43 protein-coding genes, 21 tRNA genes, 1 rRNA gene, 1 riboswitch and 1 other annotated feature are annotated in these 46,742 nt (G+C 43.4%); of the genes, 47 read left to right on the plus strand and 18 right to left on the minus strand.

Annotated features, from left to right (window positions below; genetic code table 11):
* The 22 genes from rrf to ACFRAK_RS19235 form a co-directional block, all read left to right on the plus strand.
* Positions 1-95 (plus strand): 5S ribosomal RNA (gene rrf, locus ACFRAK_RS19130); the annotation flags it as partial.
* An 11-nt stretch (positions 96-106) separates the two neighbouring features.
* Positions 107-182, plus strand: a tRNA-Val gene (locus tag ACFRAK_RS19135).
* A gap of 10 nt (positions 183-192) precedes the next feature.
* A tRNA-Thr gene (locus tag ACFRAK_RS19140) sits at positions 193-268 on the plus strand.
* Between the two features lie 20 nt (positions 269-288).
* Positions 289-364, plus strand: a tRNA-Lys gene (locus tag ACFRAK_RS19145).
* An 8-nt stretch (positions 365-372) separates the two neighbouring features.
* Positions 373-454, plus strand: a tRNA-Leu gene (locus tag ACFRAK_RS19150).
* A gap of 8 nt (positions 455-462) precedes the next feature.
* A tRNA-Gly gene (locus tag ACFRAK_RS19155) sits at positions 463-537 on the plus strand.
* Between the two features lie 12 nt (positions 538-549).
* Positions 550-638 (plus strand) — tRNA-Leu (locus ACFRAK_RS19160).
* A 9-nt stretch (positions 639-647) separates the two neighbouring features.
* Positions 648-724, plus strand: a tRNA-Arg gene (locus ACFRAK_RS19165).
* An 11-nt stretch (positions 725-735) separates the two neighbouring features.
* Positions 736-812, plus strand: a tRNA-Pro gene (locus ACFRAK_RS19170).
* A 17-nt stretch (positions 813-829) separates the two neighbouring features.
* Positions 830-905: transfer RNA gene (locus ACFRAK_RS19175), tRNA-Ala, on the plus strand.
* Between the two features lie 28 nt (positions 906-933).
* A tRNA-Met gene (locus tag ACFRAK_RS19180) sits at positions 934-1,010 on the plus strand.
* A 10-nt stretch (positions 1,011-1,020) separates the two neighbouring features.
* A tRNA-Ile gene (locus tag ACFRAK_RS19185) sits at positions 1,021-1,097 on the plus strand.
* 21 nt (positions 1,098-1,118) lie between these two features.
* A tRNA-Ser gene (locus ACFRAK_RS19190) sits at positions 1,119-1,211 on the plus strand.
* A gap of 102 nt (positions 1,212-1,313) precedes the next feature.
* Positions 1,314-1,387, plus strand: a tRNA-Met gene (locus ACFRAK_RS19195).
* 6 nt (positions 1,388-1,393) lie between these two features.
* Positions 1,394-1,469 (plus strand) — tRNA-Asp (locus tag ACFRAK_RS19200).
* A gap of 23 nt (positions 1,470-1,492) precedes the next feature.
* Positions 1,493-1,568, plus strand: a tRNA-Phe gene (locus tag ACFRAK_RS19205).
* Between the two features lie 17 nt (positions 1,569-1,585).
* A tRNA-His gene (locus ACFRAK_RS19210) sits at positions 1,586-1,661 on the plus strand.
* A 4-nt stretch (positions 1,662-1,665) separates the two neighbouring features.
* Positions 1,666-1,739: transfer RNA gene (locus tag ACFRAK_RS19215), tRNA-Gly, on the plus strand.
* A 5-nt stretch (positions 1,740-1,744) separates the two neighbouring features.
* Positions 1,745-1,821, plus strand: a tRNA-Ile gene (locus ACFRAK_RS19220).
* A gap of 10 nt (positions 1,822-1,831) precedes the next feature.
* Positions 1,832-1,906 (plus strand) — tRNA-Asn (locus ACFRAK_RS19225).
* Between the two features lies 1 nt (position 1,907).
* Positions 1,908-1,998 (plus strand) — tRNA-Ser (locus ACFRAK_RS19230).
* A 3-nt stretch (positions 1,999-2,001) separates the two neighbouring features.
* Positions 2,002-2,073 (plus strand) — tRNA-Glu (locus ACFRAK_RS19235).
* Positions 2,074-2,114: 41 nt separating this feature from the next.
* Here the strand turns inward: ACFRAK_RS19235 and ACFRAK_RS19240 are convergent.
* Entirely contained in the window at positions 2,115-2,864 is a 750-nt protein-coding gene (locus ACFRAK_RS19240) for a TraR/DksA C4-type zinc finger protein (protein WP_387603153.1), read from the minus strand.
* A gap of 145 nt (positions 2,865-3,009) precedes the next feature.
* Positions 3,010-3,930 carry a 1,4-dihydroxy-2-naphthoate polyprenyltransferase gene (locus ACFRAK_RS19245; protein ID WP_144529331.1) on the minus strand — a complete coding sequence of 307 codons (921 nt, stop codon included), beginning with the start codon at positions 3,928-3,930 and terminating at the stop codon, positions 3,010-3,012.
* A gap of 298 nt (positions 3,931-4,228) precedes the next feature.
* Here ACFRAK_RS19245 and ACFRAK_RS19250 point away from each other — a divergent pair, with 298 nt between their 5' ends.
* The 7 genes from ACFRAK_RS19250 to ACFRAK_RS19280 all read left to right on the plus strand — a co-directional run bounded on the left by ACFRAK_RS19250 (position 4,229) and on the right by ACFRAK_RS19280 (position 12,170).
* Positions 4,229-5,638, plus strand: a complete 1,410-nt coding sequence (locus tag ACFRAK_RS19250; RefSeq protein WP_387603150.1) for an isochorismate synthase — start codon at positions 4,229-4,231, stop codon at positions 5,636-5,638.
* On the plus strand, positions 5,631-7,382 hold the full coding sequence (menD, locus tag ACFRAK_RS19255; protein ID WP_394572256.1) for a 2-succinyl-5-enolpyruvyl-6-hydroxy-3-cyclohexene-1-carboxylic-acid synthase: 1,752 nt from the start codon (positions 5,631-5,633) through the stop codon (positions 7,380-7,382). Before ACFRAK_RS19250 ends, menD begins: the two co-directional genes overlap by 8 nt.
* Positions 7,379-8,200 (plus strand): 2-succinyl-6-hydroxy-2,4-cyclohexadiene-1-carboxylate synthase, encoded by an 822-nt coding sequence (gene menH / locus ACFRAK_RS19260; protein WP_387603145.1) that lies wholly within the window; start codon positions 7,379-7,381, stop codon positions 8,198-8,200. Before menD ends, menH begins: the two co-directional genes overlap by 4 nt.
* A 1-nt stretch (position 8,201) precedes the next feature.
* Positions 8,202-9,020 (plus strand): 1,4-dihydroxy-2-naphthoyl-CoA synthase, encoded by an 819-nt coding sequence (gene menB, locus ACFRAK_RS19265; RefSeq protein WP_076369982.1) that lies wholly within the window; start codon positions 8,202-8,204, stop codon positions 9,018-9,020.
* An 86-nt stretch (positions 9,021-9,106) separates the two neighbouring features.
* Complete coding sequence (locus ACFRAK_RS19270; protein ID WP_387603142.1) at positions 9,107-10,585, plus strand: o-succinylbenzoate--CoA ligase; 1,479 nt, start codon at positions 9,107-9,109, stop codon at positions 10,583-10,585.
* Positions 10,582-11,685 carry an o-succinylbenzoate synthase gene (menC, locus tag ACFRAK_RS19275; protein WP_394572279.1) on the plus strand — a complete coding sequence of 368 codons (1,104 nt, stop codon included), beginning with the start codon at positions 10,582-10,584 and terminating at the stop codon, positions 11,683-11,685. Before ACFRAK_RS19270 ends, menC begins: the two co-directional genes overlap by 4 nt.
* 338 nt (positions 11,686-12,023) lie before the next feature.
* Positions 12,024-12,170 carry a hypothetical protein gene (locus tag ACFRAK_RS19280; protein ID WP_153246142.1) on the plus strand — a complete coding sequence of 49 codons (147 nt, stop codon included), beginning with the start codon at positions 12,024-12,026 and terminating at the stop codon, positions 12,168-12,170.
* Between the two features lie 47 nt (positions 12,171-12,217).
* On the opposite strand, the gene ACFRAK_RS19285 is transcribed toward ACFRAK_RS19280, so the two are convergent.
* Positions 12,218-12,913, minus strand: a complete 696-nt coding sequence (locus ACFRAK_RS19285) for a response regulator (RefSeq protein WP_260285254.1) — start codon at positions 12,911-12,913, stop codon at positions 12,218-12,220.
* Entirely contained in the window at positions 12,906-14,516 is a 1,611-nt protein-coding gene (locus ACFRAK_RS19290; protein ID WP_387603135.1) for an ATP-binding protein, read from the minus strand. Before ACFRAK_RS19290 ends, ACFRAK_RS19285 begins: the two co-directional genes overlap by 8 nt.
* Positions 14,517-14,656: 140 nt before the next feature.
* Here ACFRAK_RS19290 and ACFRAK_RS19295 point away from each other — a divergent pair, with 140 nt between their 5' ends.
* The gene (locus ACFRAK_RS19295; protein WP_387704978.1) at positions 14,657-15,721 is read left to right on the plus strand and encodes a DctP family TRAP transporter solute-binding subunit; all 1,065 of its coding nucleotides are present in this window, start codon (positions 14,657-14,659) and stop codon (positions 15,719-15,721) included.
* Positions 15,722-15,780: 59 nt separating this feature from the next.
* On the opposite strand, the gene ACFRAK_RS19300 is transcribed toward ACFRAK_RS19295, so the two are convergent.
* Both ACFRAK_RS19300 and yidD read right to left on the minus strand, forming a co-directional pair.
* Positions 15,781-16,731: a metal ABC transporter solute-binding protein, Zn/Mn family gene (locus ACFRAK_RS19300; RefSeq protein ID WP_394572258.1), complete on the minus strand. Its 951-nt coding sequence runs from the start codon at positions 16,729-16,731 to the stop codon at positions 15,781-15,783.
* A gap of 121 nt (positions 16,732-16,852) precedes the next feature.
* Positions 16,853-17,074: a membrane protein insertion efficiency factor YidD gene (gene yidD / locus ACFRAK_RS19305; protein ID WP_387603190.1), complete on the minus strand. Its 222-nt coding sequence runs from the start codon at positions 17,072-17,074 to the stop codon at positions 16,853-16,855.
* A gap of 209 nt (positions 17,075-17,283) precedes the next feature.
* Here yidD and ACFRAK_RS19310 point away from each other — a divergent pair, with 209 nt between their 5' ends.
* Positions 17,284-17,757, plus strand: coding sequence for an S-ribosylhomocysteine lyase (locus tag ACFRAK_RS19310; protein WP_137019600.1), 474 nt, complete (start codon positions 17,284-17,286; stop codon positions 17,755-17,757).
* 37 nt (positions 17,758-17,794) lie between these two features.
* Here the strand turns inward: ACFRAK_RS19310 and ytzI are convergent, their stop codons facing one another.
* On the minus strand, positions 17,795-17,950 hold the full coding sequence (gene ytzI / locus ACFRAK_RS19315) for a YtzI protein (protein ID WP_192206822.1): 156 nt from the start codon (positions 17,948-17,950) through the stop codon (positions 17,795-17,797).
* A gap of 124 nt (positions 17,951-18,074) precedes the next feature.
* Between ytzI and ACFRAK_RS19320 the strand changes: the two genes are divergently transcribed.
* A complete protein-coding gene (locus ACFRAK_RS19320; RefSeq protein ID WP_192206821.1) occupies positions 18,075-18,515 on the plus strand; it encodes a Dps family protein in 441 nt (146 codons plus the stop codon).
* A 94-nt stretch (positions 18,516-18,609) separates the two neighbouring features.
* On the opposite strand, the gene ACFRAK_RS19325 is transcribed toward ACFRAK_RS19320, so the two are convergent.
* Positions 18,610-18,876 carry a DUF6154 family protein gene (locus ACFRAK_RS19325; protein ID WP_370662567.1) on the minus strand — a complete coding sequence of 89 codons (267 nt, stop codon included), beginning with the start codon at positions 18,874-18,876 and terminating at the stop codon, positions 18,610-18,612.
* 225 nt (positions 18,877-19,101) lie between these two features.
* On the opposite strand from ACFRAK_RS19325, the gene ACFRAK_RS19330 reads away from it, so the two are divergent.
* Together ACFRAK_RS19330 and ytkD are read left to right on the plus strand one after the other, a co-directional pair.
* Positions 19,102-19,452, plus strand: coding sequence for a hydrolase (locus ACFRAK_RS19330; protein ID WP_387603125.1), 351 nt, complete (start codon positions 19,102-19,104; stop codon positions 19,450-19,452).
* 98 nt (positions 19,453-19,550) lie between these two features.
* Entirely contained in the window at positions 19,551-20,021 is a 471-nt protein-coding gene (gene ytkD, locus ACFRAK_RS19335) for an RNA deprotection pyrophosphohydrolase (RefSeq protein ID WP_394572259.1), read from the plus strand.
* Positions 20,022-20,254: 233 nt separating this feature from the next.
* On the opposite strand, the gene ACFRAK_RS19340 is transcribed toward ytkD, so the two are convergent.
* The 3 genes from ACFRAK_RS19340 to ACFRAK_RS19350 are packed head-to-tail and all read right to left on the minus strand — an operon-like array spanning position 20,255 to position 22,835.
* On the minus strand, positions 20,255-21,046 hold the full coding sequence (locus tag ACFRAK_RS19340; protein WP_387603120.1) for an ABC transporter permease: 792 nt from the start codon (positions 21,044-21,046) through the stop codon (positions 20,255-20,257).
* Complete coding sequence (locus tag ACFRAK_RS19345) at positions 21,036-21,806, minus strand: ABC transporter ATP-binding protein (protein ID WP_387603117.1); 771 nt, start codon at positions 21,804-21,806, stop codon at positions 21,036-21,038. Before ACFRAK_RS19345 ends, ACFRAK_RS19340 begins: the two co-directional genes overlap by 11 nt.
* A 27-nt stretch (positions 21,807-21,833) precedes the next feature.
* Positions 21,834-22,835 (minus strand): ABC transporter substrate-binding protein, encoded by a 1,002-nt coding sequence (locus tag ACFRAK_RS19350; protein WP_387603114.1) that lies wholly within the window; start codon positions 22,833-22,835, stop codon positions 21,834-21,836.
* A 94-nt stretch (positions 22,836-22,929) separates the two neighbouring features.
* Between ACFRAK_RS19350 and ACFRAK_RS19355 the strand changes: the two genes are divergently transcribed.
* The 4 genes from ACFRAK_RS19355 (at position 22,930) to ACFRAK_RS19370 (ending at position 25,540) form a co-directional block, all read left to right on the plus strand.
* Complete coding sequence (locus tag ACFRAK_RS19355; protein WP_394572260.1) at positions 22,930-23,760, plus strand: alpha/beta hydrolase family protein; 831 nt, start codon at positions 22,930-22,932, stop codon at positions 23,758-23,760.
* A gap of 38 nt (positions 23,761-23,798) precedes the next feature.
* Positions 23,799-24,041, plus strand: coding sequence for a DUF2584 domain-containing protein (locus ACFRAK_RS19360; RefSeq protein ID WP_076370015.1), 243 nt, complete (start codon positions 23,799-23,801; stop codon positions 24,039-24,041).
* Positions 24,042-24,261: 220 nt separating this feature from the next.
* Positions 24,262-24,726: a 2-thiouracil desulfurase family protein gene (locus ACFRAK_RS19365; RefSeq protein ID WP_394572281.1), complete on the plus strand. Its 465-nt coding sequence runs from the start codon at positions 24,262-24,264 to the stop codon at positions 24,724-24,726.
* Positions 24,727-24,766: 40 nt separating this feature from the next.
* Complete coding sequence (locus tag ACFRAK_RS19370; RefSeq protein ID WP_387603109.1) at positions 24,767-25,540, plus strand: sulfite exporter TauE/SafE family protein; 774 nt, start codon at positions 24,767-24,769, stop codon at positions 25,538-25,540.
* Positions 25,541-25,684: 144 nt separating this feature from the next.
* Here the strand turns inward: ACFRAK_RS19370 and ACFRAK_RS19375 are convergent, their stop codons facing one another.
* Together ACFRAK_RS19375 and wecB are read right to left on the minus strand one after the other, a co-directional pair.
* Entirely contained in the window at positions 25,685-25,873 is a 189-nt protein-coding gene (locus ACFRAK_RS19375) for a Fe3+ hydroxamate ABC transporter substrate-binding protein (protein ID WP_387603106.1), read from the minus strand.
* Between the two features lie 171 nt (positions 25,874-26,044).
* Positions 26,045-27,181: a non-hydrolyzing UDP-N-acetylglucosamine 2-epimerase gene (gene wecB, locus ACFRAK_RS19380; RefSeq protein WP_387603104.1), complete on the minus strand. Its 1,137-nt coding sequence runs from the start codon at positions 27,179-27,181 to the stop codon at positions 26,045-26,047.
* 196 nt (positions 27,182-27,377) lie between these two features.
* Here wecB and ACFRAK_RS19385 point away from each other — a divergent pair, with 196 nt between their 5' ends.
* Genes ACFRAK_RS19385 through ACFRAK_RS19395 form a run of 3 tightly spaced genes read left to right on the plus strand, consistent with a single transcriptional unit; the run spans position 27,378 to position 31,266 of the window.
* A complete protein-coding gene (locus ACFRAK_RS19385; RefSeq protein WP_387603101.1) occupies positions 27,378-28,583 on the plus strand; it encodes a glycosyltransferase family 4 protein in 1,206 nt (401 codons plus the stop codon).
* A 23-nt stretch (positions 28,584-28,606) separates the two neighbouring features.
* Positions 28,607-29,923, plus strand: coding sequence for a glycosyltransferase (locus tag ACFRAK_RS19390; protein WP_387603098.1), 1,317 nt, complete (start codon positions 28,607-28,609; stop codon positions 29,921-29,923).
* Between the two features lie 41 nt (positions 29,924-29,964).
* A complete protein-coding gene (locus ACFRAK_RS19395) occupies positions 29,965-31,266 on the plus strand; it encodes a nucleotide sugar dehydrogenase (protein WP_260285239.1) in 1,302 nt (433 codons plus the stop codon).
* 349 nt (positions 31,267-31,615) lie between these two features.
* Here the strand turns inward: ACFRAK_RS19395 and pckA are convergent, their stop codons facing one another.
* Positions 31,616-33,202 (minus strand): phosphoenolpyruvate carboxykinase (ATP), encoded by a 1,587-nt coding sequence (gene pckA, locus ACFRAK_RS19400; protein ID WP_387603092.1) that lies wholly within the window; start codon positions 33,200-33,202, stop codon positions 31,616-31,618.
* Positions 33,203-33,632: 430 nt separating this feature from the next.
* A riboswitch (SAM riboswitch) is annotated at positions 33,633-33,794 on the plus strand.
* Positions 33,795-33,958: 164 nt separating this feature from the next.
* On the opposite strand from pckA, the gene metK reads away from it, so the two are divergent.
* Positions 33,959-35,152: a methionine adenosyltransferase gene (gene metK / locus ACFRAK_RS19405; protein ID WP_260285238.1), complete on the plus strand. Its 1,194-nt coding sequence runs from the start codon at positions 33,959-33,961 to the stop codon at positions 35,150-35,152.
* Between the two features lie 581 nt (positions 35,153-35,733).
* On the opposite strand, the gene ACFRAK_RS19410 is transcribed toward metK, so the two are convergent.
* A complete protein-coding gene (locus ACFRAK_RS19410) occupies positions 35,734-36,252 on the minus strand; it encodes a gamma carbonic anhydrase (RefSeq protein ID WP_387603185.1) in 519 nt (172 codons plus the stop codon).
* A gap of 210 nt (positions 36,253-36,462) precedes the next feature.
* Here ACFRAK_RS19410 and ACFRAK_RS19415 point away from each other — a divergent pair, with 210 nt between their 5' ends.
* Complete coding sequence (locus tag ACFRAK_RS19415) at positions 36,463-37,266, plus strand: alpha/beta hydrolase (RefSeq protein WP_283916070.1); 804 nt, start codon at positions 36,463-36,465, stop codon at positions 37,264-37,266.
* A 61-nt stretch (positions 37,267-37,327) separates the two neighbouring features.
* Here the strand turns inward: ACFRAK_RS19415 and ACFRAK_RS19420 are convergent, their stop codons facing one another.
* From ACFRAK_RS19420 to mnmL, 3 genes are all read right to left on the minus strand, one after another.
* The gene (locus tag ACFRAK_RS19420) at positions 37,328-37,723 is read right to left on the minus strand and encodes a hypothetical protein (RefSeq protein WP_394572262.1); all 396 of its coding nucleotides are present in this window, start codon (positions 37,721-37,723) and stop codon (positions 37,328-37,330) included.
* A 137-nt stretch (positions 37,724-37,860) separates the two neighbouring features.
* On the minus strand, positions 37,861-38,433 hold the full coding sequence (mnmM, locus tag ACFRAK_RS19425) for a tRNA 5-(aminomethyl)-2-thiouridylate-methyltransferase MnmM (protein WP_387603085.1): 573 nt from the start codon (positions 38,431-38,433) through the stop codon (positions 37,861-37,863).
* A complete protein-coding gene (gene mnmL / locus ACFRAK_RS19430; RefSeq protein WP_353872633.1) occupies positions 38,430-39,389 on the minus strand; it encodes a tRNA modification radical SAM protein MnmL/YtqA in 960 nt (319 codons plus the stop codon). The genes mnmM and mnmL overlap by 4 nt, the downstream gene beginning before the upstream one ends.
* 168 nt (positions 39,390-39,557) lie before the next feature.
* Here mnmL and ACFRAK_RS19435 point away from each other — a divergent pair, with 168 nt between their 5' ends.
* From ACFRAK_RS19435 to ACFRAK_RS19450, 4 genes are all read left to right on the plus strand, one after another.
* Entirely contained in the window at positions 39,558-40,064 is a 507-nt protein-coding gene (locus tag ACFRAK_RS19435) for an SMI1/KNR4 family protein (RefSeq protein WP_181762338.1), read from the plus strand.
* A gap of 96 nt (positions 40,065-40,160) precedes the next feature.
* Complete coding sequence (locus ACFRAK_RS19440) at positions 40,161-40,424, plus strand: DUF2524 family protein (RefSeq protein ID WP_192206805.1); 264 nt, start codon at positions 40,161-40,163, stop codon at positions 40,422-40,424.
* Positions 40,425-40,578: 154 nt separating this feature from the next.
* Positions 40,579-40,810 (plus strand) — a binding site (T-box leader).
* A 54-nt stretch (positions 40,811-40,864) separates the two neighbouring features.
* Positions 40,865-43,279, plus strand: a complete 2,415-nt coding sequence (gene leuS / locus ACFRAK_RS19445; RefSeq protein WP_260285230.1) for a leucine--tRNA ligase — start codon at positions 40,865-40,867, stop codon at positions 43,277-43,279.
* A 325-nt stretch (positions 43,280-43,604) separates the two neighbouring features.
* Positions 43,605-46,742, plus strand: a 3,138-nt coding sequence (locus tag ACFRAK_RS19450) for a S8 family peptidase (RefSeq protein WP_394572263.1), incomplete at its 3' end; no start/stop codon positions are given.

The raw sequence follows: 46,742 nt of genomic DNA on the forward strand, positions 1-46,742 counted from the left end.
GTCACACCCGTTCCCATTCCGAACACGGCAGTTAAGCTCTTCAGCGCCGATGGTAGTTGGGGGTTTCCCCCTGTGAGAGTAGGACGTCGCCAAGCAAGTTTCATATGGAGGATTAGCTCAGCTGGGAGAGCATCTGCCTTACAAGCAGAGGGTCGGCGGTTCGATCCCGTCATCCTCCACCATTTTACACCTGCCGGTGTAGCTCAACTGGTAGAGCAACTGACTTGTAATCAGTAGGTTGGGGGTTCAAGTCCTCTTGCCGGCACCATTTTAGAATAGTACAAGCACGAGCCATTAGCTCAGTTGGTAGAGCATCTGACTTTTAATCAGAGGGTCGAAGGTTCGAATCCTTCATGGCTCACCATTTTATATGCGGGTGTGGCGGAATTGGCAGACGCACCAGACTTAGGATCTGGCGCCGCAAGGCGTGGGGGTTCAAGTCCCTTCACCCGCATCTTTCATGCGGAAGTAGTTCAGTGGTAGAATACAACCTTGCCAAGGTTGGGGTCGCGGGTTCGAATCCCGTCTTCCGCTCCACTTTTCGTATGTGCCGGGGTGGCGGAACTGGCAGACGCACAGGACTTAAAATCCTGCGGTAGGTGACTACCGTACCGGTTCGATTCCGGTCCTCGGCACCATCATAATATGCGCCCGTAGCTCAATTGGATAGAGCATCTGACTACGAATCAGAAGGTTGTAGGTTCGACTCCCGCCGGGCGCACCATGTTTTTATTGCGGGAAGTAGCTCAGCTTGGTAGAGCACTTGGTTTGGGACCAAGGGGTCGCAGGTTCGAATCCTGTCTTCCCGACCACGTGATTTTTAATGAATGGGGCCTTAGCTCAGCTGGGAGAGCGCCTGCCTTGCACGCAGGAGGTCAGCGGTTCGATCCCGCTAGGCTCCACCATTTTTCAATCAGAAACTTATATTATATTGGCGGTGTAGCTCAGCTGGCTAGAGCGTACGGTTCATACCCGTGAGGTCGGGGGTTCGATCCCCTCCGCCGCTACCAATAAATATAAGGACCTTTAGCTCAGCTGGTTAGAGCAGACGGCTCATAACCGTCCGGTCGTAGGTTCGAGTCCTACAAGGTCCACCATATTCACTTTTTAAAAGCCATGGAGGTATACCCAAGTTCGGCTGAAGGGATCGGTCTTGAAAACCGACAGGGGAGTCAAATCCCGCGGGGGTTCGAATCCCTCTACCTCCTCCATTTTTCAAAAAGCAGCAAGTTGTTTTGAAACACCCTTACATAAAGGATGCGGACGAAACGCTATACACGAAAACTTGATGCAAATCGTTTCATTATTACCGTCGCGGGGTGGAGCAGTCCGGTAGCTCGTCGGGCTCATAACCCGAAGGTCGCAGGTTCAAATCCTGTCCCCGCAATTATTAGGTCCCGTGGTGTAGCGGTTAACATGCCTGCCTGTCACGCAGGAGATCGCGGGTTCGATTCCCGTCGGGACCGCCATTTTTAAAATTCAATACATATGTGGCTCAGTAGCTCAGTCGGTAGAGCAAAGGACTGAAAATCCTTGTGTCGGCGGTTCGATTCCGTCCTGAGCCACCATATTCTAAAAAATTACGGCGATTGTGGCGAAGTGGTTAACGCACCTGATTGTGGTTCAGGCATTCGTGGGTTCGATTCCCATCAGTCGCCCCATTTCGCGGGTGTAGTTTAGTGGTAAAACCTCAGCCTTCCAAGCTGATGATGAGGGTTCGATTCCCTTCACCCGCTCCAAATATGGGCCTATAGCTCAGCTGGTTAGAGCGCACGCCTGATAAGCGTGAGGTCGATGGTTCGAGTCCATTTAGGCCCACCATATTCATTGTTCCGCAGTAGCTCAGTGGTAGAGCATTCGGCTGTTAACCGAACGGTCGTAGGTTCGAGTCCTACCTGCGGAGCCATGGGGAAGTACTCAAGAGGCTGAAGAGGCGCCCCTGCTAAGGGTGTAGGTCGCGCGAGCGGCGCGAGGGTTCAAATCCCTCCTTCTCCGCCAGTTGGCCCGTTGGTCAAGCGGTTAAGACACCGCCCTTTCACGGCGGTAACACGGGTTCGAATCCCGTACGGGTCATAACAAAAAGGGAAGCATACATTCATGTATGCTTCTTTTTTTCATTTCTTTTCATTGATATAACTATCTTTTTGTTCATAGGGAATGTCTCCAAGATTGGATTCTATATTTTCTTCCTCCAGTGTATCTTCATATACCTTTTGCTTTTTGTTCGGTATGTTCACTCTATTTTTTCCTTCGATATCATTTGCGGCATATCCTTCATAGTCTTCAGGAAACCCGTTCGTTTCATCCTCGGTTTTATATAGATCATTATAATTGTCATGATCGCCTGTGTAATCGGATGGTGTTTCGGATGTACCGAATTTGGCAACTTCACCAAAGCTATCTTCTTTATCCACCATTTCGATTCCATGACGATTTTCAAAATGATCACCCATGGATGGGATTAGTATATCCTCTTCCGCAGGCCGGTCTTGTGAAATCGACCGTTCTGGAGCATGCTCGACACAGTAGAGGGTGCTTGGGATCGCTTCAAGCCTCTCGATGGGGATTTCCCTATTGCAGGTTTTACAATGGCCATACGAGCCTTCCTCCATGGCTTTCAAAGCTTCATCGATTTTCTCCATTTCGGATTGTGCATGCTCATCGAGCGCTTGATTCCGTTCCATCTCGAATAATTCGGTACCAAGATCAGCAGGATGATTATCATAGGATGATAATTCCCCTACGGATTCGGTCTGGCTTTTATCCAGAACGGATTGTTCATCATTTTGAATTCTATTAATTAGCTCATTTTTTTCTTGAAGCAGTTCTTTTTTGAATTTTTGCGTTTGTTGTTTCGTTGCCATATCGGATTCACTCCTTCTAAAGTCTAAATCTCATTTATATTGGTAAGATGGTTGTATTATCTATTACCCGAATCGGAGTATAGGAAAACAATAAGGAACGGATGATAGAAAAAAGGACTGAGCGAATGAGCTCAGTCCCAGGAGATTATATAAGATAGCTGATGAATAATCCAATGGCCATTAGTAAGCCAAAGAAGGTGTTCGTTTGGGCCGTGGCTTTCATTGCTGGCACCATCGTGATCGGCTGCGTTTTACCTACGAAGCCTTTGATTGCAGCCAGGGCTTTCGGAATGCTTAGGAAGGCAAGGAGGATCCACGCCGTTACGCTTCCGGTAAGGACTAGCCCAACTAGCCATAGATAAGAGAAGGCGAACATGATTGCCATGAATGTCAGGGCGTTTTTCCGGCCCATTACTACTGGCATCGTTTTGCGGCCATGTGCCTTATCTCCGTCATGGTCACGCAGGTTATTCGATAAGTTGATCAACCCGACCAATATTCCACTTGGAATGGCAATTAAGATGGCTGTTGAAGAAACATCACCGGTTTGAATGAAAAAGGCGATCAGGATTATCAAAAAGCCCATGAACAATCCAGAAAAAAGTTCCCCGAATGGTGTATATGAAATGGGCAGGGGGCCGCCTGTATAAAGATAGCCGACAAGCATGCAAACCAGTCCTACTGCAGCAAGCCACCAAGATGATGCGGCACAGATATAGATTCCAATTATCAAGGCGATGGCATACATGCCAAGGGCCAAGTTCATGATTAGTTTGGGGGTCATCCCATGACGGACGATCCCGCCGCCGATGCCTACGGATTCCTCCGTATCCAAGCCCCTCTTGAAATCATAGTATTCATTGAATAAATTGGTTGCAGCTTGTATCAGGATGCTTGCAATCATCATGGCAGCGAATAATAACCAATTCACTCCATCTTCCAAAAGTGCAATAACAGTTCCAAGCAAGACTGGAACAAAAGCTGCGGTTAGTGTATGTGGACGAATTAACTCCCACCAAATCTTCCAGGTCCGTTTAAGGGGAAGTCCGTCGTATTCTGTTTGCATTATTTCTCTCCTCAAAATCATTATTGGTTCTCTCGAAATTATAACAAATATTGAAATGTTGCACAAAAGGTTATCCTAATAAATGCAGGAAAATTGGGCAAGGGTATATTTGGAATTCACGGATGGTGCATTTCCAGAATCAAGGATATTTCTCTACATTCGCTAAGATTCATATAATAAGGAAAAAAGCAGGAAAGAATCGTTCGGTAAAGGGGCGTTTTATTGACATGAGGTTCAAGGGAGGTGTATCTTTAAATAGGTTAAAAAGCTTTTAAAATGTACATTTGGGGGGATTTTTTTGGCTATCTCAGAGGAAACTGAACAGTTTCAGGGACTGGCTTCAGCTATACAAAAGGCGAAGGACTTGAATGATCAAGTTCTATTCAGTCATATTAAGAAAGTTAATTGCAACAACCCCCTTTCATTTTATCAAGCTGGAAGAGAACGGTACGCGGGTGAACGCTTTTTCTGGGAGGATCCTGCAAAGGATATAACCATCACCGGTTTAGGCAATGTTAAGAAACTCAAAGCGGCATCGAATGCCGAACGTTATAGAGAAGTCGAAAAGAGCTGGATCAAACTGCAGAATACTGCTGTCAAAACAGGAGTGACCGATGTAGAAGCGACAGGTCCGTTACTGTTTGGGGGCTTTTCTTTTGATTATGAAACGGACAGTACGCTCCTGTGGAATCAGTTCGGGGACAACCTGTTTTATATACCTGCCTTCATGCTGTCAATAGTGGGGAAACAAGCTTACTTAACGACAAACTTACTTTGTTCGCCTGATGATTCAGAAAAACTCTTCATAGATATGATAAATGAACGGGAAGCTTTCCTTTTCGAAAGCTTGGATGGAAATGGATCGGGTGTGAATTCCCTGGTTATGCAGAGGGAAGTCGAACCTGAGGAATGGAAGCGGACGGTCGAAGAGGCTGTTCAGGAAATCAAGACGACAGATCTCGACAAGATCGTTTTGGCAAGGGAGCTTCGACTTGCTTTTGAACGTTCCATCGATTCAGGGAAAGTGCTTGAACAATTGATTGCTGAGCAGCCTTTAAGCTATATTTTCAGTTTGGAGGCTGGCGGTGACTGTTTTGTAGGTGCCACCCCTGAACGTTTAATCAAGAAAAAGGGAAATGAAGTTTTTTCAACCTGTCTTGCCGGATCGATGGGGCGAGGGAAAGATGAGCAGGAAGATGTTTGTCTTGGTGAAGAATTGCTTCATGACCAAAAGAATTTACAAGAGCATCAATATGTCGTGTCGATGATATCCAATGCTTTTGATTCTGTATGCGAAAAAGTGATGGTTCCTGCCGAACCGACACTTATGAAAAACCGTCATATCCAGCATTTGTACACACCGGTCAGCGGTATATCCAAGGAAGGCGTCACGATTTTTGAATTCGTCGAGAATCTCCATCCTACACCTGCCATGGGCGGACTTCCAAAAGAAAAGGCCGTTGTCCGGATCCGGGAAATGGAAGGTCTTGAACGCGGCTTTTATGCGGGTCCTTTAGGTTGGGTGGATACGTATGGAAACGGGGAATTCGCTGTAGGGATTCGTTCTGCCCTTATACAGAACAATGAGGCATCCCTCTTTGCCGGATGCGGGGTAGTCGAAGATTCGACTCCCGAAAGTGAATTCCGGGAAACAGGGATTAAATTCAATCCGATGTTAAGTGCTTTAGGAGGAAATCTTAATGAATGATCGAGATGCATTGACAGCGTATGCTGCTTCATTCGTCGATGAGCTGGCACAAAATGAGGTGAAGCATGTGGTGGTGAGCCCAGGTTCACGATCCACGCCCATAGCTTTGTTGCTAGTGGAACATCCTGATATCAAAATTCATATTAATGTGGATGAGCGTTCGGCTGCTTTTTTTGCCCTTGGTTTGGCTAAGGCCTTAAAAGAACCTGTCGGACTTCTTTGTACGTCCGGTACAGCCGCAGCAAACTATTACCCAGCCGTCATTGAGGCTTTCTATTCAAGAGTGCCGCTTATTGTGCTTACTGCTGACCGCCCGCATGAATTGCGTGATGTCGGAGCCCCGCAGGCGATCGATCAGATACATCTTTACGGGAGACATGTAAAATGGTTTGTCGAAATGGCACTTCCTGAAAGCACGGATGGGATGATGCGGTATGCCAGAACGGTCGGTGCAAGGGCGGTGGCTACAGCGGCAGCTGAACCTGCAGGGCCTGTACATTTGAATTTCCCGCTTCGTGAACCATTGATTCCGGATCTGGAGAAAGCAAAGGAGTACAGGCAAAATAAAATAACGCCTGCAGTGTTGATTGACAGTGGAGAACGGTCACTGTCTGCATCACAAATAGAAGCTGTTGCAACTACATTGTCACAAGCTAAGCAAGGTATCATCGTATGTGGCGAATTACCGCATCCCGAGATGAAGGAAGCCATCGTCGCATTAGCGGAAAAACTTGCTTTTCCTATACTGGCTGATCCCCTTTCGCAGTTAAGGAGCGGTAGTCACGACAAAGCCGTCATAATTGATGCGTACGATACATTTCTGCGCGATGAAACGGCAAAAGCGGCTTTCAGGCCGGAAGTGATCTTGCGTTTCGGGGCAATGCCTGTTTCTAAACCCTTATTGTTATTCATGAAAAAACAAAAACAGGCAATCACTTTGGTCGTCGATGGCGGAGCAGGCTGGCGTGAACCAGCCGGATTGGCAACGAATATGATTTACAGCGAAGAGAAAGATTTTTGTTTGAAAATTGCTGATAAAATTATTTCTTCCCCTGATGATGAATGGCTTCGCCTATGGCAGACCGTCAACGGTACGACAAAGGATGCCCTGGCCTCCGTCAGGGATGAATCGGAGTTAAGTGAAGGCAAGCTGTTCGCCCTGCTTGCTGATATGATGCCATTGGAATCGACGCTGTTTGTCGGGAATAGCATGCCCATACGTGATTTAGATACCTTCTTTTTGAATAATGGAAAAGGAATCAAGACAATGGCAAATCGAGGTGCGAATGGGATCGATGGTGTCGTTTCGACCGCTCTTGGCGTAAGTACGGTATCGAAAAATACAGTGCTGGCAATCGGGGATTTAAGCTTTTTCCATGATATGAATGGCTTGCTTGCAGCAAAACTTCAAAAACAAAATATCACGATATTGCTTGTTAATAATGATGGCGGCGGCATATTCTCTTTCTTGCCTCAGGCGAGTGAGAGGGAACATTTCGAAACGCTATTCGGCACGCCTCATGGGCTTGATTTTTCCCATACTTCCCAACTTTATGGCGGTAAATACAACAAGGTGCAAAGCTGGGGTGAGTTTGAGAAGGTATTTACGGAGTCATTCGAAATTCAAGGTCTGAAAATCATCGAAGTACCGACAGAAAGAGAGTCCAATTTACAAAAGCATCGAAATTTGTGGAGCTTTGTTTCCCAGGAAATAAAAATGGTGTTAGATAGGGAAATATCATGAATATTGTCAGCAAGGATGTCAATTATGCCGTTGAAATAACGGGAAATGGAGATCCTCTTGTACTTTTACATGGATTTACGGGAAATCGGGATACATGGAAATTCCTCATTCCGCTACTGAGTGACAGGTATACCATGATAATGGTCGACATCATCGGTCATGGCATGTCCGCGTCACCAGCCGATCATCGAAGGTATGAGATGGAGCGTGTGGCTGAGGATATCAAGTATATTTTGGATGTGTTACATTTCCCGAAAGCCCATATCCTTGGATACTCGATGGGCGGAAGGCTCGGATTGGGATTTGCCTGTTTGTATCCTGAGTATGTTGATACACTGATATTGGAGAGCGCTTCACCAGGCCTTTTAACAGAAGGGGAACGGGAAGTCCGAAGGGAAAATGATAGGAAGCTTGCCGAACGGATTCTTGTAAATGGAATGGAAGCATTTGTGAATCAATGGGAAAACATCCCGCTATTTGAAAGTCAAAAACGTTTGTCGGCCAAAACGAGGTCAGCCATTCGGGAGCAGCGGTTGGCAAATGACCCTGCCGGTCTTTCCAATAGCCTTCTTGGTATGGGGACAGGCAGTCAGGCTTCATACTGGGAACAACTGCAAACTCTTGATTTCCCTGTGCTCCTTGTAACCGGTGAACTCGACCGTAAGTTTTGTGACATTGCGGACTCCATGATGAGAAAGCTGAAGCGGGCCGAGTGGAAAATAATAAATGATGCGGGACATGCGATTCATGTGGAAGTTGGAGAAAAGTTTGGTAAAATAATAAGTGAGTTTTTAAAGCGAAATAAAAGGAGGAATTAAGATGACGATACAATGGGAAACAATACGTGAGTATGATGAAATTCTGTATGAAAAATATAACGGGATTGCTAAAGTGTCCATCAACCGACCACATGTACATAATGCATTCACGCCAAAAACGACTGCTGAAATGATTGATGCATTCGCAAGGGCGCGTGATGATTCAAGCATTGGTGTCATTATTTTAACAGGTGTAGGCGGCAAAGCATTCTGTTCAGGCGGAGATCAAAAAGTACGCGGAAATGGCGGATATGTAGGTGAAGATAACATTCCGCGTCTAAATGTTCTTGATTTGCAACGTTTGATCCGTGTAATTCCAAAACCGGTCGTAGCCATGGTTGCAGGATATGCAATTGGTGGCGGAAATGTCTTGAACGTGGTATGTGACTTGACGATTGCTGCTGACAATGCAATTTTCGGACAAACTGGACCGAATGTGGGAAGCTTTGATGCTGGCTATGGTTCTGGCTACCTTGCACGTATCGTGGGTCATAAAAAGGCGCGCGAAATCTGGTACCTATGCCGTCAATACAATGCACAGGAAGCATTGGACATGGGATTGGTCAACACGGTTGTACCTTTGGACGAATTGGAAACGGAAACGGTTAAATGGTGTGAAGAAATGCTTGAGAAGAGCCCGACTGCACTTCGTTTCTTGAAAGCGGCAATGAACGCTGATACGGATGGCCTTGCAGGTCTTCAACAATTGGCTGGTGACGCTACACTTTTATACTATACAACAGAAGAAGCAAAAGAAGGCCGCGATGCATTCAAAGAAAAACGCACTCCGGACTTTGGGCAATTCCCTCGTTTCCCTTAATGAAACGTGTGAATCGATGAGACTGACAGCTTGGCGGAAAATCGCCGGGCTGTTTTCTATATCAAAATGGAAGAGGGGAAGCAGCAATGGCAGAAGAAAAGTTGCCGAACTGGCTGAAAAATCGGGCGCATCTTTCACCGGATCGCCCGGCAATTGAGTTTGAAGGTCATACGTATAGCTTTCTTGAACTGCATACATTATCGGAGAAAATGGCTGGTAAGCTGGCAAGCGTTGGTCTGGGCGCTGGCGATTCATGTGCGGTTTTGCTCCGTAACCATATTGATGGTGTCGTCGTTATCCATGCACTACTATATCTCGGTGTGAAGATTGTGATGCTGAATAATAAGCTAACGGCAAAAGAGCTGTCCTGGCAGATCGGGGATAGTGGATCTGCCCATTTGGTTTCAGAAGGCTCCTTCTCCGGCAAACTCTCTGATATTGGTGGGATTCTCCCAGAATTGAACCTTCATTTAATGGAAGAATTGCCGGATGGCACTGCGGAGATACTTCAAGAGTTTTACCTTGAGGATACCGCGACGATCATGTACACATCAGGTACGACAGGAAATCCAAAAGGAGTGATCCAATCATTCGGCAACCATTGGTGGAGTGCCGTCGGGTCGGTTCTGAACCTTGGATTGCATGAGGAAGATTCGTGGTATTGTGCTGTTCCCATCTTTCATATTAGCGGTTTATCCATCCTGATGAAAAATGTGATATATGGCATGAAGGTCGTTTTGGCAGAACGTTTCGATGAACGGGAGGCAAACCGGAGTATCCAGGAAAATGGCGTGACGATCATTTCGGTCGTGACGACAATGCTGAATAGGATGGTGCAGGATTTGAAGGGAGCAAGCTATCCGGCAACGTTTCGCTGTTTCCTGTTGGGCGGCGGCCCTGCACCCGTCCATTTACTTGAGGTATGTAAGGAGAAAGGGATTCCCGTCTATCAAACATATGGAATGACCGAAACGTCTTCACAGATTGTAACACTGGCACCGGAGTATAGCATGACAAAAATCGGCTCGGCAGGAAAGCCTTTGTTTCCTTCGCAGTTACGGATAGAGAAAGACGGAACGATGTGTGAACCGGGTGCAGTGGGCGAAATCGTGGTTTCAGGTCCGAATGTGACGAAAGGCTATTTTAATCGGCTGGATGCTACACAGCAGGCCATTACCGATGGATGGCTTTATACTGGGGACCTTGGTTATCTCGATGAGGAAGGCTTTTTATATGTGCTTGACCGACGCTCGGATTTAATCATTTCCGGCGGTGAAAATGTCTATCCGGCCGAGATCGAAAATGTCCTAAGTAAGCACCCTGATGTTTTCGAAGCGGGAGTAACGGGGACTGACGATGAAAAATGGGGACAGGTCCCACTTGCCTTTGTCGTCTTGCATCAAGGTGCAGAACTTGATGAGAGCGAACTGCTGGAATATTGCAGGGGATATTTGGCATCTTATAAGATTCCCCAGAATGTGATTTTTTGTAAGGAGCTTCCCCGGAATGGCGCAAGCAAGCTTTTGAGACGGGAACTGAAGAAGGAAATGGGGGAATGGCAATGAAGTTATCCTCCATTTCCCTTAAGCTCATTAAGGCCCCTTTAAAGCGGTCATTCAAGACGCATCTTGAAACGGTAAGCGATCGGGAAGTGATAATTGTCGAAGCCATGGATGAAGACGGATTGATTGGATACGGGGAAGCAGTTCCTTTTACAAGTCCTTGGTATACCGAGGAAACGATCAAGACATGCTTTCATATGCTGGATGTTTTCTTAATTCCGCTGACATTGGCCGGTCAGATCAGGCATCCTGATGAGCTGCCGAACTTATGGAGCGGAATCAGACGGAATGCGATGGCGAAGTCCGCTTTAGAGCAGGCAATCCTTGATTTATATGCGAAGCAGAAAGGAATCTACCTCGGACGGCTGTTTGGCGGCGAACGAAGTGAAGTGGCCGCTGGTGTAGTCGTTGCATCCAATGACATAGAAGATGCGATGCGCCAGATCGAGGATTTTTCCGGATCTGGGTATCAGCGTTATAAAATAAAAATCAATCCTCAAAGTGATCTGGAGTTTTTAGGGGAAATACGTCGGGCCTATCCCGATATCCCGCTAATGGCAGATGCCAATTCAGCGTACAGTCTGGATGACATCCCGCATCTTCAGAAGCTTGATTCGTTTAAGCTGATGATGATTGAGCAGCCGCTTGGACATGACGACATTGTGGAACATTCTTTTTTGCAGAAACAACTGCAGACACCTATTTGCCTTGATGAAAGCATAAATTCATTTCATGATGCCAAAAGTGCACTGTCGCTCCAAAGCTGTGGGGTGATCAACATTAAGATGGCTAAAGTCGGCGGCTGGATGGAAGCTGTAAGAATCCATGATCTATGCCTGGGTAATGGTGTGCCCGTTTGGTGCGGCGGTATGATTGAATTTGGCATTTCACGTGCACATAATATCGCACTTGCCACATTAAAAGGATTCACGATTCCCGGGGATATATCATCTTCATCCCGTTATTGGGAAGAGGATATAATCGATCCTGAAGTCATTGTCGAAAATGGCATGATCCAAGTTCCCGATAAAGCTGGAATCGGTTTTGACATCAATGAAAAACGATTAAAGGAATTGACTACATATAGTAAACTGTACAAATGAAAACATCAAAAGAGGTGCATTACGGCCTCTTTTGATTAAAATATTGATAATCTTCCTTTTTACCTCCCACGTTTCGTGTAACTCACCCTTTTAGTATTTTTTTTGACAGGAATCCCACTCTTTTGGTAAATGATTTAATAGGATAAATAAAATATAAGTTTGAAGTTTCGATGGCATCCCCTGAACCATGATTTTTAAAAGGGTATGACTGGTTAACCTAGGCCCTGATAAACCATATTTTTTCGGAAAATGGGGTTTTGTCTATTTTTTCTTTATTGGATTATTTTGTATAATGAAATCAAAAGAATGGCAAACAAGGGAAAGGGAGGGGAGCGTGTATGAAAAAACCGTACCTAATTGCGGAAATTCTACTGAGAAGAGGCATGCCTGACTATGTCATAAAAGAAGTGACGGCTTTGAAGGAATGCGAGCTGTTTCTTTTGAAGAGAAAGTGGGGCCTCTATGACCGGAAGACAGGTGCGTAAAGAATGAAGTAAAAAGGGAACCGTTCCGATCCGGTCCCCCTTGCGTTTTAAGGTTTACTAAGCCGGTACCTATTGACAGGGCGGCCTATGCTGCCATACTGTACGTCAAGCTGAAGGACTTCTTCGCCATGCAAGTATTCGAGATAGCGCCTTGCTGTAACTCTGGCGATACCAATCCCATCAGCCACTTCTTCTGCAGATAGCGACCCAGGCTGGGTCTTTATGAACTTCGTCACTTGCTCAAGAGTCGCCCCATTCAAACCTTTGGGAACATCATATTTCGGACTCGCTTCAGAATGTGTTTTATTTTGAAAGAGAATTCGGTCGAGCTGGGTTTGAGAAATTTGATGGTCAGGTTCAACCTCCATCCGAAAAGCGAAGTATTGCTCCAGCGTATGTTTTAGCCTATCGAATTTAAATGGCTTGATTAAATAGTCAAAAGCCCCGTTCTGCATCATTTTTCGGATCGTTTTCTGATCATTTGCCGCTGAAATGATGATGACATCCACATCAATTTGCTCTTTTCTGATTTGATAAAGTGTATCAACCCCGTTTAAAGAAGGCATGAAGATGTCCAAAATGACAAGGTCGGGTTTAGACTGCCTGATTTTTTCCAGACCTTCAAGCCCATTTGAAGCTGTATCAACGACTTTAAAAGCAGGCAGGCGCTCAATGAACTGTTTGTTGACCTCTTGGACCATTGGGTCGTCTTCAATTAAAAGTACACGAATTTGGTTAGTCATTTTGGTTCTCCTCTATATCGTGCATGGGAAAAGAAAGAAAAAAGCTTGTTCCTTCGTTAGGGCGTGTCGTGAATTTCATCTCGCCGTTCGCTTTTTTTACAATTTGGTCTATTAGATAAAGACCAATTCCTGATCCTTCCGCACCTTTTGTTGTAAAACCATACTCGAATATATCTTTATGAATGTCCTCGGGAATGCCGGGACCATTATCCTCAAGCACGATTTGACAATGACGTTCATCCTGGTAGATGGATAAATAAACTTGTTTTGTTTCCTCAGAACAATGCTTTAGCGCTGCATATGAGTTTTCGATCAGGTTTCCGATTATCAAAACAAAATCGTGATGATCCAAATCAGCGGGGAATCGGTCCAATTTCGTGTGCTTGTCCATGATGAGCTCGATTCCGAGTTCCCGTCCCAATGAGATCTTACTTAATATCAGCCCCACTAAATTATCATCGTGAATGTGCTTCGTTAAAAACCTGGTCAATTCCTCTTGTTCTTCCGTGATCTGAAAAATGTAATGCAGTGCTTCGTCAAGATTACCGAGCTGGATCAATCCTGCTATCGTATGAAGTTTGTTCATATGTTCATGGTTTTGAACACGCAGGGCTTCAACGAATGCTTTGACACTAGTCAACTCTTCAGCTAGCTTCGTCACATCGGTGCGATCCTGGAAAATGGCTACGGCACCGATCGTTTTATCCGCAATCTTTATCGGTACCCGGTTGCTTACAATATTCCTGTTTTGAACGGAGATTTCCTGATTGAAGATGGGAGATGTCCGATCGAGCACTTCCGGGAGACGGGTATCGTGTATAATATCATTGATATTCTTGCCGATGACTTCACCGTTGATATTGAATATTTGCTTAGCCTTTTCATTGAAAATCGTGATCGTTTCATTATTATCTATGGCGATGACCCCTTCGTGCATCGCATTGAATGCGGCTGTCCTTTCAACCAACATCCGTGAAATTTCATGTGGTTCAAGTTGGAAGGTCTCTTTTTTTATCCTTCTTGCCATGAGCCATGAGCCGCATACCCCGAATAGAAGTGTAAGGACCAGGATAATCGCGATTTCGCCTTTCAGATCCTTGATTAACTCCGGTATCGTAGGCAAGATATTCCCAACCAGGACGACGCCGATTTGCTCTCTATCTTTATCAAGGATCGGGACAAAGGCGCGGACGGAAATGCCAAGTTCGCCAGCTGCCTTTGAAAGATACTCATGCTCAGCGAAAGCAGCGCTTTCATCACTGCTTTCCGAAGGGGTCCCCAATTGGCTGAACACCGGATGGGAATAACGTATATGCTGATTGTTGAGCACAACTATATAATCTGCTTGATGGATTTTCCTTAAGTTTTCAATAATCGGATTGAGCTGCGTCCATCCTTCGGGCTCACGGACCAATTTTTGTACTTCTGGGAGTTCGGCAATGGTATGGGCAGTGATCATGGATCGTTTGCCGATTTCATCTTCCTTGACTGAAACGATGTTTCCGAATATAAAAATCCCGCCTATTAGTATCGAAAAAGCGACGATTACGAATGATAGCAGGGTGATTTTAATTTGAATGGGCATATGAAAGGATTTATCCATTGTTTTTCCTCCATTACTTCTATACTTTATAGTAACAGAATTTCTATCACTTTTCGCCATTTTTCGCGCATTGTATTAAGACAGTGAAAAGCTGTGATAGAATAGTGATAATGTGAAGTGAGCTGTGAGGAGTTGTCGGTATGCGTGCATTATGGGGGTACTTATTATTAATTGGCCTGGGGCTGTTGATAGCAGTGTATATATCGTTTCAATCGTTCTTTACAAGCTTTGGTTTCAATTTGCCGAAGGATGAGGAGCAGGTCGGGATGAAGGATCAAATCGTGATTAAGTTCAGTCATGTCGTTGCCGAAAATACACCTAAAGGGCAAGCTGCGAACAGGTTTGCCCAACTTGTCGATGAATATACGAATCATCGTGTTAAAATTGAAGTTTACCCTAATCAGTCATTATATAGTGACCATGAAGAAATCGAGGCATTACAAGAAAACAAAGTGCAGATGATTGCTCCAACTACATCTAAAATTACGAGCATATCAAAGAAATGGATGCTATTGGACCTTCCATACGTCTTTCCGACGGACGCTGCTTTGCAGGAAGCATTGAATGGAGAAGTGGGGGAAGAGCTGCTTAAGCAGCTGAATACCATCGATATAGAGGGACTCGCATTTTGGTCGAATAACTATAAACAGATTACAAGCAGTAAACCGATACGGCATCCAAGGGATTTTGCTGGAAAGAATTTTAGAATCATGCCAAGTGCAGTCCTGGAAAGCCAATTCAAGCATTTTGGGGCGACAACTTCTGTGCTGGAGTTTAATGAAACGTTTAAAAGCCTTGAAATCAATGAAACGGACAGCCAGGAAAATACAATTTCGAATATCTATTCCAAGAAATTATATGAGGTGCAAAAATATTTAACGATCAGTGATCATGGCTATTTAGGCTATGTCGTCATGATAAATAAGCCGTTTTGGAACAAACTCCCGTTGGACATTCAGCAGCAAATCCAACGGGCGATGGATGATACAACGAAATGGCTATGGATCAAATCAAATGAATTGAATCAGGAACAGCTTAAGGAAATCCAGCAAAAATCGAATATCGATATCTATACACTGTCAGATGAAGAAAAGAAGGAATGGATGGATGAGATGACCGTCATCTATCCGGAATTCGAATCAACGATCGGAACAGAATTGATGATGAAGATGGAAAAGATCCGTGATAAGCATTTAAACGAATAACGAAAACACTCATTAAATAGGGACAAAAAAAGAGCGACCCAATGGGCCCGCTCTTTTTTCTATTGCAATGCAGTTTGAAGTGTCTTAACATTCTTTTCCATTAAACTGAAGTAATCTTCACCGGCTTCGATATCTTTATCCGTCAACACGGAAAGGTTATGGAGCTCAAGTGATTTCGCTCCCATTTCCTTTTGAATGATCTCGGTTAGTTTAGAACTGATATTCTGCTCATAGATGACGTAGTTCAAATCTTCTTTTTCAGCCATGGTCACGATTTTTCCCAATTCCTTTTGAGAAGGTTCGTTTGAAGACGTTAGTCCTGTGACGCCAATTTGTTCCAATCCATAGCGCTCCTCCCAATAACCATATGCAGAATGGGAAACGATGATCTTATTGGTACGGCCCGACTCGATCGTCGTCGCTAAATTTTCATCAAGTGCCTCAAGCTTTTTTGAAAGCTCGTTAAAATGATTGTTGAAATATTCTTCCTGTTCTGGCATTTTTTTCGTTAACTCATCCTTGATGGTTTTAGCCATGTCAATGGAATAGATGGGATCCAACCACAAATGCGGATTAACGCCCCCATGATTATGACCATCTTCTTCATGTGAATGTTCCTCTTCGTGTGCATGCTCATCTTCATCAAGATGAACCGTTTCACCCACCGCGATCGTTCTGACGCCTTCTTTGCTTAGAATTGGTTCAGCCTTGGTTACAAAGCCTTCCAGATTATAGCCAATATAGAAAAATAGGTCTGACTCAGCCATTTTTACAATATCCTTTTGAGAGGGTTCGAATGAGTGTTCATCCGTTCCGGGAGGATAAACCGTCTCGACATTTACGTACTCCCCGCCAATGGCCTCCGTGAAGTACTGTAAAGGGTAGACCGTCGTATATATATCTAAGGCATCCTTGGTTTCATCTTTACTCGACTCTCCCTTTGAGTTGCCGCAGGCTGACAGAAATACCGCAGTAACAAGGAAAAGTGAGAGCAATGCTCGGATTTTCATATGAAATGCTCCTTTATAATTCGTATTGATTACGATTTGAATGTTATGTGGTAAAAACGAAATGATTACGATTTGACTTCTGTATAATACAAAAGATTGCAAAAGAAAGCAAGGTTTTTTTCTATTGGCCCTTACTTTTTTCTTTCTTCTCGGGAACAAGGTCAATGCCCCCTGGATGAAACGGATGGCATTTAAGAATCCGGATGAGTGCTAACCAGCTTCCTTTTATAGGTCCGAAACGATTGATCGCTTCCAAACCATAATGGGAACAAGTTGGATAAAAACGGCAAGTAGGCGGTTTTAATGGAGAAATGGCAACTTGGTAAAAACGGATGATTCCCATTAATATTTTTTTCAACACAAGGCTTTCATCTCTTTTCGAGTAAATTCACTACCCTTCATTATAGCATATTTTCTAGGTTTCCAATAAGGGTAAAAAAGGAATAAGCATAGGGGTAATCCGATGGATATAATAAGAATTAATTTTAATGGATGAAATATATTGTTATTCAAGGTAAAATAGAGATGACATACAATTAAGGAGTGAATTAAATGCCTTCAGTTGAAAGCTTTGAATTAGATCATAATGCTGTTAAAGCCCCATATGTTAGACATTGCGGTGTCCATAAGGTAGGAACAGACGGTGTTGTTAATAAATTTGATATCCGTTTTTGCCAGCCGAATAAACAAGCGATGAAGCCGGATACGATCCATACCCTGGAACACTTGCTTGCATTCAATATCCGTAAACATTCCGAGCGCTATGATCACTTTGATATTATCGATATTTCGCCAATGGGATGTCAAACAGGATATTACCTTGTTGTCAGCGGTGAGCCGACAGTGACGGAAATCATCGATGTTCTTGAAGATACATTCAAGGATGCTGTTACAATTACTGAAATTCCAGCTGCAAACGAAAAACAATGCGGCCAAGCTAAATTGCATGATCTTGAAGGGGCCAAGAAATTAATGAATTTCTGGCTTGCACAAGATAAAGAAGATCTTCATAAAGTTTTCGGTTAATAAAAAAGTTCCTGTCCTATTGTGACAGGAACTTTTTTCATTTTTCGGGTTCTCCTTTTTCCCCCTCTTCCTTAGGCAAAGGATCGATGGGATCCACTGTATGCTTGTAGCTGTACCCTTTTCCGATTGTTAGGACCGATAAGGCCAATACAATCAGAATCACAATGATGGAGATGACTAAAACCGTAATCATACTTCACAGCTCCTAACGTTCACAATTTAGATTCATTTTAGCATAAGAACCGTAGCAGATAATGTTTCAATTTTCGAATAGAGGGAATTATAAAGGTATAACCAAATTACGGAGGTAGATATTCATGGTTCAGAAAAAATTGGGAACTTTAGTGAATAAGGAAATTGCAAACTTCAGTGTTCTTTATACAAAAATTCATAATTACCACTGGTTCGTGAATGGACCGCACTTCTTTGAACTCCACCAAAAATTGGAAGAGTTATATAAAGAAGTGACATCCAACTATGATGAATTGGCTGAAAGGTTATTGGCCATTGGTGAAAAACCGGTCGCTACGCTTAAAGAGTACATGGAATTAACGACGATCGAAGAAGCGACAGGTAATGAAAATACAGAAGATATGGTTCAAAGCGTCATCAGTGATTTTGAGAAGCTTTCCGAAGAGTTCTTGGAAATCATCGAAGTTGCCGAAGAAGAAGATCCGGTTACGGCTGATATGCTGACAGGCATGAAGAAAAGCCTAAACAAACATGCTTGGATGCTGCGTGCGTATTTAGGACATTAAGATTTAGGAAAAGCCCTGCTTCGGCAGAGCTTTTTTTTAGGTTAAAACAATAAAAAAGGCATCCATCAAAAGTGGATACCGGACAAAGTATGTATTAGTGAATATTCCTAGGCGGAAAATGTGTAGGTTTCGTGTCGTTCAAACTATTTTGAGCGAACTTACCTTTTAACGTTTCAATAATGTAAAGGCCCATTAAATTGGTCAGTTCTTGATCATCCATCTCTTGAAGCAATTCGAAAATTTCCTTACGGTCAAGCTGTTCCAGAACCGCAAAAGTAAGCATATCAATATCTTCTTCATCACCAGTCATCTTATCGCGGTACATATTGTATAATTCTTCAATTAACTTCAAAACTCTCACCTCACATTTATTAGAATCCGTTATCTCTTTATATGTAGGTTATCAAAAAAAACTCTGGGTGCATATAAAAATCTTAAGGGATGCTTGGGCTTATTATATGTTTTACCCTTTGAAAGATACTTTAATCTATTATTTAACATCTTTGTTCTTCTGTAAACAAAATTTTCCATTGCATGAAGTAGAGAAATACGTGAAAAATAAGCGTAGGATATATGGAAAGGGTGGATGAATGTGTCTGAAAACAGGAAAAAATATTACATTTGGCTTCCGAATGGGCAGATAACACAAGATAGGGAAAGTTCTCCATGGAATTTCGAAATCGAGGCGACCGATAATGAAATCATCAAGTTACGTGAATTATTTGATTATAATTATTCAATAGGCGAAGAAAATTTTTACCGCGCACATGTCCCATACCTTCAATACCATTTTGACCGTGAAAATGATAAACAGGATATCACTCTCCAAAAAATTTACGAGATGATTTATGCTCTAGGTACCGATGAAGGAAAACGGCATATAGAAAGCATGGGGATTTTACAGGGAAAACCAACTGACGATGGCCTCGAATATTGAGGGTCCATCGTTTTTTTGATGTGATGCAGATTCTAGCTTTTACCCATATAATGAAAGAAGGACATAGCTTTATTTCTTAAACGGAGAGAAGGGGAAAAATGAAGCGTTTTCTTGATAACAACGGATATAAGGTGGAATACTCCGAGGATCCTGTCTTTGGAGAGTCTTGGCATGTTTTAGTGCTCAGCAGATATAAAGGCAGGTGGGTATTGACCAAACACAAAGAGCGGGGACTGGAGTTCCCCGGAGGAAAGCGGGAAGCAGGCGAATCGATTGAAGAAACGGCCATAAGGGAAGTGTATGAAGAAACAGGAGGCTTGGTGGGCCAGCTGCAATTTTTGGGACAATATAAAGTACATGATCCAGTGAAGCCATTCGTTAAATCAATATACTACGCTGCATTGCGTGAAGTAGAGAAGAAACAGGATTACCTGGAAACGGAAGGCCCGATCTTTTTGGAAGCATTGCCGGATGTACTCGGTGAGGAGTTCAGCTTCATCATGAAAGACGAGATTGTACCATTGAGCATATCAAGACTGGATAATGCCATTTTGCTGAGAAACGAGTGAATCTGTTGAAACTCACGAGTAAAAGGCCGGAATTCACGAGTAAATAACCGAAACTCACGAGTAAAAGGCCGGAATTCACGAGTAAACCGCCGAAATTCACGAGTAAGTAGGCGAAATTCACGAGTAAAAGGCCGAAATTCACGAGTAAATCACCGAAATTCACGAGTAAATCGCCAAAGACTCAATTCATTCTAGCATGAATGAAAAACTGCCGAGGGTTATCGGCAGTTTGGTTAGTCTTTGATTAATTTTCGCTCGAGAAGTTCTACTAGTTGATACATGATTGTGGCAAAGACGGCAATGATCATCAAGGCAAGCATTACGAGGGTGAAGTTGAAGACTTGAAAGCCATAAATGATGAGGTAGCCGAGTCCTTTGGCCGAAACTAGGAATTCCCCCACGATGACGCCGACCCAGGAGAGGCCGACATTCACTTTCAATGTCGAGATGATCGTTGGGAAGGAGGCGGGTAAGATGGCTTCCCGAAAAGCTTGTGTTCTTGTGGCGCCAAAAGTTTGGAGTACCTTCAGGTAGTTCGGGTCGACTTCGCGAAATGCAGTGTAGACGACGATGGTGGTGATGATGATGGAGATGATCGCCCCCATCGAGATGATGGATGGAAAGCCCGGGCCGAATGCAACGATGATGATGGGGCCGAGTGCCACTTTCGGCATGGCATTTAAAATGACGAGATAGGGGTCAAGTGTTTTGGATAATTTTGGCGACCACCAAAGCAGGGATGCGAGGATCGTTCCAAGCAGTGTCCCTATGATAAAGCCGAGAACGGTCTCGAATAGCGTCACTCCGGAATGGGATAGAAGTGTTCCATCACCCAATTTTTGTATGAAAAGATGCCATACTTTGGTTGGAGAGCTGAAGATGAGCGGATCAATCCATTCCATCCGGGAAAAAAGTTCCCAACTGCTGAAAAAAACGATGAAAATCAGGATCTGATAAAAGCGTATGAGCCTGTTTTCCTTTTTTAATTTGGTTTTATATTGGTTATGAAGCTGTTCAATATTCAAGGCTCTCAAGCTCCTTCCAGATCGTTTGGAATAGCATTGGATAATTTGTGTGGTTGCGTGCATGGAAAGGCGTCAGTTCACGCAGTTCATCGGGTACCTCGAATGTTTTGTGCACGCTTCCCGGGTTCGCGGAAAACAGATAAATGCGGTCACTCATTGCGATGGCTTCACCGATATCATGGGTGACGAGCACGGCTGTCTTTCCGAAGGATTTCAGGGTTTCAAAAACAAGGTCTTCCAGCTTCAACTTCGTTTGGTAATCAAGGGCCGAGAAGGGTTCATCAAGCAGAAGGATTTTTGGGTCGACCGCCAGTGTCCGTGCCAGTGCGGCCCTTTGCCTCATTCCGCCTGAGAGTTCGCGTGGATATGATTTTCCGGTGCCTCCCAATCCAACGTCACTTAATAGTTTCAGCGTCTTTATTCTCTCAAGACCTTCATCCTTTTTAATCAGTTTCAATCCTAATAAAACATTTTCTTCTATCGTCTTCCATGGAAATAGATAATCCTGCTGCAGCATATAGCCGATTGAAAGGTCACTGTTTGCCTTCAGCGGTTTGTTTTCGAGCAGGATCTTTCCCGAAGTAGGCGAAAATAGTCCAGCGATGATGGAAAGCAGGGTAGTCTTTCCGCAGCCGCTCGGACCTAGAAAAGAGACGAATTCACCTTTTTCAATGTCGAGGGAAATGTCCGCGAGTGCGGTCGCTGCCGTCTGATTTGAAAAATAAGTATGGTGAATGTCTTGGATCTTTAAAAAGCTCATCGGACATCCTCCTTACCTTAAGTTATGCTATTTTGTGACTTCTTCAGCAAAATCGGTATTGACCAGCTCATCATGGCTTATACGTGAAGGCAGCTCGCCTGATTCATCCATGATGTTTTGCAGATTGATCCATTCTTCTTCATCAAGAATGGGATCGGTGGCAAATGAACCTTGTTCTTTGTAGCGGTTGATAACTGTTTCCATCGTCTCGAGATTGGTATCTTCAAAATACGGCTGAATGACTTTGGCGATTTCGGCAGCGTCATTTTCCTGAACCCAATCCTGTGCTTTCTTCAATGCTTTCGTGAATTTCTTGACCGTCTCTTTGTCTTCTTTCAAATAACTTTCCTTAGCCATATAAACCGTATAGGGAAGATGCCCGGATTCGGAGCCGAAAGAAGCGACGATATAGCCTTTTCCTTCTTTTTCAAACACACTGGCCGTTGGTTCGAACAGTTGAACAAAATCGCCGGTTCCGGAAGCGAACGCAGTTGCGACATTCGCAAAATCAATATTCTGTATGAGGTTCAAATCTTTTTTCGGGTCTATGTTATGTTTTTTCAATACGAACTCGCCGGCCATTTGCGGCATCCCGCCTTTTCGCTGGCCTAGGAATGTAGAGTTTTTCAGCATATCCCAATTGAAGTTGTCAATTTTTTCACGTGAAACAAGAAACGTTCCATCCGTTTGTGTTAATTGAGCGAAGTTGATGACCGGGTCGTTCGAGCCTTGTGCCCGAACGTATATCGATGTTTCAGAGCCCACGAGAGCAATATCCGCCCCATCGGACAGAAGCGTGGTCATCGTCTTGTCGCCGCCTGCAGTCGTTTTCAAATCGATGCTGAGCCCCTCATCTTTAAAAAATCCTTTTTCAATCGCTACATATTGCGGTGTATAGAAAAGGGAGCGGGTTACTTCGGCAACCCTGACTTTCGTTGTTTCCTGTTCCTTGTTGCCACATGCTCCAAGCGGGATCACCAGCATGCACAGAAGTAAAAATACGACACCTGCTTTACACCATTTTTTCAAAATTCCTTCCTCCTTGATATAGGTATTTTGCCTACCTTATCGTATGAACGGATGAAAAAAATGTGAATGCCTCTCAGGGGATAAAAACAAGCGGATGTTTTACAATAAGAATAGAGAGAAAGGAGAGTGGAAATTGGAGAACGGAACGATTATTTCAAAACGGCGGTTTCCATCACCGCATCCACGAATCCATCTTTATTCAGTCACATACATATCACAAGGCCTGAAAGTAAAGGGGCTGCTAGCTGAACCCGTTGATGGTGAAATACATGACGCTTTCCTATATTTACGCGGCGGGATAAAAAATGTCGGCAAGGTGAGGCCTGCAAGGATCGTGCAGTATGCTGTAGAAGGCTTCATCGTTTTTGCCCCTTTCTACCGTGGAAATCAAGGCGGGGAGGGAGATGAGGATTTTGGAGGCGAAGATAGATTCGATGCGATAGCAGGATTCAATCTTCTTGAACAGCACCCTAGGGTGAACAAGGATCACATTCATATCCTCGGATTTTCCCGTGGCGGCATCATGGCGCTTTGGACTGGGATATACTGCAGGAATGCAGCGTCGATCGTCACCTGGGGTGGTGTATCGGATATGTTTTTAACATATGTCGAGCGTGTCGATATGCGTCGGATGATGAAGCGGGTCATCGGCGGTACACCTAAAAAATGCCCGGATCAATATGAATACCGTACGCCATTGTTTGCAATTGAAGATTTGAATGTACCCGTTCTGATCATTCATGGTGAAAAAGATGACAATGTCGCCATTGAACACGCGTACCGGTTGGAAAAAAGGTTGAAAATGCACGACAAAGAGGTCGAAAGCTGGTATTTCCCTCAATTCACGCATTACTTCCCACCCGCCGAGAACAGAAAAGTAGTCGAAGATTTAACATCTTGGATGAAAAGTAAAACCGAAAAATGATAGAATGAAATATATATTGGTAAGAGGAGGAGATACACATGGGCATGCCTATGGAGCTAAATACCATGATCGTTACAAAAGGGAACGAAACCCGTGAAGAAGAAAACATTTTTCGGCTGTCGAAAGATGGTTACAGGTTATACCCTATCGATATTCCAATCGATGTCCGCAAGACGATTCAATCTGACTCAAGCGGAACAGCCGTTATCCAAAAAATTGAATGGACAAGTGAAAAGACCATCATTACGTACCAACTACTATCACTGAACTCTACTAACTAAATAGACAAGCGCTTGCCGGGAATCGTCTCGCAGCAAGCGCTTTTTTTGATTTGCTGCATAATTCGACCCGTGCCCCAACGAATTCGACCGTAAACGTACATCATTCGGCTTACACGCCAATATTTCAACCGACATCTTATCCCTGGTGGATTCAATCTTCGAAATGATTGACATAAAAAAATGGTAAAATGGTGTAAAGCGCATGAGGTTGGGTGATTTGATGATTTTGGTGAGTTCTTGTTTAGCGGGTCTTGAGGTTAGATACAATGGTACACACAGCTTGGATGATAGGATTATGGAATTGGTGAAGGAGAAAAAGGCTATAGCGGTTTGTCCTGAGTTGCTTGGCGGTTTTTCGACACCGAGGGATCCTGCGGAGATAGTTAACGGTGAAGGTGGGGATGTCCTTGATGGAAAAGCGAAGATCATCGAAAAGTCGGGCAGGGATGTAACGGAATTGTACATAAAGGGAGCGAATCTTACATTATTGAAAGCCCAAGAGAAAGGGGCGACGTTAGTCGTTTTAAAAGAAAATAGTCCATCCTGTGGAAGTGCCACGATTTATAATGGGGAATTCAAGGGGGAGAAGATGGCCGGGAATGGAGTGACCGCGGCTTTGCTTAGGCGGCATGGATTCACGGTCATTTCAGAGGAAAAGTTATTCGATTATCTGGATGGAAAATGAGTAAGGCATTATAGATAGTGCTTTGAAAGAAGGGGAATGCATGGAGGATATCAATCTCTATACTTTGCTATTTTTAGTACTTGCGGGTTTTATTGCCGCATTCATCGATTCCGTTGTGGGCGGGGGCGGATTGATTTCCATTCCGGCATTATTGTTCACGGGGATTTCGCCTTCAGCGGCACTTGCCACTAACAAGCTGGCGGGTACAATGGGATCTTTAACGAGTACGATTTCATTCATTCGGGCTGGAAAAGTGGATTTCAAATTCGTCATCAAGCTGTTTCCGATTACTGTGATTGGAGCGGCGTTAGGAGCATATGTTGTACATTTCGTTTCCGCAGAGATACTGAAGCCCCTCATTTTGATTTTGCTGGTCATTGTCGCGATTTATACGTTGGTAAAAAAGGATTGGGGTAAAGATGCAAAGTATAAAGGGCTGAAAAGGAAGAAAATGATTCTTTTGATAGTCATAATATTTGCGATTGGTTTTTATGATGGTTTTCTTGGACCAGGCACAGGTTCCTTTTTATTATTTTCATTCTTGATCATCGGGTTTGATTTTGTCCAGGCTGCCGGGAATGCAAGAATATTGAATTTTGGAAGCAATATTGCTGCACTTATCATTTTCTTATCCATGGGGACCGTCAATTTTGCCTATGGAATTCCGATGGGTCTGGCAATGGTCGCAGGAGCATTGGTCGGAACGAACTTCGCAATTAAGAAAGGTGCTTCATATGTACGGATATTATTCATTGCAGTCACGATTTTATTGATTGGAAAAAATGTCTTGAATTATTTTCATGTGTTTGGATGATATAAAAGATGGCCGGAGATACAAGTTGTATTTTCGGCCATTTTTACATTCATTTTGTGAAACTCACGTCCCGTTGAACGCCATACTGTTCCTTGACCTTGCTTGACTTTTTCATGCTAATCTTCCTGTTGCTTATCATGACTATCAATTCGGCAGGGAGATGTTATCCTCTTTATCAAAACAAACTTCGCAGATGAAGCTTCCTTCATTTTTTAAATATGCCTTTATTTCAGTCATCCCTTTACGCTTCGGATAACGCATTTTCACAAGAACGACTTCGTTCCCCTTAATTTCTTTACCACATTTAACACACTTGGGATCTTCCCCAAACAACTAAACACCTCCAAGCAATGTAAAGTTATTGATCTACCCAAACTATCACATAGGTATCTAACATTTTCAAATTCAAATTAGGATTAGTTTTGTACTCTTTGTTAATCTGGCTGAATAGAAAAAGCCTGCCGCTTATGTGACAGGCTTTTCTCATTATTTTCTTCTGCTTTTTCATAAAGGGAGGGGGGATTTCATTCCGCAATGCTTTAACAGGATTTCGACAATCCGCTGTGAAGCGAATCCATCTCCATATGGGTTGGAAGCTGTCGCCATTTTTTTATAGGTTTCTTCATTTGTAAGTAGGTCTGAGGCTAATTGATAAATTCGTTCTTCCTCAATTCCTGCCAATAAAAGGGTGCCAGCGTCGATTCCTTCCGGACGTTCCGTCGTATCGCGCAGCACAAGAACAGGAACACCTAGTGATGGGGCTTCTTCCTGCACGCCTCCGGAATCTGTCAATATTAGATGGGCGTGCGCCGCAAAATTATGAAAATCAAGCACCTCAAGCGGCTCTATTAAATGAAGTCTTTCCGTTTCGCCAAAAATCCGGTAAGCAATTTCACGGACTACTGGATTTTTATGAAGCGGGAAAACGACTTGGATATCTGTGTGATCTTCAAGCAGCCGTTTGACGGAACGGAATATTTCTTCCATTGGTTTTCCGATATTTTCTCGTCTATGCGCTGTCATCAATAACAAACGATCTCCATTCAAGCCAGATAGAATAGGATGTTCATAGTCTTTCCGCACTGTTGTTTTCAAAGCATCGATAGCCGTATTTCCAGTAATATGGATAAAATCATTCTTTTTATTTTCCAAAATTAGATTCTCTGCAGCCTGATTAGTTGGCGCAAAGTGCAAATCAGCCAAGACGCCTGTCAGCTGCCTATTCATTTCTTCAGGATATGGAGAATACTTATTACCAGTCCGGAGACCAGCTTCAACGTGGCCAATCTGTATCTTATTATAGAAAGCTGCCAAGCTTGCGATGAATGTTGTCGTTGTATCCCCATGTACGAGGACGATATCCGGTTTTATATCTTTCATGAGCGAACTCAATTTTTCAAGCCCTCGAGTCGTAATCTCTTCTAATGTTTGTCTATCCTTCATCATATCCAAATCGTGATCTGGCTTTATTTGAAAACATTGCAAGACTTGGTCGAGCATTTCCCTATGCTGGGCGGTGACCACCACGATGGTTTCTATTTCCTCTGGATGCTTTTTCAGTTCCAAAACGACTGGTGCCATTTTGATAGCCTCTGGTCTTGTACCAAATACGGTCATGACCTTAATACGTTGTTTAGGCATGCTCATTTCCTCCTCTTCTGAATGTCTCCCCCATTATAACGGGAAGTTCATGGGAAATTTAAAAATGAAACAATAATTAACAGAATTTTTACGATATTAATGAGGACTTTATAATTCTTTAACCTTCAGTTAATATCTGGCATTTACAATATAAAGCAGGAAGCATAACTCAGCAGAATTGAGGTGATAGGCGAATATGAAAAGCGTCCTGATGATCGTACAAAACTTTTATCCGGAAATCGGAAGTGCGGGAAATAGAATGAAAAATATATATCTCCATTTGAAAAGAAACGGATTTGAGGTAACGGTCATCACATTGAAGCCGAGTTATCCTAATCAAAGTTTATATCAAGATACAAAGTTTTGGGATGAAGAAAGCATTGAAGAAGATGTCATCAGGATTAAACCTGACAAAGTGAAGAGGTATACAAGCAATATGGGGAAGCGGTTGCTTCATTATCTTGAAGCGATGTGGCTTTTCATTTATACAATCATCCGTCTCGAAAAAAAATATGATTATGTGTTCGCCACGACCCCGCCGATCTTCCCGACATTTGCGGCGTTGATCGCCAAGAAGAAGATGAAGGCGAAACTCATTACCGATGTCAGGGATTTATGGCCGGAATCGTTGATAGGAGTTGGGGTATTCACTCATAAGTGGGTTTTGAAAATCGCTTTCTTCCTGGAAAGGATGCTATATCGGCATTCGGATTTTATTATCATCAATAGTCCTGGTTTCAGGGATTATATCGTTGCAAAGGGAGTCAAGGAAGAGGCCATCCAATTCATCCCTAATTCGCTTACTGCGGATGAGCTGACGTTAAAGAATTTGCTTACACCCGTATCGGAAAACGTAATCAAGGTCGTTTATGCGGGGAATATCGGACTGGCTCAGGACTTGAAAAAACTGATAGCCGTGGCTGAAAAGCTAAGGGTATATAAACAAATCGAGTTCTCGATGATTGGATATGGATATCGGATATCCGAAGTGGAGAAGGAGATAAGCTCTAGAGGGCTGACTAATATTAAGATGATTAATGCGATGAATCGAAGAGTGACCCTTCATGAAGTTTCAACATCCCATATTGCCTATGTGAGCTTGGTTGAAAAAGAAGTCTTCAATAAAGTTTTGCCTGGTAAAATCATCGATTATATGTGTGTCGGAAAACCGATTGTCGGTGATGTGGACGGCAGGGCCAAGAAGATGCTCAAAGAGGCAAAATGCGGGTTGGTGGCAGAGAGCAGGAATGTTGATGAAATATGTCAACATATCTTGACCATGGCCTCAGATCCAGCCCTTCGTGAAGAACTGGGGGAAAACGGTCATCGGTATGCTAAACAACATTTTCAATGGTCTAAAAATATTAAAGGTCTCATCAATGTGATGGAAGCGTCAGGCTGAAAATTCCGGAAGTGGAGGACAACATGGCGAAGAAAGTATGTATGTTCGTGTGGAATCACTTTACAAACGATGCGAGGGTTCTAAGAGAGTGCACAGCACTTACTGAAGCTGGTTATGAAGTCGATTTAATTGCCATTCATAACTGGAAAATCGAGGGCTTGCCCAAAAAGGAGAAACACCAAAATGGTTTCTCCGTCACTAGGGTGAATAACCGCTGGGAGGCGCTTCATAGGGTTCTCAGGATCGTAGGCAAATTGAAGAAAAAGAAGTTTGAAATCGTTCTATTGGCCTTATTGGTCTGGAATACGTTATGGAACTTGAACTTGATCAACGGCTGGCTGGGATCGGGAATACTGTTCGGTTCCCTTGCACTCCTTGCGATGTGCACCATGATCATCACTAAAACGAAGCTGCCGACCCTATTAACAAGGAGCTATATTTTTGGTCAAATGATCTATCATGGCCGGAAAAAGAAATATGATTTTTACCATTCGAATGACTTGAATACGCTCATGCAGGGAGCGATCAGCAGTAAATGGTTGAGAAGAAAAAAGCTGATTTATGACTCGCATGAGGTGCAAACGAGCAGAACGGGATATAATAGCCGAATTTATGGGCTGATGGAGAAGTTCCTATTAATGTTCGTCGATGAAATGATTGCCGAAAACCATACGAGAGCTAAGTATAACGAAGACTTATATGGTCTGTATCCCAAGGTGGTCCATAACTACCCGATACCAACCAATCCTGAGGAAAGTACGGCCGTGAATTTGCATGAGCTGCTCGATTTGCCAGAGAATGAACCGATATTGTTATACCAAGGCGGCGTGCAAATGGGAAGAGGATTGGAGCAATTGGTTGATGCTGTACCGATGATCGAAGGCGGGACGGTAGTTTTTATCGGGGATGGAAGAATCAAGGACGAGTTAATGAAAAAAGTAAGCGACATGAATCTGGAGCATCGTGTGAAGTTCCTGCCGAAGGTTCCGGTCGACGAGCTGCTCCATTATACAAAAAATGCGTATTTAGGTTTTCAGATATTGAATAATGTCTGCTTTAATCACTACTCCGCATCCTCAAATAAATTGTTTGAATACATGATGAGCGGTGTGCCTGTGGTTGCCTGCAGCTTTCCTGAAATTCAAAAGGTTGTCGATACAGAAAAAATCGGTGTGTGTGTCGATTCACATGATCCAAAATCAATTGCCGAAGGCGTCAATTACTTATTGAAACATCCTGAAAAAAGGGCGGAAATGAGCAATAACTGCCTGAAGGCGCGACAAAAGTACAATTGGAAACAAGAGAAGGAAATTTTTATCGAAATCTATCAAACAGCCTAACGAATGTGAGTGTAGCAGAAAAATAGATAGGAGTGGTTTATATGAAACTTTGTACAATCGGACTTGGTTATATAGGACTTCCAACTTCTTTAATGTTTGCGAAACACGGTGTCGATGTTGTCGGCGTGGATATCCATCCTGAGATTATTTCCAATTTGAATAGCGGCAGGCTCCATATCGAAGAACCAGGTTTGGGAGAGGTATTGCAAGAAGTGCTTATTTCCAATAAGTTCAGAGCTGCGTTAAGCCCGGAACATGCGGATGTTTTCATTATCGCGGTGCCTACACCAAATAAAAAGGACATACATCAATCTTGTGATTTAACTCATGTCATGGATGCAACCTCCAACATTCTTCCTTTTATCAAAAAAGGGAATGTCATCATTATCGAATCGACGATAGCGCCGAGAAGCATGGATGATCATATTAAACCGATGATCGAGAGGACGGGCCTTACCATCGGAAAAGACATTTTCCTCGTTCATTGTCCGGAACGTGTTTTACCTGGAAGGATTCTTGAAGAGTTGGTTCATAATAACCGTATCGTCGGAGGCATCACGGAAACATGCTCATATAAAGGAAGCCTTGTTTATAAAACCTTCGTTCAAGGGGAGATCATTCAGACGGATGCGAAAACGGCTGAAATGTCCAAACTGATGGAAAACACCTTCAGGGATGTCAATATCGCCCTTGCGAATGAGCTGACGAAAATCTGTTTCGAGCTTGACATCAATGTTTTGGATGTCATATCGATGGCGAACAAACACCCTCGTGTGAATATACACCAACCTGGGCCAGGCGTTGGCGGCCATTGTTTAGCGGTCGATCCATATTTCATCGTTGCAAAGGCACCAGAGTATGCGAGAATCATTAAATTGGCCCGTGATACCAACGTATCGATGCCTTATTACATCGTTAATTCCGTAAGGATGATGCTAGAGGGGATCCGGAATCCAAAAGTCGCCGTTTTCGGTCTTGCATACAAAGGAAATGTAGATGATATTCGAGAAAGTCCCGCCATTGATGTCGTCAATATCCTGATGGGGATGGACAACATGGATGTAGCCTTGCATGACCCGCATGTCCAATCCGGAAAGATGCCTGTCGTATCTGTCGAAGACGCTGTAAATGATGCCGACTTGATACTTGTCCTGACTGACCATGATGAATTTAAACAGATGGACTATGATAAGCTGGCGAATCTCATGAGCAATAAATTGATTTTGGATACACGCAATTGCATTGATGCAACTAAAACAGATGTCCCGGTGGCCAACCTGGGCAATATATATGAATACAAAACGATGTCCATGAAAAAAGCCAGGAATAAAGCGATCATCTAAAAACTTGGACAAACATCGTTAATGGTATAAGGATAAAGGAGGCGCTGTCTATGACAGTGCCCTTTTTCCAATGAAGAAAAGGACCATGCAAGAGCTTGGTCCTTTCAGACAGATTGTAGAAACATTCCTTTCCGCCGAGACTGTCTGTGTCTGCCAAGCCTCTCGCAGCGGGCATCTGGCGGGCTGGGGAAGCCAGTTATTCGACTGCAAGCAAGCGCCGTTTTTCGCCCTATTTTGCTTTATAAAGTAAACCATGAAGGAAAACATAGTCTTGGTTCGGGAAGAGATACTTTCTTGTCGACAAACTGAAAGGACCAAGCAAGAGCTTGATCCTTTTGTGTAAAATTTATTAAGCTGTCGGTCCGCCAAGTTCTTCGATTTCACTTGGAACGCTTTTGAATTTCTTGAAGTTTGCACGGAATTGAGCGGCAAGGTCTGTTGCTGCTTCTTTATAAGCTGCAGGATCTGCCCAAGTCTTGATTGGTTGAAGCACTTCATCAGGAACACCAGGAACATGAAGCGGGATATCCAAACCGAAGATATCATCTTTGATCGTTTCGATGTTCGCTAATTCACCTTCAAGTGCAGCTTGTACCATTGCACGGGTGTAAGCAAGTTTCATACGGCTTCCAGTTCCATATGCACCGCCAGTCCATCCAGTGTTGACAAGGTATACCTTTGCATTGTGCTCGTCGATTTTATCACCAAGCATCTCGGCATAGCGTGTAGCTGGAAGCGGTAAGAATGGTGAACCGAAGCAAGTGGAGAATGTAGCTTCCGGTGAAGTTACGCCTCTTTCAGTACCAGCCAATTTACTAGTGTATCCGCTTAGGAAGTGGAACATTGCCTGTTCTTTGGAAAGCTTGCTGATTGGAGGCAGAACGCCTGAAGCATCAGCTGTCAAGAAAATGATTGTATTTGGATGTCCTGCAATACTTGGGTTCACGATGTTATCGATCGCTTGCATTTGGTAAGCAGCACGAGTGTTTTCAGTCAATGAACTGTCATCATAGTTCGCTACACGTGTATCCGGATCAACAACAACATTTTCCAGTACGGCACCGAAACGGATGGCATCGAAAATTTGTGGTTCTTTTTCACGTGAAAGGTTGATCGTTTTCGCATAGCAGCCGCCTTCGATGTTGAATACGCCGTTAGAAGACCAGCCGTGCTCGTCATCGCCAATCAGTTTACGGCTCGTGTCTGCAGACAAAGTCGTTTTGCCTGTACCGGACAGACCGAAGAATAAAGCGACGTCCCCTTCACGTCCTACGTTAGCAGAGCAATGCATTGGAAGGATTCCAGCCTCTGGAAGTAAGTAGTTCATGATCGAGAAGATCGATTTTTTCATTTCTCCTGCATATTCCGTTCCGCCAATCAGGATGGTACGGCGTTCAAATGAAACGATGATGAAAGTTTCGGATGTAGTTCCGTCAACTTCCGGGTCTGCTTTGAAGTTAGGTGCAGAAAGGATTGTGAATTCAGCTTCGTGACCTCTCAATTCCTCTTCGTTTGGACGGATGAACAAAGTATGGGCGAAAAGGTTATGCCAAGCATATTCATTAACAACACGGATAGGAAGACGTGATGATTCATCTGCACCAGCAAAACCTTTAAAAACAAAAATCTCTTCTTTTGCTTTTAGGTAGTCAACTACTTTATTATATAGTTTATTGAATACATCTTCGGAAATTGGCTGGTTTACTGGACCCCAATCGATTTTATCTTTAACTGATGCTTCTTCAACGATATATTTATCTTTAGGTGAACGACCTGTATATTTGCCAGTTTCAGCTTTTACCGCACCGGTTGATGTTAGAACGCCTTCATTTCTGCTTAATACTTTTTCGACCAATTGAGGAACTGAAAGTTGAGTTTGCACGTTGTTTCCTGTTAATAATTGGTGTAACTCATTAGAAACGTCTACAGAATTCATATATGAGGTACCTTCCTTTGTTTAAGTTTTTAGATTACAATTAGTATAACACATTCATTTAATTAGTCTATACTATTTCTTTTAATTTGTGATTATTTTCAGTTGGTTGCGTTAATCATTTTTATCCGGCAGGAACCGATTCAGGATTACCGCATAAACTTTCATGAAGATAATTTTATTTTAATAGGAAGTAAGAAAGCAATATATGGCTAAAGGGAAAGTCCGGATGTCGTTTCTTTTCGGATGCTCATTCCTTTATTATTAATGGCAATTTACAACATTTCTATTCGTATTTTGCATTGTAAGCCCTTCTAGGACGTATCATCAACATGTTTTTTCAAATGAACGCCATTCTGGATGGATATCATCTTTTTAGAAAAGCATTGACAAGTTCCAGCCAGATACGATAATATCTTAAATTGTACGGATTCTCTTATCCCGAGTTGGTGGAGGGACAGGCCCTTTGAAACCCAGCAACCTGCCATATTGAACTTGACTCCAAGATCGATCGCCGAAAATAAAGCGAAGGTCTTCAAGGAATAGTGGTGATGGTGCTAACCTGAGCAAGGTAAAAACCCTTGAACGATAAGAGTGAAAGGATAGAAGACAGAATGTTAAACCTTTCCTCATTTGCCAGGGAAGGTTTTTGTGTTTTTTAATAAGTAATTCTGTGTCTATAGTTGAAACTAATGAGGGAAACGAGTTCCGTAAAATTCAGGCTATTGCCTGCAACATACTAACTTCCAAGGAGGAAATATGATGTCAAAGAAACGTCTATTTACTTCTGAATCTGTTACAGAGGGCCATCCGGACAAAATTTGTGATCAGATTTCAGATTCCATTTTAGATGCTATCCTAGCTAAGGATGCAAATGCACGTGTTGCGTGTGAAACTAGCGTAACTACAGGTCTTGTACTTGTTGCCGGTGAAATTACAACCTCCGCTTACGTAGATATTCCGCGTATCGTTCGTGATACGATTAAAGGAATTGGCTACACACGTGCGAAATACGGTTTCGATGCTGAAACTTGTGCCGTGTTGAGTTCCATTGATGAGCAGTCTGCCGATATCGCAGCTGGTGTCGATAAAGCATTGGAAGCTCGTGAAGGAAACATGTCAGAGGAAGAAATCGATGCAATCGGTGCAGGGGACCAAGGTCTTATGTTCGGATTTGCTTGTAATGAAACAGAAGAGCTTATGCCGCTTCCGATTTCATTGGCGCATAAACTTTCATTCCGCTTGGCTCAAGTCCGTAAAGATGAAACTCTTGCTTACCTGCGCCCTGATGGTAAAACACAGGTAACTGTGGAATATGATGAAAATAACGTTCCTGTACGTGTAGATACGATCGTTATCTCTACACAGCATGATGCAGAAATTACCCTTGAACAAATTCAAGCCGATCTAAAAGAACATGTGATCGAAGCAGTCGTTCCAGCTGAATTGATCGATGCCGATACTAAGTACTTCATCAACCCGACTGGCCGTTTCGTAATTGGCGGACCTCAAGGGGATGCTGGTCTTACTGGACGTAAAATCATCGTTGATACTTACGGCGGATACGCTCGCCACGGCGGCGGTGCATTCTCTGGTAAGGATGCTACTAAAGTTGACCGTTCTGCTGCATACGCTGCTCGTTATGTTGCGAAAAACATCGTGGCAGCCGGCCTTGCCGACAAAGCGGAAGTTCAATTGGCCTACGCAATTGGTGTTGCAGAGCCAGTATCTATCTCAATTGATACGTTCGGAACTGGTACAGTTAGCGAAGAAGTCCTTGTTGACCTAGTTCGAGCTAACTTCGACCTTCGTCCAGCAGGTATCATCAAAATGCTTGACCTTCGTCGCCCGATCTACAAACAAACAGCTGCCTACGGACACTTTGGCCGTACAGATGTCGATCTTCCATGGGAACGCACGGACAAAGCAGAAACATTAAAAGCACAAGCGTAATCCATATAAAAAAAGGTGTCCCGCAATTAGCGGGGCACCTTTTTTATGGATTAATTTTGCCGTCAGCGGGAATAATTCAAGAAATCCAAAAAAAATTCAACTTACGTGCAATACGTGTGAGTCAGGGGCGTTTACAAGTTTGTTTGGGTCAACTACTCGTGAATTAGAGTCGGTTTACTCTGAGTTAGAGCAATTACTCGTGAATTAGAGCAATTTACTCGTAAGTTAGAGCAGTTTATACTCGTGAGTTAGCATTTACTCGTGAATTAGAGCGTTTTACTCGTGAATTAGAGCGTTTTACTCGTGAATTAGAGCGTTTTACTCGTGAATTAGAGCGTTTTACTCGTGAGTTAGTAGCAATTACTCGTGAGTCAGAGCAGTTTACTCGTGAGTCAGAGCAATTTACTCGTGAATTAGAGCAGTTTACTCGTGAATTAGAGCAATTTACTCGTGAGTTAGTAGCAATTACTCGTGAATTAGAGCAGTTTACTCGTGAGTTAGAGTGTTTTACTCGTGAGTCTGTAACGTTTACTGGTGAGTTACAGTATAATACTCGTAACTTTCAGTCAATTGGTCGTGCGTTACTTTATTCGTTCAGCCGTTTTATAGTATTGTCCTTTTTCGGCGTATTCACGTACGATGCGTTCCATATCCTGGCGGTCTTCATCGTTGATTTCGCGAATGACTTTAGCTGGACGTCCGAATGCCAGCATGTTCGGTGGAATGACTTTACCTTGGGGAACGAGACTGCCGGCACCGATGAAGGCCCCTTCACCGATTTCGGCTTCATCTAGTACGATCGATCCCATGCCGATCAAAGCTCCTTTGCGGATTTTACAGCTATGTAAAATGACCTGATGGCCAATGGTCACTTCATCCTCGATGATCAATGGATTATTTGGGCTTTGGTGCAGGATGCTGTTATCCTGTATACTGACTTTTTTCCCGATGATGGTTGGGGATACATCACCGCGAATGACGGAATTGAACCAAATGGATGTTTCGTCGCCGATTTTGACATCACCTGTCACGACAGCATTCTCAGCGATATAAGCGCTTTCAGCGATTTCAGGTTCTTTGCCTTTATACGGATAAATAATCAATTTCAATCATTTCCTTTCCGAAGTGAATGTTTTTATGTATTATTTTAATATACCGTATGTAAATACACTTGGCTATTTATAATAGCAATGTACAACTTGTTAGATTTCTTTTTTGTCGAAAATCACGAATATGGTTATAATTTATATATATTATTTTGACTATCATGAATCGTACACAACAAGTGAAAAGCGAAAGGGGGATTTCGAATGTGGAAATGGGAGACAGAAGGAGACGCAAAAGGAGTCATTGTCATCATTCATGGGGCAATGGAACATCACGGACGTTATAAGTGGGTAACACAAATGTGGCTTTCAGCTGGATACCATGTCGTCATGGGCGACCTTCCTGGGCAGGGTATGACAACTCGCGCCTACCGGGGACATATCGATTCCTTTGATGAGTATTTGGACGAAGTGAAAAGCTGGATAGAAGAGGCTTACGAATATTCGTTGCCGGTCTTTTTGCTTGGACACAGCATGGGTGGTTTGATTTCGATACGCCTTCTTCAGGAAGAGGAATGGGACATTGCAGGGGTGATTCTATCTTCTCCATGCTTGGGCCTCGTGACGAAGCCGCCAAAGTTCCTTACAACCATCTCGCATGGTTTGAACATCGTGATGCCTCAGTTCAGGGTAGATTCCGGATTGACACCTGAAATGGCGACGAGAAGTGCGGAAATCCGTGAATCCGATAGAAACGATACATTATATATCACGAAGGTTTCAATCCGCTGGTATCGCGAGCTCGCACAGGCCATGAAGGATGCTTTTGAAGAGATCCCTGAATTTCAGGATGTGCCGCTTTTGGTCATGCAGGGCGGAGATGACCGAATCGTGAATAAGAAGGCGGTTCGTGAGTGGTTTAATTATAACTTGGCCAGTGAAAAGCAATATAAGGAATGGCCGAAGCTTTATCATGAAATCTTCAATGAACCAGAGCGTGATGATGTATTTCAATATGCGCTGAGTTTTGTTGAAAACCGTTTAAAGATATTAGGGTATGTCGTTTGATCAGTACATACTTAAATGAAAAAGCTGCCGAATGTAATCTCGGCAGCTTTTTTTATTTGGTTCAGCCTGCGTTTCTAAGCATTTCATTCGATTTGATGACCGGTGCCCAGAAAGTAACCGGATACATAAATTGGTTTAAATGTGTAAGTTCTTTTTTATTGGATAATGCGGTCGATAGAAGATAAATGGATTTGAAGGTCAAGTCATTGGCGAATAGGTCCAAAAGAGTCGCTTTCATATTCATGGTCGCTTCATGGTTTTGGGTGGAAATCATTAAATCGAGCTGTGGCAGGAACTTATCAAAATGATGATCGAATTGTTTAAGGTCCTCCATGGTTTTTTGCTTTTCTGTCAACGAGTTAAGCGAGCTGACAAAATCTTCGTATTGCTCATTTGAATCCCTTTTGATTTTTTCAGTCAATATATCCGTCAGTAATGAAGTAGGCAAATGTTCCATTTTCTGCACCCTCTTATCTATTTTCTATCATTATAATCATTATAGACGAAAAATTCAAAAAGTTATGATTGGTAATTCTGCTGCCTGCGAGTTGGGATTGAAAAAACACCGTTCGTGGCGAACGGTGTCAAAAGTCATCATCTTTTTTCAATCGCGACAATGAATGGTGGATTATTTGCTTGGTTGATGAATCCGTATTTCAGGATATGGGCTTTCTGTTGAGGGAAGTTCTCTACGTAATCCATCAATGCATCCCGTTCTTCCGATCCCCCCGGATGACCATGGTAAATGACGAGGATGATGATGCCTTCAGGCGCCATCAGTCCGAACAGCTGTTCAATGGCTGATATTGTCGTATCGGCTTGGGTAATGATTGATTTGTCTCCGCCAGGAAGGTAGCCTAGGTTGAAAATGGCACCTGTGATCTTTCCGGAATGTTCATTCTTGATGTATTTGCTTAAGTGTTCATGCCCATCGTGAATGAGGGTGCAGCGCTCATGTAAATTCTCGGCGTCCAATTTCGCAGCTGTGGTTTGGATCGCTTCTTTCTGAATATCAAAACTATAGACATGTCCATTTACACCTGTAAGCCCTGCAAGGAAGGCCGTATCAAAACCGTTGCCCATCGTGCCATCCATGGTTATATCCCCGGGGTGGACCGCTTTTTCCAGCAGAATCCTGGCGAATGGCAAAATTCGATCAAGCTTCATGATTGTACCTCCGTGTGATGATTTTTTCCCTGCCAGCTGTTGCGGCGTTTCAATTCGGCGTCAATGGCATTCAAGACATCCCATTTATTCACGCTCCACATTGGACCGATCATCAAATCGATCGGACCGTCACCCGTAATGCGATGGACGATCATTTCTGGAGGGATTATTTCGAGCTGGTCACATACCAGGCTGACATAATCGTCACGGTCAAGAAATTCGAGCAGGCCTTTTTCATATTGTTTGACCATCGGTGTCCCTTTTAATAGATGAAGTAAATGAATCTTTATCCCCTGCACATCGAGTTTGGCGACTTCACGGGCTGTTTCCATCATCATGCCGTAATCTTCCTGAGGTAGGCCATTGATGATATGGGAGCATACGCGGATGCCGTGTTTGCGCAGTTTATCGACGCCTTCTTTGTAGCAATCGAAGTCGTGGGCACGGTTGATCATCGTTGCGGTCTTTTCATGAACGGTCTGGAGACCAAGCTCCACCCAAAGGTAGGTGCGTTCGTTCAATTCCGCTAAATACTCGACTACATCATCTGGAAGGCAATCCGGGCGTGTCGCGATCGAGAGTCCGACGACACCTTCCTGGGTCAATACACTTTCGTATTTCTCGCGAAGCTCTGCCACGGGTGCATGCGTATTCGTGAACGCTTGGAAATAGGCCATATATTTTCCATCTTTCCATTTATGATGCATCCGTTCGCTGATCTTCTTGAACTGGACGTCGAGGGGTTCAACCCTGTTGCCCGCAAAGTCACCAGATCCTGAGGCACTGCAGAAGGTACAGCCGCCATGTGCGACGGTGCCATCACGGTTCGGACAGTCAAAACCCCCATCCAGGGCAACTTTAAAGACCTTATGTCCAAAATGTTCCCTCAGGTGGTAATTCCATGTATGATATCGTTTGTTATCCGTTGCATATATAAACGGGTTTGCTTGATTCAAATCAGCAACCTCCTAAATAAAATAAAGAGCAACATATATTATACAACATTCTCGCAGCTAGGTCTTTTTTCGGAAAATAAGCGTATACTGTATACTTGAAGGCTAAACATTTTGCTGCTATTTCCAGTATATCTTTGAATGACTATATCCAATCGGGAGCTGATGGACATGACCGGTCAAGTTGAAGAAGCGATTAATCAAATGAAAAAGAAATTAGCCGAAAATAATCAGGTGATCGAAGTAAATGAAGATGGGTTCATATACAAAGCGACTTGCACCTTCAATTCACCTGCTTCGGATGAACAAATTCATTCCTTTGAAAAGAAAACCGGACTGCTTCTGCCCGAGGATTATAAGGAGTTTTTAAAAATAACCAATGGATGCCGTCTGTTCGATAATGTGGAATCGGGTGGGGAAAATGATTTATACAGTCTGGATGATATTATTAATTACACATATGAAAATTCCTACGAGGGATGCTATAAAGTGGCCTGCATTTATCAAGATAATATCGTCATCGATGGAGAAGCAGTCGCTAAAGGCGATAAGGAGTATTTAATGGTAAAAGGCCATATCGATGATTTTGAAGAAGGCGAGAAACTCCATATGGGCTTTGCTGAATGGATCGAGCGGTTCATTTCCCATCAAGGTGAGAAGTTTTGGGATAAAGGTTGAATGCTCAAAAAAAAATGATAATCCAACCGTTATTTGCTCAAACTAGACAAGATGATTCCGAATCATCCAAATGAGACGCGAAGGAGAGGGTTTGAAATGGCAACCAGACAATCCGTCGATCATTTTTTAGAGCAATGTGAAGGGGCTCTCCATTTTGCAGAGTATGAATTTAACGAGGCCTCACGGCAGGAGCATTATGATGATGAACAATTTCAAAATTCGCAAAAGTATATCGAAGAGGCTTTGACGGATATGGAGCGATTGTATGCCAGTTCGAATGACCAGCAACGGGAAATGCTTTCGCGGATGAAGCAGCAGTTGAATCAGTTGAGGAATGAAATGATCTTACTGCGACATTAAATGGAAACAAGGGAGCTATGAATGAATAGCTCCCTTTTTTGCACAATTTTTCTTTAATTCGCATATATAATGAAAAACCTGTCGATAATGTTTATGTACGGCTATTGCAATTGTCGGTGAAATTGACTAGAATAAAATAAAATGCAATATTCTCATAAAGACTGTGATGAGGAATAGTAGCGGTTTAAACCAGTAAAGAGAGTTGACGGATGGTGCAAGTCAACCTGGGATGGTCGTGAACTCGCCTTGGAGTCCCGGGTGTGAAGGTGAAAAGTAATGCCTGGCGTTTTAATCCATGTTACGGATGTTTTAAGCTGGGCGGATTTTAGCTATCGCCAATGTGGGTGGTACCGCGGGAAGATATACATAATCCTCTCGTCCCTATTTTGGGATGAGGGGTTTTTTATTGTTTTTTTATACGGAAATTAGGAGGAAATCATATGAGTTTTGATCATAGAAGCATAGAAACGAAATGGCAAAAGTATTGGGAAGGCAATAAGACATTCAAAACGGGTGAAGAAAGCGGCAAACGCAAATTCTATGCGCTGGATATGTTCCCGTATCCTTCAGGGGCCGGTCTTCATGTAGGGCACCCGGAAGGTTATACGGCAAGCGATATCCTGGCACGGATGAAACGGGCGCAGGGGTATAATGTATTGCACCCGATCGGCTGGGACGCTTTTGGACTTCCTGCAGAGCAATATGCGATCGATACGGGAAATGATCCGGCTGAATTCACGGAACACAACATCAACACGTTCCGCCGCCAAATCAAAGCTCTTGGTTTTTCTTATGACTGGGATCGCGAAATAAACACGACAGATCCCGACTATTACAAATGGACGCAATGGATCTTCTTGAAATTATATGAAAAGGGCCTTGCATATATTGATGAAGTGGCCGTTAACTGGTGTCCGGCACTTGGTACGGTATTGGCTAACGAAGAAGTCATCGATGGGAAAAGTGAGCGTGGGGGCCATCCGGTCGAGCGCCGTCCGATGAAACAGTGGATGCTTCGTATCACGGCGTATGCAGACCGCTTAATCGACGATCTGAATGATGTGGATTGGCCGGAAAACATCAAGGATATGCAGCGTAACTGGATTGGCCGTTCCGAGGGAGCGGAGGTTACATTCAATATCGATGGCTTTGATGAAACATTCACGGTGTTCACGACTCGTCCGGATACGTTATTCGGGGCAACATATGCCGTATTGGCACCTGAACATCAGTTTGTCGATAAAATTACGTCGGCTGATCAAAGGGCGGCAGTTGAGGCCTATTTAGATGAAGTGAAACATAAAAGCGACTTGGAAAGAACAGACTTGGCAAAGGATAAATCAGGCGTGTTCACGGGGGCTTATGCCATTAACCCGGTAAACGGCGAAAAAATGCCGATCTGGATTGCCGATTACGTGTTGATCAGCTACGGAACAGGAGCAATCATGGCCGTTCCTGCCCATGATGAGCGTGATTATGAGTTTGCAGTCAAGTTCGACTTGCCGATCAAGGAAGTCGTAGCTGGCGGAGACGTGACAAGTGAAGCATATACAGGCGATGGTCTTCATGTGAATTCGGAATTCCTTGATGGATTGAATAAAGAAGAAGCCATTTCGACCATGATCAAATGGCTGGAAGAGAAAGAAATCGGAACGAAGAAAATAACATACCGCCTTCGCGATTGGTTATTCAGCCGTCAGCGTTACTGGGGTGAACCGATTCCAATCATCCATTGGGAAGACGGCACGATGTCTCCAGTGAAGGAAGAAGATCTTCCGTTGATTTTACCAAAAGCTACGGACATCAAGCCTTCAGGTACAGGCGAATCACCACTTGCAAACATATCGGAATGGGTGAATGTTACGGATGAAAACGGACGAAAAGGGCGCCGTGAGACAAACACGATGCCACAGTGGGCAGGCAGCAGCTGGTACTTCCTGCGTTATATCGATCCTGACAACAAGGAAGCACTTGCAGATCCTGAAAAATTAAAAGAATGGATGCCGGTCGACATTTATATCGGCGGCGCCGAGCATGCGGTGCTTCATTTGCTTTACGCTCGTTTCTGGCATAAATTCCTGTATGATATCGGTGTCGTGCCAACGAAGGAACCATTCCAAAACCTATTCAACCAAGGAATGATCCTTGGCGAGAATAATGAAAAAATGAGTAAATCCAAAGGGAATGTCGTGAACCCGGATGATATCGTTGAAAGCCATGGTGCCGATACACTTCGCATGTACGAAATGTTCATGGGACCATTGGATGCTTCGATTGCCTGGTCCACAAACGGATTGGACGGTTCTCGCAGATTCCTTGACCGTATCTGGCGTTTATTGGTCAACGATGACGGTACGATCACAGATAAGATGACAGAAACGGATGACACGGGCAAGCTCGAGAAAGTCTATCATCAAACGGTTAAAAAAGTGACCGAGAACTATGAGGAATTGAAATTCAATACGGCGATTTCACAATTGATGGTATTCATTAATGATGCTTATAAAGCGGATTCGCTTCCTAAAGTATATATCGAAGGCTTCGTAAAGCTGCTTGCACCAGTTGCACCGCACATCGCCGAGGAAATTTGGTCTAAACTGGGTCATTCCGAAAGCATCACGTACGGAACATGGCCGGCTTTCGACGAAGCGAAGTTAGTGGATAACGAAGTCGAAATCGTCATCCAAATCAACGGAAAAGTCAAAGCGAAATTAATGGTGCCGACTGACACTACGAAAGAAAAACTGGAGGAAATCGCGATGGGTGATGATTCCATCAAAGAACAAATCGATGGGAAAACCATTCGTAAAGTGATTGCCGTACCAGGCAAATTAGTCAATATCGTCGCCAACTAAATAATAATGATTGGAAGCTGTCCCGCATACTTTTACTGCGGGGCAGCTTTTTTTTCGCAGTCATTGACCGGCCATAGGAAATAGGTCATGTTAGGATTTTCACCGATTTGAATCTATCGAATATTGGCAACGACTATCGTCATGAGATGACCATCGGAACTCAAATAGCTTGCTTAATTGGTACATGTGAATCATTTTTCGGCTTGATGGACAAATAAATCAAGCATTTGACATAAAAAAGGGAAAAAATTGGTTGATAAAATTTTACAGTGTGATAGTTTGGTATAGTACTGTTATTTTTTAACCAATTATTGGAGGGGAAACCGTGAAATTTAAGAATGTGAGTCGAATTACGGCGTGTGTACTAATTTTTTCACTGATTTTCAGCTTGATGATTCCGCTAAATTCTCAAGCTGCACCAGCAACACCCGTTGAAAATGTAAAAACGATTAAAAATGGGGACACTCTGGACGGAAAGTTTGAAAAACCCGATGTTCAATGGTATCAAATCAGTCCCACAACAGAAGAAATACAAAAGTTCTCCCACATTGAATTCGAAGTCAATTCGGACAAAATCTTGAATATCTCCGTATATCAAGATAAAGAAAAAGCAGAAAAAGATGAGAGTAATTATATGGTCTCTTCTTATCCTGATGAAGAAGCCGTTGTCGATTTCCCATATGCTTGGGAAGGCACATATTATGTTAAAGTTGAATATTTCGGCGATACGGATGATGAGGGAAATCCGATCCCGGATGCGGAAAATGTAGCTGAATACTCCATCAATGCGCATTCAGTAACATTGCCGCCATCTGCCGGGGACGAAGGGGAGGATCTCGAATCATGCCCGGTTGAAGTGAGTGTAAACGATAAGAAAACGGGAGAATCCATGTTGAAAACACTCCGCGTGTTTAGAGATGAGGTTCTCACGAAGTCGCCTGAGGGACGCACCCTTTCCTCTTTATACTATAAAGCTTCGCCATTCCTGGCTCTTCATCTTGCCGGGAATAAAACGGCAAGAGAAGCCGTTTATAAACACTTAGTCGAGATTAAGCCCCTTATTGAGGATCTTAATGAGAATGGAGCAAGCAGTACGGCAGTCATTAGCAACAAACAGCAAGACTCAATTAAAGCTTTATTCAATAAGTCGGCAGACGTCGCTCCAGCTGGATTGAAAAAAGAAATGAACAGCATAGCTAAGAAAATCAACCTTGATAAGCTTGCAGGTGAAAGAATCGTCGATATCGCAAGCAAAGCGGGAATCGAACTTCCTGCTTCGAAGAATATAAAGAACAAATATATTGTCAAACTTAAACCAGGGAAGTCATTAAACGCTGTCCAATCCAAGATAAGCCGAGTAGGATATGGAACATTATCGGTGGCACCTAAACAACAAGAGGTTCTGTATGATGATATGTATGTAGTAGAGTTAAAGAACAACCAAGCTAAAATGAGCACAGCAGCACTATCCGGTATCGAAAAACTTCCAGAAGTGGAATATATCGAACCGGTAAAAACGTACAAAGCATTTTCTGCAGACATTCAATCGCCGTATCAATGGTCTTTAGCTAACGCCGGTGGGGAAGAAGGCATAAAGGGAGCGGACATCGATAACGAAAAACTGCAGAACCTTATTAAGAAACGTAATTTAAAAGATACATTGGTAGCGGTCATCGACACAGGAGTCGATGATTCACTTGCAGATCTACAGGGTGTCGTTAAAATGGAGTCAGGTAGGAACTTCATCGATAAGAAAGAAAAAGCGATCGATGACAATGGCCATGGTACACATGTATCCGGAATCATCGCTGCCAAAGCGGATAATGGATATTCCATGCAAGGAATCAATCCAGTAGCTAAAATCATGCCTGTGAAGGTCTTGGACTCTTCAGGATATGGAGACAATGAGAAAATTGCACTAGGCATTAAATATGCCGTGGATCATGGTGCAAAGGTCATAAACCTTAGCTTGGGCGGAGAATATAGCAGGACGATTGAATATGCCTTGAAACATGCCGCCGCCAAGAATGTAATGGTTGTCGTAGCAAGCGGAAATGATGGGATGGAGGGCCTTTCTTATCCTGCATCATCTAAATACGCCATATCCGTCGGTGCAACCAATGCCCTTGATTTAGTATCCGATTATTCCAATTATGGATCGAAATTGGACATGGTCGCTCCAGGGACAGGCATCCCGAGCCTTGTGCCTAATGGGAATGTTACCTACATGGATGGTACATCAATGGCAACTCCCCATGTTGCGGCAGCTACAGCTCTTTTATTATCCGGAAACCCTGGGTTGAAAGTGAATGAAGTAAGGGAAATCCTTCATGAGACATCGGAATATGTCGCTTTTAAAGAAGAAGATAATGTAGACCCTTATGAGGGCTATCAACCGGAAGATGGAGAAATCATGATGCCGGAAGAAGAACTGCCTGTCGGAAAAGATTTAGTATCTGGATATGGAAGACTGAATGCGTACAGTGCTCTTAGTGCCGTGGATTTACAAGCTAAAGTCAATCTTGTGATGGATACGCAAACAAAACTGACTGGTTCAGCTAAAAAAGGTTCAGTAATCGAAGTGAAAAGCGGAAACAAAACACTCGGTAAAGGAACGGCGGCAGCTAACGGAACGTTCACCGTTACGATTCCTGTCCAAAAAGCTGCGCAGCAGCTTACGGTGAATATCTCTGATTCTTCCAAACTAGCAGTATCTTCAATCAAAGTATTCGTGAATAAGGGTGCAACCCCTAACAAACCAACTGTTAAAGCTGTAAGTGACAAAGATACGTATGTAACGGGTCAATCACAAGCGGACATGAAAATCTCGATCAAAAATAGCGCGAAAAAAGTGATTGGTTCAGGTAACACGGACAGCAAAGGGAATTTCAAAGTGAAAATCAGCAAGCAAAAGGCTGGCACTAAACTTTCAGTCACAGCTACAGACTTAGCGAAACGTGAAAGCAAGGCGGCAACCGTGACTGTTCTCGATAAAACAGCCCCGGATGCACCGAAAGTGAATGAAGTAAGCGATAAAGCAACAAAAGTGACTGGTAAAGCGGAAATCGGTTCAAGCGTAACCGTAAAGTACAGCAATAAAAACATTGGAACGGCAAAAACTGATAGTAAGGGGAACTTCTCCATCAAAATCAGCAAGAAAAAAGCAGGGTCCGCATTATACGTCTCAGCAAAAGACAAAGCGGGCAATACAGGAAAAGCAACAAAAGTAACCGTTAAAGATAAAACCGCTCCAGGTGCACCGAAAGTGAATGAAGTAAACGACAAAGCAACAAAAGTAACTGGTAAAGCGGAAATCGGTTCAAGCGTAACCGTAAAGTACAGCAATAAAAACATCGGAACGGCAAAAGCTGATAGTAAGGGGAACTTCTCCATCAAAATCAGCAAGAAAAAAGCAGGGTCCGCATTATACGTCTCAGCAAAAGACAAAGCGGGCAATACAGGA

The sequence above is a fragment of the Peribacillus sp. NPDC056705 genome (assembly GCF_043656335.1).

Excerpts from the sequence above, each read along its gene's own strand:
- ACFRAK_RS19385 (WP_387603101.1), top strand. The coding sequence starts at position 27,378 with ATGAAAAGCGTCCTGATGATCGTACAAAACTTTTATCCGGAAATCGGA.
- mnmM (WP_387603085.1), bottom strand. The coding sequence starts at position 38,433 with ATGAAGCTTGATCGAATTTTGCCATTCGCCAGGATTCTGCTGGAAAAA.
- ytzI (WP_192206822.1), bottom strand. The coding sequence starts at position 17,950 with ATGATTACGGTTTTAGTCATCTCCATCATTGTGATTCTGATTGTATTG.
- ACFRAK_RS19390 (WP_387603098.1), top strand. The coding sequence starts at position 28,607 with ATGGCGAAGAAAGTATGTATGTTCGTGTGGAATCACTTTACAAACGAT.
- ACFRAK_RS19370 (WP_387603109.1), top strand. The coding sequence starts at position 24,767 with ATGGAGGATATCAATCTCTATACTTTGCTATTTTTAGTACTTGCGGGT.
- ACFRAK_RS19280 (WP_153246142.1), top strand. The coding sequence starts at position 12,024 with ATGAAAAAACCGTACCTAATTGCGGAAATTCTACTGAGAAGAGGCATG.
- ACFRAK_RS19395 (WP_260285239.1), top strand. The coding sequence starts at position 29,965 with ATGAAACTTTGTACAATCGGACTTGGTTATATAGGACTTCCAACTTCT.
- ACFRAK_RS19415 (WP_283916070.1), top strand. The coding sequence starts at position 36,463 with ATGTGGAAATGGGAGACAGAAGGAGACGCAAAAGGAGTCATTGTCATC.
- yidD (WP_387603190.1), bottom strand. The coding sequence starts at position 17,074 with ATGGGAATCATCCGTTTTTACCAAGTTGCCATTTCTCCATTAAAACCG.
- ACFRAK_RS19365 (WP_394572281.1), top strand. The coding sequence starts at position 24,262 with ATGATTTTGGTGAGTTCTTGTTTAGCGGGTCTTGAGGTTAGATACAAT.
- metK (WP_260285238.1), top strand. The coding sequence starts at position 33,959 with ATGATGTCAAAGAAACGTCTATTTACTTCTGAATCTGTTACAGAGGGC.
- ACFRAK_RS19330 (WP_387603125.1), top strand. The coding sequence starts at position 19,102 with ATGAATGTGTCTGAAAACAGGAAAAAATATTACATTTGGCTTCCGAAT.
- menB (WP_076369982.1), top strand. The coding sequence starts at position 8,202 with ATGACGATACAATGGGAAACAATACGTGAGTATGATGAAATTCTGTAT.
- ACFRAK_RS19360 (WP_076370015.1), top strand. The coding sequence starts at position 23,799 with ATGGGCATGCCTATGGAGCTAAATACCATGATCGTTACAAAAGGGAAC.
- ACFRAK_RS19300 (WP_394572258.1), bottom strand. The coding sequence starts at position 16,731 with ATGAAAATCCGAGCATTGCTCTCACTTTTCCTTGTTACTGCGGTATTT.
- ACFRAK_RS19320 (WP_192206821.1), top strand. The coding sequence starts at position 18,075 with ATGGTTCAGAAAAAATTGGGAACTTTAGTGAATAAGGAAATTGCAAAC.
- ACFRAK_RS19355 (WP_394572260.1), top strand. The coding sequence starts at position 22,930 with ATGTTTTACAATAAGAATAGAGAGAAAGGAGAGTGGAAATTGGAGAAC.
- pckA (WP_387603092.1), bottom strand. The coding sequence starts at position 33,202 with ATGAATTCTGTAGACGTTTCTAATGAGTTACACCAATTATTAACAGGA.
- ACFRAK_RS19240 (WP_387603153.1), bottom strand. The coding sequence starts at position 2,864 with ATGGCAACGAAACAACAAACGCAAAAATTCAAAAAAGAACTGCTTCAA.
- ACFRAK_RS19435 (WP_181762338.1), top strand. The coding sequence starts at position 39,558 with ATGACCGGTCAAGTTGAAGAAGCGATTAATCAAATGAAAAAGAAATTA.
- ACFRAK_RS19270 (WP_387603142.1), top strand. The coding sequence starts at position 9,107 with ATGGCAGAAGAAAAGTTGCCGAACTGGCTGAAAAATCGGGCGCATCTT.
- menC (WP_394572279.1), top strand. The coding sequence starts at position 10,582 with ATGAAGTTATCCTCCATTTCCCTTAAGCTCATTAAGGCCCCTTTAAAG.
- ACFRAK_RS19245 (WP_144529331.1), bottom strand. The coding sequence starts at position 3,930 with ATGCAAACAGAATACGACGGACTTCCCCTTAAACGGACCTGGAAGATT.
- menH (WP_387603145.1), top strand. The coding sequence starts at position 7,379 with ATGAATATTGTCAGCAAGGATGTCAATTATGCCGTTGAAATAACGGGA.
- ACFRAK_RS19345 (WP_387603117.1), bottom strand. The coding sequence starts at position 21,806 with ATGAGCTTTTTAAAGATCCAAGACATTCACCATACTTATTTTTCAAAT.
- ACFRAK_RS19290 (WP_387603135.1), bottom strand. The coding sequence starts at position 14,516 with ATGGATAAATCCTTTCATATGCCCATTCAAATTAAAATCACCCTGCTA.
- ACFRAK_RS19310 (WP_137019600.1), top strand. The coding sequence starts at position 17,284 with ATGCCTTCAGTTGAAAGCTTTGAATTAGATCATAATGCTGTTAAAGCC.
- menD (WP_394572256.1), top strand. The coding sequence starts at position 5,631 with ATGAATGATCGAGATGCATTGACAGCGTATGCTGCTTCATTCGTCGAT.
- ACFRAK_RS19420 (WP_394572262.1), bottom strand. The coding sequence starts at position 37,723 with ATGGAACATTTGCCTACTTCATTACTGACGGATATATTGACTGAAAAA.
- leuS (WP_260285230.1), top strand. The coding sequence starts at position 40,865 with ATGAGTTTTGATCATAGAAGCATAGAAACGAAATGGCAAAAGTATTGG.
- ytkD (WP_394572259.1), top strand. The coding sequence starts at position 19,551 with ATGAAGCGTTTTCTTGATAACAACGGATATAAGGTGGAATACTCCGAG.
- ACFRAK_RS19440 (WP_192206805.1), top strand. The coding sequence starts at position 40,161 with ATGGCAACCAGACAATCCGTCGATCATTTTTTAGAGCAATGTGAAGGG.
- wecB (WP_387603104.1), bottom strand. The coding sequence starts at position 27,181 with ATGCCTAAACAACGTATTAAGGTCATGACCGTATTTGGTACAAGACCA.
- ACFRAK_RS19295 (WP_387704978.1), top strand. The coding sequence starts at position 14,657 with ATGCGTGCATTATGGGGGTACTTATTATTAATTGGCCTGGGGCTGTTG.
- ACFRAK_RS19285 (WP_260285254.1), bottom strand. The coding sequence starts at position 12,913 with ATGACTAACCAAATTCGTGTACTTTTAATTGAAGACGACCCAATGGTC.